Annotated in this window: 46 protein-coding genes; 29 read left to right on the forward strand and 17 right to left on the reverse strand. The window is 68.8% G+C overall.

Features of this window, described 5'->3' with window-relative positions; translation table 11 throughout:
- The coding region (locus TN53_RS32375; protein WP_046262322.1) for a hypothetical protein at window positions 1–310 on the forward strand (310 nt) is incomplete at its 5' end.
- Between the two features lie 51 nt (window positions 311–361).
- Here TN53_RS32375 and TN53_RS32380 read toward each other — a convergent pair.
- Window positions 362–2050 carry a chitinase gene (locus TN53_RS32380; protein ID WP_046262323.1) on the reverse strand — a complete coding sequence of 563 codons (1689 nt, stop codon included), beginning with the start codon at window positions 2048–2050 and terminating at the stop codon, window positions 362–364.
- Window positions 2051–2320: 270 nt separating this feature from the next.
- Between TN53_RS32380 and TN53_RS32385 the strand changes: the two genes are divergently transcribed.
- The 14 genes from TN53_RS32385 to TN53_RS32450 all read left to right on the forward strand — a co-directional run bounded on the left by TN53_RS32385 (window position 2321) and on the right by TN53_RS32450 (window position 13656).
- On the forward strand, window positions 2321–3172 hold the full coding sequence (locus tag TN53_RS32385; RefSeq protein ID WP_199924686.1) for a hypothetical protein: 852 nt from the start codon (window positions 2321–2323) through the stop codon (window positions 3170–3172).
- Window positions 3173–3212: 40 nt separating this feature from the next.
- Window positions 3213–3932 (forward strand): Flp pilus assembly protein CpaB, encoded by a 720-nt coding sequence (cpaB, locus tag TN53_RS32390; RefSeq protein ID WP_046262325.1) that lies wholly within the window; start codon window positions 3213–3215, stop codon window positions 3930–3932.
- Between the two features lie 7 nt (window positions 3933–3939).
- Window positions 3940–5193 (forward strand): AAA family ATPase, encoded by a 1254-nt coding sequence (locus TN53_RS32395; protein WP_046262326.1) that lies wholly within the window; start codon window positions 3940–3942, stop codon window positions 5191–5193.
- A complete protein-coding gene (locus TN53_RS32400; RefSeq protein ID WP_234441752.1) occupies window positions 5190–5594 on the forward strand; it encodes a TadE/TadG family type IV pilus assembly protein in 405 nt (134 codons plus the stop codon). Before TN53_RS32395 ends, TN53_RS32400 begins: the two co-directional genes overlap by 4 nt.
- A gap of 1 nt (window position 5595) precedes the next feature.
- Window positions 5596–5961 (forward strand): TadE/TadG family type IV pilus assembly protein, encoded by a 366-nt coding sequence (locus tag TN53_RS32405; protein ID WP_046262328.1) that lies wholly within the window; start codon window positions 5596–5598, stop codon window positions 5959–5961.
- A 12-nt stretch (window positions 5962–5973) separates the two neighbouring features.
- Entirely contained in the window at window positions 5974–7311 is a 1338-nt protein-coding gene (locus TN53_RS32410; protein WP_046262329.1) for a CpaF family protein, read from the forward strand.
- A 10-nt stretch (window positions 7312–7321) separates the two neighbouring features.
- Window positions 7322–8266, forward strand: a complete 945-nt coding sequence (locus TN53_RS32415; protein WP_046262330.1) for a type II secretion system F family protein — start codon at window positions 7322–7324, stop codon at window positions 8264–8266.
- Between the two features lie 14 nt (window positions 8267–8280).
- Complete coding sequence (locus tag TN53_RS32420) at window positions 8281–9168, forward strand: DUF5936 domain-containing protein (RefSeq protein ID WP_046262331.1); 888 nt, start codon at window positions 8281–8283, stop codon at window positions 9166–9168.
- A gap of 16 nt (window positions 9169–9184) precedes the next feature.
- Window positions 9185–10654: a histidine kinase gene (locus tag TN53_RS32425; RefSeq protein WP_234441753.1), complete on the forward strand. Its 1470-nt coding sequence runs from the start codon at window positions 9185–9187 to the stop codon at window positions 10652–10654.
- 71 nt (window positions 10655–10725) lie between these two features.
- Entirely contained in the window at window positions 10726–11532 is an 807-nt protein-coding gene (locus tag TN53_RS32430; protein WP_046262332.1) for a response regulator, read from the forward strand.
- Window positions 11533–11651: 119 nt separating this feature from the next.
- Complete coding sequence (locus tag TN53_RS47970; RefSeq protein ID WP_046262333.1) at window positions 11652–11804, forward strand: membrane protein; 153 nt, start codon at window positions 11652–11654, stop codon at window positions 11802–11804.
- Window positions 11801–12403, forward strand: a complete 603-nt coding sequence (locus TN53_RS32440; RefSeq protein WP_046262334.1) for a pilus assembly protein TadG-related protein — start codon at window positions 11801–11803, stop codon at window positions 12401–12403. Before TN53_RS47970 ends, TN53_RS32440 begins: the two co-directional genes overlap by 4 nt.
- Window positions 12404–12437: 34 nt before the next feature.
- Window positions 12438–13016: a hypothetical protein gene (locus tag TN53_RS32445; protein ID WP_046262335.1), complete on the forward strand. Its 579-nt coding sequence runs from the start codon at window positions 12438–12440 to the stop codon at window positions 13014–13016.
- A 7-nt stretch (window positions 13017–13023) separates the two neighbouring features.
- Window positions 13024–13656: an OmpA family protein gene (locus TN53_RS32450; protein WP_046262336.1), complete on the forward strand. Its 633-nt coding sequence runs from the start codon at window positions 13024–13026 to the stop codon at window positions 13654–13656.
- A gap of 61 nt (window positions 13657–13717) precedes the next feature.
- On the opposite strand, the gene TN53_RS32455 is transcribed toward TN53_RS32450, so the two are convergent.
- Window positions 13718–14191, reverse strand: coding sequence for a carboxymuconolactone decarboxylase family protein (locus TN53_RS32455; RefSeq protein ID WP_046262337.1), 474 nt, complete (start codon window positions 14189–14191; stop codon window positions 13718–13720).
- 174 nt (window positions 14192–14365) lie between these two features.
- Here TN53_RS32455 and TN53_RS32460 point away from each other — a divergent pair, with 174 nt between their 5' ends.
- Window positions 14366–15058 (forward strand): class I SAM-dependent methyltransferase, encoded by a 693-nt coding sequence (locus TN53_RS32460; RefSeq protein WP_046262338.1) that lies wholly within the window; start codon window positions 14366–14368, stop codon window positions 15056–15058.
- Window positions 15059–15152: 94 nt separating this feature from the next.
- Here TN53_RS32460 and TN53_RS32465 read toward each other — a convergent pair whose 3' ends face one another.
- Window positions 15153–15518, reverse strand: coding sequence for a DUF192 domain-containing protein (locus TN53_RS32465; protein ID WP_046262363.1), 366 nt, complete (start codon window positions 15516–15518; stop codon window positions 15153–15155).
- A 298-nt stretch (window positions 15519–15816) separates the two neighbouring features.
- On the opposite strand from TN53_RS32465, the gene TN53_RS32470 reads away from it, so the two are divergent.
- Entirely contained in the window at window positions 15817–16476 is a 660-nt protein-coding gene (locus TN53_RS32470) for a hypothetical protein (protein ID WP_095046856.1), read from the forward strand.
- On the forward strand, window positions 16464–17492 hold the full coding sequence (locus tag TN53_RS32475) for a hypothetical protein (RefSeq protein WP_420719147.1): 1029 nt from the start codon (window positions 16464–16466) through the stop codon (window positions 17490–17492). Before TN53_RS32470 ends, TN53_RS32475 begins: the two co-directional genes overlap by 13 nt.
- A 131-nt stretch (window positions 17493–17623) precedes the next feature.
- On the opposite strand, the gene TN53_RS32480 is transcribed toward TN53_RS32475, so the two are convergent.
- From TN53_RS32480 to TN53_RS32500, 5 genes are all read right to left on the reverse strand, one after another.
- Window positions 17624–18277 (reverse strand): hypothetical protein, encoded by a 654-nt coding sequence (locus TN53_RS32480; RefSeq protein ID WP_052745347.1) that lies wholly within the window; start codon window positions 18275–18277, stop codon window positions 17624–17626.
- Window positions 18274–18927, reverse strand: coding sequence for a hypothetical protein (locus tag TN53_RS32485; protein ID WP_046262339.1), 654 nt, complete (start codon window positions 18925–18927; stop codon window positions 18274–18276). Before TN53_RS32485 ends, TN53_RS32480 begins: the two co-directional genes overlap by 4 nt.
- Before the next feature lie 2 nt (window positions 18928–18929).
- Window positions 18930–19307, reverse strand: coding sequence for a hypothetical protein (locus TN53_RS32490; RefSeq protein ID WP_046262340.1), 378 nt, complete (start codon window positions 19305–19307; stop codon window positions 18930–18932).
- A 79-nt stretch (window positions 19308–19386) separates the two neighbouring features.
- A complete protein-coding gene (locus tag TN53_RS32495) occupies window positions 19387–20679 on the reverse strand; it encodes a putative T7SS-secreted protein (RefSeq protein ID WP_052745348.1) in 1293 nt (430 codons plus the stop codon).
- Between the two features lie 3 nt (window positions 20680–20682).
- Window positions 20683–20997, reverse strand: a complete 315-nt coding sequence (locus TN53_RS32500; protein WP_046262341.1) for a hypothetical protein — start codon at window positions 20995–20997, stop codon at window positions 20683–20685.
- 255 nt (window positions 20998–21252) lie between these two features.
- On the opposite strand from TN53_RS32500, the gene TN53_RS47975 reads away from it, so the two are divergent.
- The 3 genes from TN53_RS47975 to TN53_RS32515 all read left to right on the forward strand — a co-directional run bounded on the left by TN53_RS47975 (window position 21253) and on the right by TN53_RS32515 (window position 23299).
- Window positions 21253–21486 (forward strand): hypothetical protein, encoded by a 234-nt coding sequence (locus TN53_RS47975; protein WP_046262342.1) that lies wholly within the window; start codon window positions 21253–21255, stop codon window positions 21484–21486.
- Between the two features lie 41 nt (window positions 21487–21527).
- Entirely contained in the window at window positions 21528–22400 is an 873-nt protein-coding gene (locus TN53_RS32510; RefSeq protein WP_046262343.1) for an LLM class flavin-dependent oxidoreductase, read from the forward strand.
- An 86-nt stretch (window positions 22401–22486) separates the two neighbouring features.
- On the forward strand, window positions 22487–23299 hold the full coding sequence (locus tag TN53_RS32515) for a class I SAM-dependent methyltransferase (RefSeq protein WP_046262344.1): 813 nt from the start codon (window positions 22487–22489) through the stop codon (window positions 23297–23299).
- Here the strand turns inward: TN53_RS32515 and TN53_RS32520 are convergent.
- Window positions 23290–24486, reverse strand: a complete 1197-nt coding sequence (locus tag TN53_RS32520; protein ID WP_046262345.1) for a winged helix DNA-binding domain-containing protein — start codon at window positions 24484–24486, stop codon at window positions 23290–23292. The genes TN53_RS32515 and TN53_RS32520 overlap by 10 nt on opposite strands.
- Window positions 24487–25228: 742 nt before the next feature.
- Between TN53_RS32520 and TN53_RS32525 the strand changes: the two genes are divergently transcribed.
- The 7 genes from TN53_RS32525 to TN53_RS32555 all read left to right on the forward strand — a co-directional run bounded on the left by TN53_RS32525 (window position 25229) and on the right by TN53_RS32555 (window position 32180).
- Window positions 25229–26002 carry an isoprenyl transferase gene (locus TN53_RS32525; RefSeq protein WP_046262346.1) on the forward strand — a complete coding sequence of 258 codons (774 nt, stop codon included), beginning with the start codon at window positions 25229–25231 and terminating at the stop codon, window positions 26000–26002.
- 321 nt (window positions 26003–26323) lie between these two features.
- The gene (locus tag TN53_RS32530) at window positions 26324–27649 is read left to right on the forward strand and encodes a PhoH family protein (RefSeq protein WP_046262347.1); all 1326 of its coding nucleotides are present in this window, start codon (window positions 26324–26326) and stop codon (window positions 27647–27649) included.
- Between the two features lie 419 nt (window positions 27650–28068).
- The gene (locus TN53_RS32535) at window positions 28069–28752 is read left to right on the forward strand and encodes a transglycosylase SLT domain-containing protein (protein WP_234441755.1); all 684 of its coding nucleotides are present in this window, start codon (window positions 28069–28071) and stop codon (window positions 28750–28752) included.
- Between the two features lie 153 nt (window positions 28753–28905).
- Window positions 28906–30231, forward strand: a complete 1326-nt coding sequence (locus TN53_RS32540) for an AI-2E family transporter (protein WP_046262349.1) — start codon at window positions 28906–28908, stop codon at window positions 30229–30231.
- 184 nt (window positions 30232–30415) lie between these two features.
- Window positions 30416–31270 carry a hypothetical protein gene (locus TN53_RS32545; RefSeq protein WP_046262350.1) on the forward strand — a complete coding sequence of 285 codons (855 nt, stop codon included), beginning with the start codon at window positions 30416–30418 and terminating at the stop codon, window positions 31268–31270.
- A gap of 90 nt (window positions 31271–31360) precedes the next feature.
- The gene (locus TN53_RS32550) at window positions 31361–31747 is read left to right on the forward strand and encodes a roadblock/LC7 domain-containing protein (protein WP_046262351.1); all 387 of its coding nucleotides are present in this window, start codon (window positions 31361–31363) and stop codon (window positions 31745–31747) included.
- A 4-nt stretch (window positions 31748–31751) separates the two neighbouring features.
- Window positions 31752–32180 (forward strand): hypothetical protein, encoded by a 429-nt coding sequence (locus tag TN53_RS32555; protein ID WP_046262352.1) that lies wholly within the window; start codon window positions 31752–31754, stop codon window positions 32178–32180.
- A 51-nt stretch (window positions 32181–32231) separates the two neighbouring features.
- Here TN53_RS32555 and TN53_RS32560 read toward each other — a convergent pair whose 3' ends face one another.
- The 5 genes from TN53_RS32560 to TN53_RS32580 form a co-directional block, all read right to left on the reverse strand.
- Window positions 32232–34559 carry an ABC transporter permease gene (locus TN53_RS32560; RefSeq protein ID WP_046262353.1) on the reverse strand — a complete coding sequence of 776 codons (2328 nt, stop codon included), beginning with the start codon at window positions 34557–34559 and terminating at the stop codon, window positions 32232–32234.
- The gene (locus TN53_RS32565) at window positions 34556–35242 is read right to left on the reverse strand and encodes an ABC transporter ATP-binding protein (RefSeq protein WP_046262354.1); all 687 of its coding nucleotides are present in this window, start codon (window positions 35240–35242) and stop codon (window positions 34556–34558) included. The genes TN53_RS32560 and TN53_RS32565 overlap by 4 nt, the downstream gene beginning before the upstream one ends.
- A complete protein-coding gene (locus TN53_RS32570) occupies window positions 35239–35763 on the reverse strand; it encodes a PadR family transcriptional regulator (RefSeq protein ID WP_046262355.1) in 525 nt (174 codons plus the stop codon). Before TN53_RS32570 ends, TN53_RS32565 begins: the two co-directional genes overlap by 4 nt.
- Before the next feature lie 116 nt (window positions 35764–35879).
- Window positions 35880–36113, reverse strand: coding sequence for a hypothetical protein (locus TN53_RS32575; protein ID WP_095046857.1), 234 nt, complete (start codon window positions 36111–36113; stop codon window positions 35880–35882).
- The gene (locus TN53_RS32580; protein ID WP_046262357.1) at window positions 36110–37042 is read right to left on the reverse strand and encodes an SPFH domain-containing protein; all 933 of its coding nucleotides are present in this window, start codon (window positions 37040–37042) and stop codon (window positions 36110–36112) included. Before TN53_RS32580 ends, TN53_RS32575 begins: the two co-directional genes overlap by 4 nt.
- A gap of 249 nt (window positions 37043–37291) precedes the next feature.
- On the opposite strand from TN53_RS32580, the gene TN53_RS32585 reads away from it, so the two are divergent.
- Window positions 37292–39610 (forward strand): transglycosylase domain-containing protein, encoded by a 2319-nt coding sequence (locus tag TN53_RS32585; RefSeq protein ID WP_046262358.1) that lies wholly within the window; start codon window positions 37292–37294, stop codon window positions 39608–39610.
- Window positions 39611–39656: 46 nt separating this feature from the next.
- Here TN53_RS32585 and TN53_RS32590 read toward each other — a convergent pair whose 3' ends face one another.
- The 3 genes from TN53_RS32590 to TN53_RS32600 all read right to left on the reverse strand — a co-directional run bounded on the left by TN53_RS32590 (window position 39657) and on the right by TN53_RS32600 (window position 44154).
- Entirely contained in the window at window positions 39657–41708 is a 2052-nt protein-coding gene (locus tag TN53_RS32590) for a SpoIIE family protein phosphatase (protein ID WP_046262359.1), read from the reverse strand.
- A gap of 295 nt (window positions 41709–42003) precedes the next feature.
- Window positions 42004–42696: a DUF402 domain-containing protein gene (locus tag TN53_RS32595; RefSeq protein WP_199924688.1), complete on the reverse strand. Its 693-nt coding sequence runs from the start codon at window positions 42694–42696 to the stop codon at window positions 42004–42006.
- A 72-nt stretch (window positions 42697–42768) separates the two neighbouring features.
- Window positions 42769–44154, reverse strand: a complete 1386-nt coding sequence (locus tag TN53_RS32600; protein ID WP_046262361.1) for a class II fumarate hydratase — start codon at window positions 44152–44154, stop codon at window positions 42769–42771.
- Window positions 44155–44399 lie beyond the last annotated feature (245 nt).

Here is a 44399-nt window from a genome sequence, read left to right on the forward strand (position 1 = left end):
ACCCCCGCCGATGCCCCCACCGACCCCCGAGGGCCCCGAGTTCCTCGCCGTCGACCGCCGCAGCTCGGTGTCCGTCGACGCCTCCGGGGTCACCCTGGAACTCAACGGCGTCGAGGCCGACTTCGACTGGCCGGAGATCCGCAGCGTCCACTACAAGGCGAGCCCGAACGGAAAGTCCCTGATGGTGGCGGTGGTCCACCTCGACGGCCAGTTCTACGAGTGCGTGGTGGACGCGAAGTCGCGGGAGCGGCTGGGGGAGTGGTTCGCGGGGCTGGCGGCGGTGTTGGGGTACTACAGGCCGATGGGGTGAGTGGTGGGCGGGGGCCGCCTGCTCGCCCCCGCCCATGCACAACCCCTTCCGCTACGGCAGCCCGTGCACGTGCGGACCCACCGTGTTCGACCATGCGTTGCCCGCCGACGCGTCCCAGTTGGTCGACCAGGTCATCGCGCCGCGCAGGTCGGGATAGGTCTTGGACGGCTTGAAGGAGCCGCAGGACGTGCCCTTTGTCAGGCAGTCGAGGGCGTTGTTGACCACGGTGGGGGAGACGTAGCCGCTGCCCGCGCCACTGGTGGAGGCCGGGAGGCCGAGGCCCACCTGGGACGGGGAGAGGCCGCCCTCCAGCTGGATGCAGGCCAGGGCCGTCAGGAAGTCCACCGAGCCCTGCGAGTACACCTTGCCGTCGCAGCCGAGCATGGAACCGCTGTTGTAGTACTGCATGTTGACGACGGTGAGGATGTCCTTGATGTTGAGGGCCGTCTGGAAGTAGGCACCCGACGTCGACTGCATGTCGATCGTCTGCGGGGCCATCGTGATGATCAGCGACGAGCCCGCCTTCGAGGACAGCGATCGCAGCGCCTGTGTCATGTACGTCGCGTTGAGGCCGTTCTCCAGGTCGATGTCCACGCCGTCGAAGCCGTACGTCTGCATCAGCGAGTACACCGAGTTCGCGAAGTTCGCCGCCGAGGAGGAGTCGTTGACCGCGACGGTCCCCCGCTCACCGCCGACCGAGACGATGACCTTCTTCCCGGCCGCCTTCTTCGCCGCGATGTCCGCCTTGAACTGGTCGACGGTGTAACCGCCGAGCCCCGCCGAGTCGAGGTTGAACGTCACCGCGCCCGGAGTCGTCGTGGCGTCCGCGAAGGCCACCGCGATGATGTCGTACGGGGACTGGACGTCGGCGATCTTCTGGACCTTGGCCCCGTTGTTGAAGTTCTGCCAGTACCCGGTGACGGCGTGCTTGGGCAGCGCAGGCCCGGTCGGGGTGGCCGTCGTCGTCCCCGTCACCGTCGTCGACTTCGCGGACTCACCCGCCGAGTTGGTCGCGGTGACCTGGAAGGAGTACGACGTCGACGCAGCCAGCCCGGTCACCGTCGCCGACGTGCCGGTCACCGCCGTCACCTTCGTACCACCGCGGTAGACGTTGTACCCGGTGGCCCCCCAGGCCCCGCTCCAGGCCAGGGACACCGACGACGAGGACGTACCGGAGACCGCGAGGCCGCCCGGCGCGCCCGGAACCGTCGGGGCCGGGTCGGTGCCACCGCCGCCGTCGGGGCCGTACACCGAGACGTCGTCCGCGAAGTACGCCGACTGCCCGTACCAGCCGTGCGTGTAGACCGTCACCGAGGTCGTCGAGGCTCCGGTGGTGAAGATCGTCGACAGCTGCTTCCAGGACGTGGAGTCAGGGGTCCATGTCGACACGTCCGTCGTACCGGTGCCGGTCACACCGAGGTAGGAGTACCCGCCCTGCACCCACGCGCTCAGCGTGTACGTCGACCCGGGCTTCACCGCCACCGTCTGCGTGCACTTCGCGTTGTCCTGCCCGGCCGGCGTCGCCTTCAGCGCGGCCGCGCCGCCGTGCACCGGCGAGGAGACGGTCGCCCCGCTGCCCGCCGTACAGGTCCAGTTCGTCAGGCCGGACTCGAAGCCGGCGTTCTTGGCGTTGTTGACATCCGCGGCGGAGGCCTGGCCTGTGCCGGACACACCGAGGGCGAGGGCTGCGAGAACCGCTGCCGACCAGAAGCGAACAGAGCGTCGTCTGAGTATGGCCATGACAAGCAGACTGGTCCAGACCAATCACGTCCGTCAATAGGTCCAGACCATCTTTACGGGGCCCGCGGGTTCTCGATGGGCTATCGGCATATGCAATCCGCCCTGATTTGGGGAGCCTTGCGCAAAAACAGTTGCCATCAGCTGAAGAAACGCTGTTCTCCGGTCACATGGGCGTGGCTAGAGTGCTGACGTAGTCACGCAGTGAAGTCGACTGGGTGTGCCGGAGTAACGCCGGTCGGGCCGGCGGGGCATGGGAACGGGGAGCTGCGCGTGCCAACTGCCATTGCCGTGACCGGTGCCGACATGGCGCTGCCGCCGCAGGACGAGCGAACCGTGCCCGCCGTCGTGCTCAAGGGCCTGGACAAGGAACCGCTGGAGCGCACCCTGCTGGGCCTCCAGTCGCTCATCGACCAGCACGGCCATGTGATCGTCGTCTGCTCCCAGGCGGTGCCGAAGGCGGTCGAGCGACGCCTGCACACCGTACGGTCCCTCCTGGAGAGCGACCGTATCGCCCTGTTCCGCCCCGATCTGCCGCCCCTCGGACTGGCCGTCCTGGCCCGCCAGTTGAGGCAGCTCGCCTCCTGCGACCTCAGCCCCGGCGTGCTCGCCTCCGCGGGCCGGCTGCTCACCCACTACATCCACGCCGGGGCACTCCTCGGCTCCGTCACCAAGCTCGACCGCGTTCCCGTGGACCTCAAGGCGCATGCCAAGTCATGGGTGCCGGGAAGTCAGTTCGGTTTGATCGCCCACCCCGAACCGCAACTGGTCCGCATCGGCCCCGAAGCCGCCCTGAAGGGCCCCGAGTTCGCCACCGCCCTGCTGGTCACCAAGGGGCAGTTCCAGTCCGACTGGGTGACCACCACCCTCGCCCCGTCCTGGAACGTCCAGGGCCTGCGCGAGGTGCCGCTCCCCGCCGAGTCGGCGGCGTGGTGGGGCACCCCGAAAGTGATCGAGTTCTGTTCGTTCCTGCCCGACCTCTCGGTCCTCTACCAACTGGTCACCTCGGTCCGCCAGAGCGCCTGCCACTGGTGCGGCATCGATGTGATCGGCGACCGCTGTGTGTTCTGTTCCGCCACGTCACCGCTCACCGAGAACCAGCAGAACCAACTCACCGCCGGGTGAGCCCTGTCGACCGATATCCCCCAATGAGGTTGTCCGGTTCATGAACTCCCGTCAGCGCCGCGGCGTCATACTCCTGATCCTGTCGGCCGTCTGCGCCCTCGCGGCCTTCGCCGGCGTCCTGTCCGTCATCAACGACGCCGAGTCCAAGGTCGGCCCCGAGGTCACCGCCTACCGGCTCAAGACGAACGTGGAGCCCTACAAACCGCTGAGCGAGGCCCAGTTCGAGAAGATCGAGATGCCCGAGCGGTGGCTGTCCGACAACGCGGTCCGCAATCTCCGCGAGATCGACGGCAAGATCGCGGTCACCGCCCTGAAGAAGGGCTCCCTGCTGCAGAGCGACATGATCGTGGCACAGCCGGCTCTGCAGCCCGGGCAGCAAGAGGTCGCCATCATGATCGACGCGGCGACCGGTGTGGCCGGCAAGATCACGCCGAACTCCACGGTCAACGTGTACGCCACCTTCGAGGGTGAGCGGGAGGGGGGTGCTCCCGCCCAGGCCGATCAGTCGAAGATCATCGTGACGAACGCCAAGGTCCTCGACGTGGGCGACCTCACCCCGCTCCAGCCCGACGCCGACGACCGCACCCGCGAGGCCACCGAGGCCGTCCCCATCACCTTCGCGCTCTCCGCCATCGACGCCCAGCGCATCACGTACGCCGAGTCCTTCGCCAAGCGCGTCCGGCTCGCACTGGTCGCGCCGGGCGAGACCGGCACCGTCCCCGAGCAGGACCGCACGTACGAACTCGCGAAGGACAAGTGAGAGCCGTATGCCCACGAGGATCCTGCCGGCGGTAGGCGACGCGGACGCGGTCCGCTCCATCACCACCCTGCTCAGCCAGCTCCCGGACGCCGAACCGGTGGCCCCGGTCGTCGACTCCACCCAGCTCGTCGACACCCTCGCGCGCCTGGCCGCCGAATCCTTCGACGAACTGCCCGAGGTCGTGGTCGTCCACGAACGCATCGGCCCGGTCCCGGCGTTGGAACTGATCCGCGAGGTCGCCCTGCGCTTCCCCGCGGTCGGCGTCATCCTCGTCACCTCCGACGCGAGCCCCGGCCTCTTCCAGGCCGCCATGGACTACGGGGCACGGGGACTGGTGGCGCTGCCGCTGAGCTACGAGGAACTGGCCATCCGCGTCCAGGCGGTCGCCCAGTGGTCGGTGGGCGTACGGCGTCATCTGGGCGGCGCCGTCGACGTGTTCACCGGAGTCGGCGGCACGGTCGTCACGGTCAGCGGCGCGAAAGGGGGAGTGGGGACCACCCTCACCGCCATCCAACTCGCCCTCGCCGCCCAGGCCTCCGGCCGCAGCACGGCCCTGGTCGACCTCGACCTCCAGACCGGGGACATCGCCTCCTTCCTGGACGTCCAGTTCCGCCGCTCGGTGGCCGACCTGGCCACCATCACCGACATCTCCCCACGGGTGCTGGCCGACGCCGTCTTCCGCCACGACACGGGTGTCGCCCTGCTGCTGGCCCCCGGCGAGGGCGAACGCGGCGAGGAGGTCACCGACCGGGCAGTCCGCCAGATCGTCAGCGCCCTGCGCTCGCGCTACGAGGTCGTCGTCATCGACTGCGGCGCCCAGATCGGCGGAGCCGGCGCGGCGGCCGTCGAGATGGCGGACACGGCCCTGCTCGTCACCACGCCCGACGTGATCGCGGTACGCGGCGCCAAACGGACCGTCCGCATGTGGGACCGGCTCCAGATCCGCAAGGCCGAGGAGACCACGGTGGTCGTCAACCGGCACACACGCGGGACCGAGATCCAGCCCTCGCTGGTCCGGAAGATCACCGGCACCCCCGTCGCGGGGGTGGCGATCCCCGCCAACTTCAAGGAACTGCAAGGCGTCGTGGACGCCGGACGCGTCCACGAGCTCGACAACAAGAGTGTCGTGAAGCAGGCGCTGTGGCGGCTCGCGGGGGAAGTGGGCCTGGTCAAACCGGCCGAGGGAGCGCACAAGGGCGGGCGGGCGAGGGGCGACCGCGCGGCGGTGGGCTTCCGGCGGCGCAAGGAGCTGGGGCCATGAGGCGGCTCCGGGCCATGGGGCGGCTCGGGGTCTTGGCGCGCCGGGACTCCGGCCAGGTCACCATCGAGTTCCTCGGCATGACCCCGCTGATCATCATCACGCTGGTGCTGCTGTGGCAGTTCGTGCTGGTGGGATACACGTTCACGCTGGCGGGGAATGCTGCGGACGAGGCGGTACGGGCGGGAACGGCGGCGAGTCCGGGGGAGCGGCAGGGGGCGTGCGAGGCGGCGGGCCTGGAGAAGCTGCCGGACGCGTGGAACGGCACGGTGGAGTGCGGTACCGGCGGCGGCTATGTCACGGCCGACGTCGAACTCCAGGTCCCCGTCCTCTTCCCGGGCGCGATCGGCTTCCCGTTCACGGTCGAGGGTCATGCGGGAGCCGTGGAGGAGGAGACGGACTGAGATGTCGTACGACGGGAAAGTCCGCGACCGCCGACGTGCTGACCTCGGCCAGGTCGCCATCGAGTACCTCGGGTTCATCCCGATCCTGATCCTCGTCGCGATGGCGGGCGTACAGATCGGGCTCATCGCCTACACCGCCCAGCAGGCCGGCACGGCGGCCCGGGCGGGGGCGCGGGCGGCCTCGCTGGAGAACAGCGCCCAGGACGGCTGTACGACCGCGGTCAGCGACTGGCTGTCCGTCGCCTGTTCCGCCGAGCAGGGCGGCGACGAGGTCACCGTCACCGCCACCGTCGACATCCCCTCCATCGTCCCCGGCTGGGACTTCGGCGACGCGAACAAGACGGCCACCATGCCGCTCGACCACTGAACGAGGTACCCCATGAGTCTGCGGGCACGCATCAGCACCCCCGAGGAGAACGGCAGCCGGGGCGAGGACGGCCACCTGGTCGCCTCCTACCGCGCCAAGCTCCTGGAGGAGATCGACCTCGCGGAGATGAGCTCGCTGGCGGCCGCCGAGCGCAGGGCCCGCCTGGAGCGGGTGCTGGGGCACATCATCAGCCGCGAGGGCCCGGTGCTGTCGACGGTCGAGCGCTCGCAGCTGATCCGCAGGGTCGTGGACGAGGCACTGGGCCTCGGCATCCTGGAGCCGCTCCTCGAGGACGCGTCCATCACCGAGATCATGGTGAACGGCCCGGACGCGATCTTCGTCGAACGCGGCGGCCGGGTGGAGCAGTTGCCGCTCCGCTTCCCTTCCCACGACCAGCTGATGCAGACGATCGAACGGATCGTCTCGACGGTCAACCGCCGTGTGGACGAGTCGAATCCCATGGTGGACGCCCGCCTCCCGTCCGGCGAACGCGTGAACGTCATCATCCCGCCCCTGTCGCTCACGGGCGCGACCCTGACGATCCGCCGCTTCCCGCGCTCCTTCACCCTGCAGGAGATGATCGGCCTGGGCTCGCTGGACGAGCACATGCTGTATCTGCTCGCGGGCCTGGTGCAGGCCAAGTTCAACATCATCGTGTCGGGCGCGACCGGCACCGGGAAGACGACCCTGCTCAACGCCCTGTCGGGGCTCATCCCGGAGCGCGAACGCATCATCACCATCGAGGACTCCGCGGAACTCCAGCTCCAGCAGTCCCACGTGATCCGCCTGGAGTCCCGCCCGCCCAACGTCGAGGGCAAGGGCCAGATCACCATCCGCGACCTGGTCCGCAACTCCCTCCGTATGCGCCCGGACCGGATCGTCGTCGGCGAGGTCCGCGGCGGCGAGTCCCTGGACATGCTCCAGGCGATGTCGACCGGCCACGACGGCTCACTGGCCACGGTCCACGCCAACAGCACGGAGGACGCCCTGATGCGTCTGAAGACCCTGGCGTCCATGTCCGAGGTCGGCGTCCCCTTCGAGGCGCTGCACGACCAGATCAACAGCGCGCTCGACGTGATCATCCAGCTGACCAGGTTCCCCGACGGAGCCCGCCGCATCACGGAGATCGCCCTCCTCGACAGCCACGGCGCCGAGCCCTACCGCCTGGCCACGGCGGCCCGCTTCCACGCTCAACCCATGTCGGCGGACGGCCGTGTCCACGGCGTCTTCGAGTACTTCCCGCTCCCACGCCGTACGGCGGACCGCCTCTACATGGCGAGCCAGCCGATCCCCCAGGCTTTCGGCGTGGCCCAGTCCGCGCTCGAACTGACGACCCGAGAAGCCAGGTAGGTACCGCCCGATGGAACTCGACTCGCTGATCAAGCTCACCACGGGCATCGCCCTTCTGACCTGCGTCCTCGCCGTGGCGGGCCTGCACGCGTACGCCATGGGCAAGGCCCAGCGCCAGGCCCTGGTCGACCGCCTCTCGGCGACGGGCCAGATACAGGCGGGCGGCCGCCGGCGCCGCTTCCCGACCCTGGACCGCCGGCTGCGCCGCACCAAGCTGGGCAGGAAACTGGAGCTGAGGCTGGCGGCGACGGGCCTGGACGTCACCCCGGGCGAGTTCTTCGTCTACATGATGGCCACGGTGGCCGGCCTGTTCCTGATCGGCCAGGCGGCCCTGGCCCCCTTCTTCGGCCCCCTCGCCGGTCTGCTGGGCATCTGGGTGGCGGTGCAGTTCCTGAACTGGCAGCGCCAGAAACGCATCGAGAAGTTCATCAACCAACTCCCTGAACTGTCCCGGATCCTGGCCAACGCCACCCAGGCGGGCCTCGCCCTGCGCACGGCGATCGGCATGGCGGCGGAGGAACTGGAGGCACCGGCCGGGGAGGAGCTGGGCAAGGTGGCCAACCAGCTGGCGCTGGGCGCCTCCCTGGACGACGCGCTGGGGGAGATGGCGGAGCGGCTGCCGTCGCGCGAACTGGTGGTCCTGGTGACCACGTTGGTCCTCTCCAACCGGGCGGGCGGTCAAGTGGTGGGTGCGCTGCGGAACTTGACGGAGACGCTGGAGGAGCGCAAGGAGACCCGTCGGGAGGTACGCACCCAACTGGCGCAGGTCAACATGACGTCGTATGCCGTCCCGGTCCTCGGAGTGGGTTCCCTCTTCCTGATGAACGGCGTGAAGGACGGCGCCCTGGACCGTATGACCGGCTCCCCGGCCGGCCAGGCGGCGGTGATCATCGCCTTCGCGCTCTACGCGGTGGGGTTCGTCCTGATCCGCCGACTGTCCCGTATCGACGTCTGAGGGGGCGTACACAGATGGCACTGCTTCTCGCCCTGCTGATGGGCCTCGGAGTCTGGGGCGTCTTCGCCGGGATCCGCATGTACCGGGCGGACGCGAAACTCCCCGGCGACCTGATCCTCGCCCTGGAGGTCGGCGCGACGCGCACCGGTGCGGTGGACTCGCTGATCGACCGTCTCGGGATGCGCTACGCGCCCGCCGTCCTGCGCCTGATGGGCCCCAAGCAGGTCGCGAAGTACCGCCGCAGGATCGACCTGGCCGGCAACCCCGGCGGCCTGACCATCGACCGCTACGCGGCCCGCCGCGCGGTCTACGGCTTCCTGGGCGGTTTCGGCGGCCTGGTCTTCGTGATGCGGGGCCAGTTCCTCGTGGCACTTCTCCTGTTGGCCTTCGGGGCGTTCTGGACGGAGGTCGGCATCTGGTCGGCGATCCGGATCCGCAAGGACGTGATCGAGCGGACCCTGCCGGACTTCCTCGACGTCCTGGCGGTCGTGGTGAGCGCGGGCCTGGGCTTCAGGCAGGCGCTGGACCGGGTGGCGACGAAGTACGAGGGGCCCTGGGCGGACGAACTCCGCATCACACTCCGCCAGATGGACCTCGGCATGGGCCGCCGCGAGGCCTTCCAGGAACTGCGCCGCCGCAACGACTCCGAACAGGTGGCCATGTTCGTCACGGCGCTCCAGCAGGGCGAGGAACTGGGCGCCCCGATCGTCGACACCCTGGTCGCCCTCGCCAAGGACATGCGCCGCACAGACGCCCAGAACGCCCGCCGCAAGGCCGCCCGCGCGGTCCCCAAGGCCACGATGATGATCACCACGTTCATGGTCCCGGCCACGATGATCCTCCTGGGCGCGGGCCTGCTGCTGGGCTCGGGGACCGACTTCGGCTCGATCACGGGCGACTAGGGGGCGGGTGACGAGAATGTCGATGACCGGGGAACGCCGGGGGGTGTGGCGACGGCGGGGAGCGGAGGCGCAGCAGGAGCCGCTGCCGGGTGTGCCGAGGCAGCCACGGACAGCCGTCGAGGGTGGAGGCGCCACGCAGGGGGCGCCCGTACGGGCTGAGCCATCCGTACGGGCTGAGCCATCCGTACGGGCTGAGCCATCCGTACGGGCTGAGCCATCCGTACGGGCCGAGGCATCCGTACGGGCCGAGCCACCCGCACAGACCGACACACCCGCCATCCCCATCCAGGTCAACGCCCTACAGGCCCTGGCCCGCCAAGTCTTCGGCTTCCGTCTGGCCATGATCGCCCTGGCCGCCCCCGCCGCCCTCCTCAACGCCAACCCAGGCCTGGGCGCCCGCCTGGTAGGCGCCGCGGTGGTCGCCACCTTCATGGGCTCGTACGTCCTCTTCAGGGACTGGGAACGCTTCGGCCCCCTCCTCCTCCGCCACCCCACCCTCCTGGCCGCGGACACCCTCTTCGGCTCCCTGCTCCTCATCTCCGCGGGCCCCGACACCACGCTTGCCTACGTCAGCGTCTGCACCCCCCTCCTGGCCGGCATCGTCTACGGCTGGCGAGGCGCCGCGGTCTTCGCGAGCCTTCAGTCCCTGATCTTCCTCCTGGTCTACGCGACGACACAGAACCCGGCCACCACCGTTGCCGAACGCCTCCTCCTCCCCGGCCTCTGCGTCATCGCCGGAGCGGTCGGCTCGGCCCTGCGCAACCTCATGTTCCGCTTCGGCGCCGCCACCAAGGCCCTGACCGAGGTCCAGGCCCGCCTGGCAGTCACGGAGGCGATCGCCGAGGAACGGGCCCGCCTGGCAAGGGAGATGCACGACTCGGTCGCCAAGACCCTGTACGGCGTGGCCCTGGCGGCGGACGGTCTGGCAGGCTCGGCCGACCGCATGAACCCCACGCTGGTCAAGGAACAGGCGGAGTTGGTGGCCCGCTCGGCACGCCGGGCAGCCGCCGAATCCCGCGAACTCCTGGCAGACCTGCGCCGGGAGGCGGACAGCACCGACGTACTCGGGGAACTGGCGGCCCGTACAAGGGACTTCGGCACCCGCACGAACCTCGCGGCCACCTACCACCCCACCGGCGAGGAGGAGACGCCCCTCATCCCGCCGGCCGTCGCCCGCCAACTCCTCACCATTGCCACGGAAGCGATGGAGAACGCCCACCGCCACGCGGCCCCGACCCGGGTGGACGTGAGCGCGGGAGTCCACGGCGACCTGCTCTGCATGACCGTCTACGACGACGGCCGAGGCCTGCCCCAGGGCACCACCCTCGAACAACTACGCAGCACAGGCCACTTCGGCCTGGTGGGCATGGTCGAACGCGCCGCTTCGCTCGGCGCCCGTATCCGCATCGGCCGCGGCACCCACTCCAAGGGCACGGAGGTCCGCCTGGAACTCCCGCTGACGACACTGGCCCCAGGCAGCGCTTGACCACCCGCACGATGACGCCGCCGCCGCAAAAGTCCCCCACGCCACGCGAAACGACGAGAGGAGGCCGCAGAATGCCGGATCAGACGACTCCCCACCCCGGCGAGAAGCAGCCACCGCCCCACGACCCGTTCGAGGACTTCCCGCCCCCCGCGCCATCGACCGCCCTACGGGTCGTGGTGGCGGACGACAACCCGGTGGTCCGCGCGGGCCTCACCGCCCTCCTCTCCGGCCGAGCGGACATCACGGTCGTCGCGGAAGCCGCGGACGGCCGCCAGGCCTACGAGGCGGCGCTGGCCCTCCACCCCGACGTGATCCTCCTGGACGTCCGCATGCCGGGTGTCGACGGCCTCTCGGCCCTCCCGCACCTGGTCCAGATCTCCCCGGTGGTGATGCTCACCTACAGCAGAGAGTCGGAGATCGTCCACGAAGCCCTGCGCCTGGGCGCCGGCGGCTACCTGGTCCACGGCGAGTTCACGGCGGACCAACTGGTCGACGCCGTAAGGAACATCAAGAACGGCCGCGCCCACTTCACGCCGACGGCGGCGGATGCGCTGGTGGCCAGGCTGCGGCAGACAAACGAAGTCAGTGCGACTGCACACAATTACGCACCCCATCAACCCAAGTCCCCACTGATTTCTGCGAAACGCCTTTCGCAACTGCAACCAGTTGTGGCACAGTCTGACAAGTCACGGTTCCAACTGAGCGCAAGGGAGGCGGAGATCATGGACCTCATCGCATCCGGCATGAACAACCAACAGATCGCCGCCACCTGCTTCATCAGCGAGAAGACGGTCAAGAACCACATCAACCGCATCTTCGCCAAACTGCACAGCACCAGCCGCGCCGAAGCCGCCGCGAAGTGGCTAGGGGTGACCTGAGATGAGGGCTGGGGGGAAGGGGAAGCGGAATTGGGCCCGCAGTTGGGCCCTGGGACCCTCCGCGAAGACGGGCGCCACCTCATACGTTGCCCACACCACGGACAACGGAGGGCAACGCCATGCGGAACTGGAACGACGAGGGACAGACCGCGGTCGAGTACCTGGGGATCATCGCGGTGGTTGTGGCTATCGTGCTGGCGATCACGGGGACGGATATCGGTCAGCAGATCTACGACGCCATCGTGGAGCAAATCGACGAGGTCATTGGTTGACCAGGCGGTCCCCGTACGGCGACGCAGGGCAGGCCTTCCCCATCTACATCATGGTGGTGGCGGGCCTGCTCTTTCTTGCGTTCGCCTACCTTGCGGTCGGCCAGGCCGCGGCAAGCCGGAACGGCGCCCAGACGGCAGCGGACGCGGCGGCGCTCGCGGCTGCCCAGGACACCCGGGACCAACTCGCGGACAAGTGGGTGCAGGTCGTACTCGACCCGACGAAGTGGCAGGACATCTTCGACGGCAACGTGCCGGGCCTGACTCCCTCGTGCGAGCGGGCCTATGAGCTGGCGGCGCAGAACGACGCGCACGTGGAGATCTGTCAGCCGACGGGACTCCTGGCCTACGACGTCGATGTTCAGTCGGACGAACCGGTGGGAGACTCCATTGTTCCCGGCACGGAGGGCATGTACGCGAGGGCGTCCGCCCGGGCAGTGATCGAATCTCTCTGCACGTTCGAGCTCCCTGGCGCGGGAGCTGGGGACGACGTACTGCCGCGACTCACCTGCAAGGACAACGTGGACTGGGACTTGGACCCGGACGACCTCACTATCCTTCCGGAACCCGAGGACCTCTTCGACGTTCATCTGGCCGACTGACAAGCGAACGACAAGGGATGAAGGAAGCGGAGTCATGAGCATTCGGATCACTACGAAGGCCCGCAGGGGGATGGTCGCACTGACTGTTGCGGCTGGACTGGCCGTCGGCGTGGCCGGCTGCGGCGGTGGAGGCGACGATGACAAGAAGCCGGAGGCGTCGGCTTCGGCTTCCAAGGACACTGGGTCCAATCCGAGTGCTCAGGAGGGGACGGACGAGCCCCTCGCCGAGCTCAAGGGCGAGGACGGGCTGATCCTCGAAATCACCTCGGCTCAGAGGGACTCGGGCGGGTTCGTCACCGTGAGCGGTGAGATGAAGAACGACGGTGCCGAGGCAGCACGTGTCTCCGTGCGGACGTCGGGCGACGAGACCGAGATCATCAGGCATGGGACGTCGTTGGGTGGAGCAACTCTCGTGGACTCCGCGAGCAAAAAGCGCTACTACGTGCTGCGTGATACAGACGGGCGCCCGCTGACCACGACGGGCATGCCGCGGATCAAGGCAGGCGATTCCATCCCCGTCTTCATGCAGTTCCCCGCACCGCCCACAGACGCGGGCGAAGTCACCTTCCAACTCCCCACCTTCGCAGCCGCCACGATCACCATCTCCGGGTGAGGCCCCGATGACCCTCACCCCACCCCGCCTCGCCCTGACCCTCACCGCCGCGTCGGTCATGCTCGCCACGAACCTCTTCGTCGCGACGACAGCCGAGGCCGACGAAACGCCCAGCGTCCCCCCAGGCACCGAGGCCACCGCCGCGGCCCCCGTGAAGGTGGACGCCAACGACCCGGACCTCAAGCTCCCCGAGGGCGCCACCCTCGCCGAACCCAAGGTCCTGGACATCAAGCAGGTCGTGGAGGACCAGTCCGGCGAGGAACGCCGTGAAGACACCAACGCCGACGTCAAGTTCGCCCTCCAGGCGGAGGTCCTCTTCGGCAAGGACAGTGCGAAACTCAGCGGTCAGTCGAAGGCCCGTATCGCGGCGATCGCGGACGAGATCAAGAAGCAGAACGCGACGAAGATCCGCGTCTTCGGCTTCACGGACAACCTGGGCACCTCCGCCCACGGCGACGTCCTGTCGAAGCAGCGGGCCAACGCCGTACAGGACGTCCTGGAAGCCGAACTGAACGACGCGAACGTCACGTACGAGGTACGTGGATACGGCGAGCAGTACCCGATCTCCGACAACTCGACGGAGGCCGGCCGCAAGAAGAACCGACGGGTCGAGGTCTCTTTCCCGCGTACGGAGAGCTGAACGACGAGGCGCCGGGGAGGAGAACTCCCCGGCGCCGGTGAAACGGTCGATCGTCGTTCGGTCAGCCGAACATGCCGGGCTGGTAGTCGCCGGCGGGCTGCTGGATCATGACGTTGAAGCGGTTGTAGAGGTTGATGAGGGCGATGGTGGCGACCAGCGCGGCCAGCTGCTCCTCGTCGTAGTGCTTCTGGGCGTTGGCCCAGACCTCGTCGCTGACCCCGCCGGCCCCGTCGGCGATACGGGTGCCTTCCTCGGCCAGTTCCAGCGCGGCCCGCTCGGCCTCGGTGAACACCTTGGCCTCACGCCAGGCGGCGACGAGGTGGAGACGTTCGTGGGTCTCGCCGGCGGCGACCGCGTCCTTGGTGTGCATGTCGGTGCAGAACCCGCAGCCGTTGATCTGGCTGGCGCGGAGCTTGACGAGCTCTGCCGTCGAGTGCGGCAGGGCCGAGTCCGCGACCGCCTTGCCCGCCGAGTTGACGTACCGGATGATCTTGCCGGCGAGCGGGTTTCCGAAGAGGTCGAGGCGGGCTTCCATGGTGAGCTCCTGTGGCGTTGGTGTCGATGCCTACACCCCCTAGACGGAATGACCCCACCGAGATGTGACACCCCCTGAATGTGACGCGCGTCTCCTGGGTGTCGACGTACTCCCTCCGGGTTGATCTGACGCAGGTGAGGGGTCCCGGCGGCCCGCCGTGGAGAGGTGTGCCACGTGGACGATCAAGTGTCGGAAGAAGCGGCGACGGTGTTCGACGCGCTGGGATCCCGCTATGAGCAGGCCTTCGAGGGACTGGCAGGGCAGCAGGCGGCGCTGCGATGGCTGACGGTGCGGCTGCCCCAGAGGGCCAGGGTCCTCGACGTCGGCAGCGGTACCGGCCGGCCGGTGGCCGAGGAGCTGGTGCGGGCGGGCTGCGAGGTGACGGGGATCGACGTGTCACCGGCGATGGTCGAACTGGCCCGGGCGCAGGTTCCCGAGGCCAGGTTCGAGCTGGCCGACGTACGCACGTACGAGGCACCGCCGTACGCCTTCGACGCGGTGTGCGCGTTCTTCCCGCTCCTCATCATGTCCCGCGCGGAGGTGGAGTCGGCACTGGACCGCATGTGCGGCTGGCTGGCCCCGGGCGGCCACCTGGTCATGGCCACGGTCCCGGGTGACTACAGCGACGTAGGGCTGACCTGGATGGGCCACCGGGTAACGGTCAGCAGCCTGACGGCAGAGGAGTACAAGCGCCGCCTACGGGCCCAGGGCCTGGAGATCCTCTTCACGGAAACCTCCACATTCCGCCCATCAGGCTCCCACCCAACCCCGGAGCACCACTTCTTCTGCTACGCCCACCGCCCGCAGACACCCGAACCCGTTGATTGGCAGATCCGTCCAGGGGCGCATCCAGAAAACCCCAGGTGAGCGCAGCCGCTGGTGAAACAGATCTGCCAATCACCGGAGCACCTCGGGCCGGCGGCCCCGGCGGCCCCGGCGGCCCCGGCGGCCCCGGCGTCTGTCACCCGTCGGGGGTCACCGTTATCCGTACCCCGGGCCGCAGGCCCCATCCGGCCATGGCCCCTGCCTCCGCCTCCAGGACATGGTGCGAACGGAGCCGGGGCATCCCCAGTCGGCCGGGCCTCATGGTGCGTACGGCGGTGACGACGAGGTGGCGATCGAGGTAGGCGACGTCGATGGGGATGCGCATACGGAACGTGTGCACACCGCTGGCAGGCGACAGCAGGATCGCCCCGTCCACGGAATCCCGCCCCAGCAACCCCTTGGTACGGGCGCGATAGGACGCGGCGATCTCCAACGGAACGGAAACACCGGCAGGCTCCCCGTGGACGACCAACGTCCCCCGCCCGTCCCGCAACCGCCCCATACCCGAACCGCCCCCTTCGCCCACCACAACCTGCCCGTCCGCCACTCCCGCGAACCGAACGTATCGCCGCCGGACAACAGGACGACACCGTGCCGACCACCCGTCAGCTTTGCGAGTTCATAACTGGAACCACCCGCTCACCACGCGTTATCCAACCGTTACGCCTCAAGTGGGGTCACGCAAGGCCGATTTGGCCGCATTTACCCCGCCCCTCGACAACCGCAACCCTGGTGTCACCGCTGCCCCCTGGATAGCGTTGCTTCGCTCAAGAGAAGCCTCGCCTCACCAGGAGCCGACCGTGAACCGCCGCCCCACGCTGCTCGCAGCGCTAGCCCTGACCGCCACCGCGGCCCTGACGCTGTCCGCGTGCGGAAGCGACGACAGCTCCAAGGACAAGGACAACGACAAGATCGCGGGAGCCGATACGGGGAGCAAGACGTCGGCATCGCCGAGCGCGTCCGCCTCGACGGCGGCCGACCGGCCGAAGATCGATCTGCCGTCGGATCTGACCTACACCTTCGACTGGCCCGAGACGGGCGACAAGGACAAGGACGCGGTCCTGACCGACAGCGAGCAGTCCATCAAGGCAGTGGATCTCGGGATCGTCAACCAGGACCCGCTCGACAAGGCGTACCTCTACTACTACGAGGGCGAGGCTGCCGCCAGCACCCAGGAGTTCATCCAGGCATACGTCAAGGCCGAGGCTCGGGTCACAGGCGCCTACCGCTACTACGACGCGGCCGCCAATGTGAGCGGGAAGGACAGCGCCTCGCTGGTGTACTGCGAGGACCAGAGCAAGGCGTATGACATGTACCTGGAGGGCAAGAAGGTCAACAAGACGCCCGCCACGAAGAACAGCTACGTGCTCTACATCACCGAACTGCACAAGAACGCCAAGGGTGTGTGGGCCGTCGAGAAGATCGAGTCCCAGAGGGGAAGCGACAAGTGCCAGCCCTGAGCGCCACATCGCGCGCCCTGATCGCGCCAGTCGTCATCGGCGCGATACTGCTCAACGGCGCCACCGCCTTTGCGGACAACACGATCGGCAGTGGCGCTCAGGCGCCGAGTGACCCCGCCAAGGTCGACAACGAGGGGAACCTCTCCGTCACCGTCGGCGGCGTCGTCTTCGACCGCTCGAAGAACGGCAGCGGCGGCTCGACGGGCGCGCTGGCGTCGACCACCTCCTGGACGCCCCCCGCCTGCTGGTACGCCCCGAAGTACACCCCGGAGCAGCTCCAGAAGTACATGGAGCCGATCTGGGAGGCCGGATCGACGGGCGCCGAATGGGATGCCGAGCAGCGGAAGAAGTACAACGCCAACGACGAAGAGAAGGCCTTCAACAAGGACAAGACGGGCAAGGGCTACTGGTGGGACTCGTACGTCGACAAGAGCTACCCCCCGGGCTGGGACGCCTGTGAGGACGGCCCCTTCTGGGTGGACACGGGCGACGCCCCGCCGGCCGACATGGAGAACGCCGTCACCCCGGAGATCCTCGCCGAACTCGCCTACAACGAGATCCGCGTCCCCGGCACCAAGGTGACCCTCGCCCCCGCGAACGCGACCAAGGTCAACCTCCCGACCTGGTCCTGGCTCGACGGCGCCAACTTCAAGCCGGTCTCCGTCACCGCCTCTGTGCCCGTCATCGGCATCGACGCGACCGCGACCGCGGAACCGGTCTCCCTCAAGATCGAGCCTGGCACCTCGGACGCCGTGACCTACCCGGCCTCCGGCGTCTGCGAGATCAACAACGGCCGTATCGGCGAGCCCTACGCCAAGGGCAAGGCCGACCAGACACCACCCTGTGGCGTGAAATACCTGCGATCCTCCGGCGACGGCACCTACCCCCTCAGGGCAACGGTGACCTGGAAGATCGAGTGGACCAGCACCAGTGGCGCGGGCGACGACCTGCCCGACGGCAGCTTCGGCGCCACGCAGGACGTCGTCGTACAGGAGATCCAGGCCATCAACCGCTGAGTGGTCGTGACCGCAGCGGAGGACCCGGGCGCCGCGCGGAGCCCGGATCGTCGTGCGGGTGCGGGTGCGGGTGCCTGGGCGGGTCGGCATCGCCGCCGTTCCCGCCCTTCACCACGGATCGATGACCGGGATCATGAGGATGTCCAGGTGTCCACTTCCTCATCCGGGCTGATCCGGACAGTACGGGCGAACTCGTCGACGTCGTCGAGAGCCCGGAGGATCCGGCCGGCGTCGGGATCGGCCAGGATGATCAGGACCTCCGCGGCTTCCGTGCCCTTCTCGTAGCGCCAGGCGTAACGGAGGCCGACGTGCACCTCGTTGCTGTCCTCGTCCTGGTAGTAGCGCAGCACCCGCAAGCCGGCTCCCAGATGCGGGGAGTCGAAGTCCTCGACGATGGGGGGCTCCACGGTGTAGCTCGCATCGGCGTGGGTCAGTTCACGCAGTGCCGTTTCCCGGTCCTCGCCCTCCTCGATCTCCACCAGGTCGACATACGCAGGAAGCGGGATCTCCCGTGGGTGCGGGAGATGAAGGAAGACCTCGAAGTCGGGAAAGGCTGCGGGGGCCCTGATGGCGTACATCAACAGGATGTTGGTCAGCAGATCGACTTCGCCCGGTTCTGGCTTCTCCGACGCGAAATCCTCCCAGAGACCCTCGGCGAAGTAGCGTGCCCACGCCTCAGGTGACTGAGCCTCCTCGACGGCCTCAAGAGCCGGCTCCGGCCACATGAGCGGGATGCGGATCCAAGGGGACAGATCCATGGCGTGCTTGACGTTGAGCCAGCTCACTCATAACTCCATCGGAACGTGCCGACCACTGCGTCGAACAACTCGACCAGCACGTCGGTGAATTCACTGTCGATGTCGCCGTCACCCGGTGTGGAGAAGTTGATGCTGATCCAGCGACCGGGATCGTCCGCCACGGGGACCACATAGTCGACGCGCCGCGTCGGCGGAGCGTCCTGCTGTTCCTGTTCGGCAGACGTGGAGGGATAGACGCGGCGGAGTGCGGGTGCCCCTGCCACGTCGACCGTTGTCGCCGTTCCGCCGGGTACCTCCTCGGCGGCCAGCTGTGCGAGTACCGCCTGCGGAGGAATCGTATGGTCTCGGCCGATCGGCAGCTCGGCAACGATGAACGAAGCCATGAGGAAGATGCCCCCGCGCGGGAGGACCGGAAGGTAGAGGTCGAGGCCGCCGTTCCTTCTGGCCGCACGGGCTTGCTTTTCCAACTGGCGACGCATCTCCAACCGGAAGCGCATCGCGTCGTCCCGGGGGATGCCCTCCGGGACTTGCTCCATGTGCGAGAAGAGGATCTTCTCGAGCGCTTCCTTCATGCCCTCGCGCAGGGGGATGCGGACCCAGCCGGGGGGCAGGACGAGCTCATAGCCGCCGGGAGCTGTCCGCTCAAGCGCAGATTGTTGCTCGTCGAGATCGGACACACTCACGAGGCTGCCTGCTTCTTTAGCTGCCGGTCGGTTACCAGGATCGCCAGGGTAGCGAGCACCGAAATAATGGCGAGCCAGCTGTACCCGATGATCACCGCTACGTTTGGGATCAGGAACAGGCAGGAAACCAACTTAATAACCTGGGAAAAGTTGGCGCCCTTCGGGTTGCTGATCAGTTCTCGATACCTGATCAGTACGACTAGCATCGCCACAGGTGCAATCATGATCGGCCAGGCTGCGTAGCCTTTGGTGAGCCAGTCCATGCCGCCGTACTTGCTGCCGAGATCCTGGAAAGCCATGCAGAGAACCGGCACGATGGTGCACACAAAAAGGACCCTTATGGCCTTACGCTCTTCCGGATTGTTCACCGTCATTGGAGCTACCATCCCCTAGTCCTTTCGCTTTCGAATTTCGCCATGTTCGGTACTGCCGCCGGATTTCTCGCAGGGTCGTTCACCAGCGGCTCCCTACCTCACGTGTCAGGACATCCTTGGCATCGTCATACGGATCCCCGACGAGTATCCCCATGGCCTTGTCTCCGAGATCCACTCCCGTGGCAGCAATGTAGTTCGCCCGGAACCTGTTTACGCTCTTGGTCAACGCGTCGGTCGCCTCCCGCACGGCGGGATTCCCGCCGAACTCGGCCCGCATAGCCTTGGCGAACTTACTCGCGCTGACGACCTCCCCATCGCCCCCCAGCAGCCGCTCCACCCGGGTCGCCACAGGACGTGTTTCTCGCGCCCCGATCTGGCGCAGGGATTGCAGCGCACGCGATGCTTTCGAGCCGCGGACCGAGCTGGCACCGTATCGCGCGATATTCCTGTTGAGCAGCTTGCGCAGATTCGCGTACCGCTGGAACCGCTCCGCCCTGCTGGCGGCCTTGAGCGCTGTCACCGCGGACTTCACGCCCTTCATTGCGACACTGCCGAATCCCAGCGTCGCCAGCGCGAAGACATCCATGGCGACGTCCGCCCAGCTCCCGTCACCGGAGAGGGCCAGCAGCGTGTGCCCGACGCCGACGAGCGCTGTGAGGCTGATGGCAGTCACAGTGATGAGGGTCGCCAGCCATCCGACCGGAGTGAAGAGGAGGGCGATGATCCCGATGGCGGTCGCGGCCCAACTCAGGACTTCGATGACGGATTTGATGGTATCCGCGTGGTCGTGCCCCCAGTCCTTGAAGTTCTCCCAGGTGCTGTCCTTGATGATGTCCGAGATGTCATCGCCGATGTTGTCGGCGTAGTGCTGGGCGCGGGAGTCGCGCTCGGAGACGATCTGGTTGAGCTGCTTGTGGTGAGGCGCCAGATGGGTGTCGGGGTCGGATGACTCCGACGCGTTCTTTGCGCCGCCCTTCTCATCCTCGGCTTCCTTCTTCTTCACCTCGGCAGCGTGTTCCTCGTCGGCCTGCTTCGCGGCTCGGAGGACGCCGTCGGCCCGTTCCTGGAAGCCCTCCAGCTCGTTGGCCCATTTGCCGAGGTCGCCGACTACGCGTTCGTAGCGGCCCGCCGTCTCGCGGAAGTGCTTCTCGAGGTCGCCGGACTTGTCACGGATCTTGTCGGCGTACTTGCCCTTCAGCGCTTCGCCGTCGGCGGCCTTGCGCAGAATGCGAGCCTGGTCGCGGAGGGTTGAGGCGAGGTCCTTCATCCTGCCGACCTCGTCGCGGATGTCCTCCGGATCGCCGGGGATCGGGTCCTTCTCCGCCAGCGGATGCCAGTCGACCGGTCGGCGACTGCCCTTGCCCGTACCCATCGGTCAATTTCCCCCGTTTTTGCCGTGCTTCTTCTCGCTCGCGTTCTTGAGATCGAGATCCAGCTTCTCGAAGCTCTTGAGCGAGGTCTCTACTTGCTTGCCCAAGTCGTCGACGTTCTCGAGGAGTTCACGCCGGTAGTTGTCCCAGTTGCTGACGAAATCATCCATCTTTCCGGCGATGCTGCTATGGCCCCAGATGTCATGGATCTCGGAGCGGTGTTTGTCGATGCCGTTGAGGGCTTTCTTGATGTCCCTCAGATTCGTCCTCGAAGACGCCAGGAGTGTGTAGTCGACTACCAGGCGCTCGTGCTCCCCCATGGCCTCTCCGTTTGCACTTACGTGGTCAGCACACTCCCGTTGGGCTCAACCCACCGGCACAGTCACCGCACACGCCTCCCCGCTCCCGATCGATGATCGTGAGTCGGACATGTTTGCTGCTGCATCTTCTCCCATCTGTGCCGGGCCGGCGCAACCGCGTCTGCGGGGCCGGCCGGCTCGCCGACCTGCGCTGCGGGTGCTCGACCTGGCCCTCGGGCGGGGGCGAGAAGCGCCAAACTGGGGGAGATCGCCTGCGTGCTGCAGCTCGGCGGAACGCACTTCGCCCAACACGGCGGTTCCCGGGGCGTCTTCGAGCTCGTCAAGTGGATGCCCCCGACGTCACCGTCGAGGGCTACGGGGAGCCAACTGCGGTTCCCGCACGAGCGGGTCGAGTCGGATGGCCCCGACGCCGCCGCAGTGCCCGCCACCTCCTCGAAGTACGGCAGCAGCCACAGCCCCCTGATCCATGTGCCTCCGTTGCCTCCGTAAACAGGTTGTCCGCTTCTGCCCCCTTGGGTAGTAAGGCCCCCATGACCCAACTCGGCGCCGTCTTCCGTCCCCAACTACCCCCCGAGCGACTCCACGACATCGCCCGCCTCGCCGACGCCTCCGGTCTCGAACAGCTCTGGCTCTGGGAGGACTGCTTCCGAGAGGGAGGTATCTCGACGGCCGCTGCCGCGCTGGCGTGGAGCGAGCGGGTGCGGGTCGGGGTCGGGCTGTTGCCTGTGCCGTTGCGGAACGTCGCCATCACCGCGATGGAGGTCGCCTCGCTGCACCGGATGTTCCCGGGCCGGGCGATCGTCGGGGTCGGGCATGGGGTCCAGGACTGGATGGGGCAGGTCGGGGCGCGGGTCGAGTCGCCGGTGACGCTGCTGCGGGAGTACCTGGACGCGCTGCGGGCGCTGCTGCGGGGGAAGAGGGTAAGCGTCGAGGGGCGGTACATCCGTCTCGACGACGTCGCGCTCGACTGGCCGCCGGCCGAGGCGGTGCCCGTGTTCGCGGGGGCGACCGGGCCCCGTTCGCTGCGACTGGCGGGAGAGGCCGCCGACGGGACCATCCTCACCGCGGGCACCTCGACCGACGGCGTACGCCGGGCTCGGCGACTCGTCGACGAGGGGCGGGAGTCGGCCGGCCGTACCGATCCGCACCAGGTCGTCGTCTACCTCCTCACCGCCACCGGAGTCGACGCCACCGCCCGTCTCCGGGCCGAGCTGGCCGATGAGGGACTCGCCGACGTGCCGGACCTCGGGATCGCCGGAGACGCGGGTGCCGTAGCCAAGGCCGTACAGCGGCTCGCGGAGGCCGGGGCGGACACGGTGATCCTGCAACCGACGGGAGACGAGCCCGACCCGGAGGGCTTCGTACGGTTCGTTGCCGAGGAAGTCCGGCCGTTGGTGTCCTGACAGTCCGGGCACGAGCGGGGGCCTTCCGGCGGTCCGCCCGGGAAAATCGGCGGCGTCCCCCGGTCCTGCCCTGCGACGATCGCCCCATGCCGACCGACCACCCCCACCGCAGCTACGAAGCCCTCGTCGCCGAAGGCGCCTCCGTGCCCACCGAAGGCTGGGACTTCTCCTGGTTCGAGGGGCGGGCCTGCGAGGCGCGGCCCTCGTGGGGGTACGCCGTGGCCAAGGCCGAGCGGCTCTCCCGGGCCACCGCCGCGCTGGACATCCAGACCGGGGGAGGGGAGGTCCTGGACTTCGCTCTCGGCAAGGCGGCGGAGGGCGCGAAGGCGCCCCGCCTCGTCGTCGCCACCGAGGGCTGGCCGCCCAACCTGGCCAAGGCCACCGCGCTGCTCCGCCCCCACGGCGTCGCCGTCGTCGCCTCGCCCGAGGATGCTCCGCTGCCCTTCGCGGACGCGGCCTTCGACCTCGTTACCAGCCGCCATCCCGTCGCCCCCAACTGGCCGGAGATCGCGCGCGTGCTCCAGCCGGGCGGCACCTATTTCGCCCAGCACGTGGGCCCGCGCAGCGTCTTCGAGCTCGTCGAGCACTTCCTCGGCCCGCTCCCCGCCGAACAGAGCGCGGCACGCCACCCCGAGCGCGAACGCGCCGATGCCGAGGCCGCCGGGCTCGAGGTCGTCGATCTGCGTGCGGAGCGGCTGCGGATCGAGTTCCACGACATCGGGGCCGTCGTCCACTTTCTGCGCAAGGTGGTGTGGATGGTGCCGGGCTTCACCGTCGAGACGTACCAGCCCCAACTCCGCGCCCTGCACGACCGGATCGAGACCGAAGGTCCCTTCGTCGCCCACAGCACCCGCCATCTCTTCGACGTCCGGAAACCGAGACCCACGCCTCACGCGTGAGGCCCGACCGTCACCTCCCCGACCACCAACTCGGCCTCCGCCTCCAGCACTTCACCCACCTGCTCCACCCGCTCCCCCAACTCCCGCTCCTGCCGCGCCGTGAGCCGCCGCAGCGGCTCCACCGTGACGGTCGTACGACGGCCCCGGCGCCGCTGATGCCAGACCCCGGCCACCACACCGTCGACCAGCAGCAGCGGAAAGTTGCCGGCCTGGCCGCCCGCCAGCGCCCGCTGGTACGCGGCACCGGGGAACAGCAGCTCACGGGGCTGGGCGGCGATGCCGTAGGCGTCGAAGTACGGCAGCAGTCGCACACCGCGCATCCGATCCCGATCCCTATCCCGGCCCCGATCCGGATCCCGGCCTCCGTCCCCGTCCCCGGGGACCTCCGTATCGCCCGCCACCACCCAGGCCGCCGTCCCCTCGAAGTCGACCTCCTCGATCTCCCCGGCCTCCGTCATCCGCCCGAACAGGGCGCTCGACCAACCTCCGGGCGCCGCCAGCCACTTGGCGAACCACGCCGGGGTCGCGGGCCCGTAGGCGTGCAGATAGCTTCGTACGAGAGTCCGCACGGCGTCGTCCGCCGGCAGCGGGTCGAAGTGCGGCGGGCGGGTGTACGTCACCTTGCGGCCCCGGTTGGGGCCGAAGCACAGCGCGCCGGCCCAGCCCGCCCGGTGCAGCACCTGACGCCAGCGCGGCCACAGGGTCTGGAAGGCGGGCATCACCAGGTCACCGGCCCAGGCGCCGGTGCGCGCCACGACCTCCTCACTCAGCTCGTCCACGGTCAGGCACACCCCGTCCAGGGCGTCCCCGATCGCCGCCACGATCTGCCCGGCCTGCTCCTCGGTGACCCGTACGTCCGATGCGAAGACCGACCCGGCCGGGACGGCCGGCAACGCGGCGCACCACAGCGGGAGTTCGGCCGTGGGAAGCAGATGGACGGTCCCGCGCGGGCCGTGCGTCTTCACCAGCGACCGGTCCTCCCAGAGCGCCGCGCGCACGTCCGCCCGTGTCCTCCCCTCGGTCCGCACCCCGACCGACAACTCGGCAGCGGACAGCACCTGCGCATGCGCCCCGAGCATCGTGGCGACCACCTCGGCGACCGGGACGCCCGGCTCCGCGGAAGTGGCCAAGAACTGCCGTTCGATTCGGCGTGCGCTTGCCTCGGTCCATGTGATCCTCACCGTCATGATGCGACGCTAGGCCGGATCGAGGTCAGCCGCTGTCCTCTATGGGGACGCCCGAAGAGCGGAAGTCATCGCCGTTGGGCAAATCGGGCAATCAGCGCATCTATCCCCCATTCCCCCTTCGCATCCATGGGATTCACGAGGTTTCCACATCGTTATCACCGTCAACTCGCTTCTTACCTTGATCCCACGTAAGTTCAGACCAAGGTAATTCGCGTGAGCAAAGCTGCGCGGGCGGCACCGCGCAGTGGAGGGGGCTGCGCGGTGCCCTGCCTTCGCAGCTCACCGGCCTCGCCGCCCGGCCGCTGTCCGGCGTCAAGCGGAGGTTCGCGGCCGGGTCACCCACGTGGGGGACACGGGAACAAGTCGCCGAGCATCCCGGCAAGCCGCCCCAAAGCCTCCGGATCTCCGCAGAACCCACCCGATTGCCTTGGGAATCCGCCGTGATTCGGCCATGAATCCTCCATGAACGGGGCCTTTCCAGGCCATCGGCCCGTCGTCGCCCGACTCCGGAGAGTAGTTGTGGCACGCCGATGCGCGCAGCATCACTTACGAAGGGTTATGGTGGAAACCCCCCCTCGGGCCGGTCCGTCTCCCCCCCACGGACCGGCCCGTTTTTTGTGCGCAGACGTGCGGCTCCGCCGTGTTGGCGTGAGCGGCAACTCGACCCGCGCTCAAGTCTTCCTCCACCGCACCGGTAGGCTTCCGCCCGCGGGGACCGCCGTACGGAGGGGCTGACAAGAACGTGAACCTGCGCGACAAGCTGCGCGGCCTGCTGGTCAGGCTGTACGCGCGCCGGGTGGAAGGCCACCTGGACCACGCTCAGGTGCCGGGGCACATCGGCGTCATCATGGATGGCAACCGCCGCTGGGCGAAGGCCGCCGGCTCCACCACCGTGCACGGTCACCGCGCTGGAGCCGAAAAGATCGAGGAGTTCCTCGGCTGGTGCTCCGAGACCGAAGTCGAGGTCGTCACCCTCTGGCTGCTGTCGACGGACAACTTCGACCGGCCCCAGGACGAGCTCGGCCCGCTGCTCGGCATCATCGAGGACGTCGTGCGCACCCTGGCCGCGGATGGCCGCTGGCGGGTGCACCACGTCGGCACCCCCGACCTGCTGCCCTCCCAGATGCAGATGGCGCTGAAGGAGGCGGCGGAGGCGACGGCACACGTCGACGGGATACTCGTCAACCTCGCCATCGGCTACGGCGGTCGCCAGGAGATCGTGGACGCCATGCGGTCGATGATGCTCGACGCCGCCGACAAGGGAACCTCGATCGAGGATCTCGCCGAGTCCGTCACCATCGACGCGATCGGCCGTCATCTCTACACCGGCGACCAGCCCCACCCCGACCTGGTGATCCGCACCAGCGGCGAGCAGCGGCTGTCCGGATTCATGCTGTGGCAGACGGCCCACTCCGAGTACTACTTCTGTGACGTCTTCTGGCCGGCCTTCCGCAAGGTCGACTTCCTGCGCGCCCTGCGCGACTACGCGGCACGGCATCGCCGCTACGGCGGTTAAGGCGCGCCGCGAGCGCCCGGCCTACCCCGTTTGGGGCGGAAGTAACAAGGAGTTCACCAGCGCGCCGTCCCAGGCATCGGCATGGCGGCGCATGTTCGAGGGCATAAGCCAAGCAGGTCGACGCCCGAACCACGGGTGTCGGATCTCAGCGGACGGCACCGGAGCCGTTCGCCCGGGAGGCCCTTTGCACCAGCTCGACCGTGCGGTCTCAGCACGGAAGAAGCAGTGGAGGGCCGGTCTCCGGCCCGTGCATCGCGGCCGTCGATCGGTCCAGCTCCACTCCGTCGCTCCCCGACCTCATCCGAGGGGGTACGTCCTTCCGTGGTGACCAGCACAAAGCGCCGTATGCCAGACCGGCGCACCTATGTTCTCGACACCAGCGTTCTGCTGGCCGACCCGAACGCCCTGAACCGCTTCGACGAGCACGAGGTCGTGCTCCCCATCGTCGTGGTGACGGAACTGGAGGCCAAGCGGCACCATCCCGAGCTCGGTTACTTCGCCCGGCAGGCCCTGCGGCTGCTCGACGAGTTCCGGGTGCGGCACGGCCGCCTCGACGCCCCCATCCCGATCGGGGAACTCGGCGGAACCGTCCGTGTCGAGCTCAATCACTCGGACCCCAGCGTGCTGCCCAGCGGCTACCGCCTGGGGGACAACGACTCCCGCATCCTCGCGGTCGCCCGCAATCTGCAGGCCGAGGGATTCGACGTCACCGTCGTCTCGAAGGACCTCCCGCTCAGGATCAAGGCGTCCTCGGTCGGTCTCCTCGCCGAGGAGTACCGGGCCGAACTCGCCATCACGGGCTCCTCCGGCTGGACCGGAATGTCCGAACTGACCCTGCCGGGCGAACAGGTGGACATCCTCTTCGAGGAAGGCCATGTGTACGTCCCCGAGGCCGCCGATCTGCCCGTGCACACGGGTCTGACGATCCAGTCCGAGCGCGGCAAGGCGCTGGGGCGGGTCAGTCCCGAGGGCAACATCCGCCTGGTGCGCGGTGATCGGGAGGCGTTCGGCATCAAGGGGCGGAGCGCGGAGCAGCGCATCGCGCTGGACATCCTGCTCGACCCGGACATCGGGATCGTGTCGATGGGCGGCCGCGCCGGCACCGGCAAGTCGGCGCTCGCGCTGTGCGCGGGTCTGGAGGCGGTCCTGGAGCGCCGCCAGCACCAGAAGGTCATGGTCTTCCGTCCGCTGTACGCGGTGGGCGGGCAGGAGCTGGGCTATCTGCCGGGCTCCGAGTCCGAGAAGATGAGCCCCTGGGCGCAGGCGGTCTTCGACACGCTGTCCGCGGTCGCCAGCCGCGAGGTCATCGAGGAGGTCACCGCGCGCGGGATGCTCGAGGTCCTGCCCCTCACCCACATCCGCGGACGCTCACTGCACGACGCGTTCGTGATCGTGGACGAGGCGCAGTCGCTGGAACGGAATGTACTTCTCACCGTTCTGTCCCGAATCGGTGCCAATTCGCGGGTGGTGCTCACCCATGACGTGGCCCAGCGGGACAACCTGAGGGTGGGTCGCTACGACGGTGTCGTCGCCGTCGTGGAGAAGCTGAAGGGGCATCCGCTCTTCGCCCACGTCACGCTGACGCGGTCCGAGAGGTCCCAGATCGCCGCCCTTGTGACCGAAATGCTGGAGGACGGGCACATCTGACCCTGTCGTCCAAGTTCATAAGGGTTACGCAGTAGTTGGCGCCGTCCGGAAAGGCAGTGAGCCTAGCCGGGCGGCGCCTCGGCGTGTGCGGGTTTCCTGAAATCCCCTGGGGCAAACGAGGTGTGAGCTTTCACACGCAACTCAGAATTGCCACTCGCCGTCTGGTTACGGCAGAGTCTCACTCCTGTCAGGCCCCGCATACGACACATCTGTACCCCCAGCGGTACGGCACCACAGCAACACCAGCTTCAACTCCATAATCGACGTCGTATGCCGCCCGAGCACCATGCGGCGCCTCCCTCACGGGAGTTGCCCACCGGGCCCGAACCTCCCGTGACCCAGCAGTTGGGAGGTCAGCGTCAGGGGCAAGATTGCGTCCGCCAGGGTCACCGAAGCGGGCGATGCTGGAAGGAAACCGTGTGAGTCCGATTTCGGTCCGGGGATTCGCAGTGGCCTCTGCCACCGCGGTCACCGCTGTCGGAAGCGTCGTCGGCGTTGCCTCGGGCAGCACCGCGCAGACGAACGACGCCGAGGCGGCAGTAGCCGATTCGACGCTCCTCGCGGACATACCCGCGGGCCAGCAGGCCCAGGTGCAGACCGCGTCCCTGACGCAGCAGGCCAATGTCCAGGCCATCGCCGCCGACGCGAGCGCCAAGAAGGACGCCGAGGAATCGGCTCGCAAGGCTGCTGCCCAGTCGGCTGTCGAGAAGAAGGAAGCCGCCGAGAAGGCGGCGCAGGACGCCAAGGAGCGCGCCGAGGCCAAGGCCGCCGCCTCCCGTGACTCCTCCAGCTTCCCCGTCCAGAGCTCGTACACCATTGCGCAGATCCAGGCGATGGCGCGCCAAATGGTGCCGAGCGGTCAGTGGACGTGCTTCAGCAACATCGTGGACCACGAGTCCAGCTGGAAGTACACGGCGGTCAACGCCTCCTCCGGCGCCTACGGTCTCTTCCAGGCTCTGCCCGGCTCCAAGATGTCCTCCGTGGGATCGGACTGGCAGACCAACCCGGCCACCCAGATCAAGTGGGGCCTCAACTACATGGACAGCCGCTACGGCAGCCCGTGCGAGGCCTGGTCCTTCTGGCAGGCCAACCACTGGTACTAGAGCCGCTCGGCCACCGGCCGACGCTCAACCCCGCGCAGCCCCTCACCGTCCTACGGTGGGGGGCTTTCGCCCTGTTGTACGGTCTGACGGACGACTCACAGGCTCCAGGGGGGAGTGGTGGGGAAAGACGGGGGAAAGGGACGGACACGGATCATGTCGCGAGTGCCTGAGTGGCTCGGTCGGCTCGGCCACGGACTGACCGAGATGGGCGACCGCCTGGACGAGCGCCGCGCGGAGGCGGAGCGCGAGGAGGCCGAGCCTCCCGAGGAGCCCCCGCCGCCCGCCGATGACGTGCCCCCCGATCCCGTTCCCCGCCCCGATCCCGCGCAGGTCGTCCCGTGGGGCATGCGCGTCGCCGCCGAGGCCGGCTGGCGGCTGCTCGTCCTGGCGGGCACGGTCTGGGTCCTCATGCGGGTCATCAGCGCCGTACAACTCGTCGTCCTCGCCTTCGTGGCCGCGCTTCTGATCACCGCGCTGCTCCAGCCGACGGTGGCGTGGCTGCGGCGCTACGGCGTCCCGCGCGGCCTCGCGACCGCGCTCACCGCGATCCTCGGCTTCGTCGTCATGGGCCTGATCGGGTGGTTCGTGACCTGGCAGGTCATGGAGAACATCGACAATGTCTCCGACCAGGTCCAGGACGGCATCGACGAGTTGCGCAACTGGCTGCTCAACAGCCCGTTCCATGTCACGGACAAGCAGATCAACGACATCGCCGAGAACCTGCGGGAAGCGGTCGGCGCGAACACGGACCAGATCACGTCGGCCGGCCTGGAAGGCGTGACGGTCGTCGTCGAGGCGCTGACGGGCATCCTGCTCGCCGCCTTCTCGACGCTCTTCCTGCTCTACGACGGCAAGCGCATCTGGGAGTGGACGCTGAAGCTGGTGCCGGCGGCGGCGCGGCCCGGCGTCGCGGGTGCGGGTCCGCGCGCGTGGCGCACGCTGACCGCCTATGTGCGCGGCACGGTGATAGTGGCTCTGATCGACGCCGTCTTCATCGGCCTCGGCATCTACTTCCTGGGCGTCCCGATGGCCGTTCCGCTGGCGGTCTTCATCTTCCTGTTCGCGTTCATCCCGCTGGTGGGCGCGGTCGTCTCGGGCGCGCTGGCGGTGGTGGTCGCGCTGGTGACACAGGGCGTGTTCACGGCGGTCATGTCCCTGGCGGTCGTGCTGGCGGTGCAGCAGATCGAGGGGCACATCCTCCAGCCGTTCATCCTGGGCCGCGCGGTCCGGGTCCACCCGCTGGCCGTGGTCCTGTCCGTCGCCGCGGGCGGCATGATCGCCGGGATCGGCGGCGCGGTGGTCGCGGTGCCCTTGGTCGCGGTGACCAACACGGTGGTCGGCTATCTGCGCTCGTACTCCCGGGAACAGGCCCTGAAGCAGTCGCCTCGGCCACGGGGCGCCACGGCGATGGACGTCGCCCCCGCGCCCCCTCCGACGGACGACACCGGCCCCAAGGAGGGCCCCGCCCACCAGGGGTGAGCGAGGCCCGCCTGGGAATCGTTCAAATGAGCGCCGAACAAAGCGAATTGAACGGCTCTACGCTTCAATTTCCGTCAGCTGGGAGCAGCTCGGAATAACCCGGCCGAAATATGCCTCACGGCTGATACACATACCCCCCTCAGTGCTACGCGCCAGGCGTATGTGCGAAATGCCAGGGGGAGTGATGTCGGGCCTTCGCGACCCCTTCGACCTCGACCAGGTCGGTCACGACCTGCTGGCGCACGCCCTGACGCTGTGCGGGCGGGAGGAGTTCACCGGGGAGCTGAGGGTGGCCGGAGCGCCCGGCGGCACCCTCCATCTGCGCAACGGGCTCGTCGTGGGTGCGCAGAGTCCCGGCGCCCCCGGACCCGAGGCGCTGCTGCTGCGCTCGGGCCGGGTCAGCGGGGAGGAATGGGCCGCGCTGGTACGGGAGTCGGGCGGGGCGCGCTGGCCGGCGGCCGGGCTGATCGCGCGTGGCTATGCCGGGGCCGCCCAGCTCAGGGTCGTGTGTGTGATGGCGCTGCACGACGCGGTCTTCGCGGTCCTCGCCGGCCGGGTGCACGGCTGTGAACGCGTCGCCGAGACCGAGCCGTTCGCCACGGTCGCCGTCGGCGAGGCGTCGAACCGGCTGCTCCAGGAGGGCGTCCGGAGGCTCACCGCCCTGGCCGCGCTGCCGCACCCCGTACACCCCGACCGGGAGCGCCCGCATCCGGTCCCGGGCATGGACGCCGGCCCTCTCACCGCGCTCCACCGCGAGCTGCTCTCCCACGCCGATGGCCGCAGCACCGCCCGTGACCTGGCCTTCCGCACCGGGCGCGGCGTCTACACCGTCACCGTCGAGATGGCCCGGATGCTCGGCGAGGGACTTCTGGAGTGCGCCGCGTCACCCACCCCGATCCCGGTCCGCCCCCTCCCCGGCGGCCAGGGGGTGCGGCAGCGCGATCCGTCGCCTCCCGCCACCCCGCCTCTCGGCCCCGGCACCCTGCCCCGCCGTAAACCCGGCGGATTCTTCCGGCTGCGAAACGGAGCCCCCAAATGAGCCCCCAAATGGGCCCCAAAAAAAGCCCCACAAAGATCCCTCGAATGAAGAAGCCGAACAGATCCGAACAGAAATAGGGGAGTTGAATACATGGATCACGAAGCACTGGCACTGGAAATGCGTGGACTGCGCGAACAGGTGACCGGCATCACCGACACGGCGGTCGCCGCCGCCGACGGACTGCTCATCGCGGCGGACACCGCCGACTCCATCGATCCGGAGGGCCTCGCCGCCCTCGCCGCGGCCGGCCTCGGTCTCGCCCGCCGTACCGCACAGGCGACCGCCCGGGGCACCCTGCGCCAGACCGTGACCTACGGCAGTCACGGCTGTGCGGCGTTCTACGCGGTCGGCGACACCGCCCTGATGGTCGTCCTCGGCGACGAGGGCATGGACGTGGACCGACTGCACCGGGCGACCCAGCCCGCTCTCGACCGTATCGGCTCGATCCTCACGCACAAGGCAGCGGAAGGAGTCTGAAGGGATGGCGACGAAGCGTATGACCCCCGGTTTCTCCGATCAGGTGATGGGCCTGGTCAAGTCACTGCGTACCGATGCCCCCGACTGTGTCGCCTCGGGCGTGGTCGACATGTCCACCGGCATGCTCCTTTCGTACGAGACCGTCGAGAACCATCCGCCGGAGGTCCTGGACCTGCTGGCGGGTGCGACTCTCGACCTGTTCCAGGGCCGCACGGTCGTGATGATCGAGGACGTCTTCAAGGAACGCCGCGGGATGGGCGGTGACAACCACTTCTTCCAGGAGATCCTGGTCAACAGCGAGAACCTCACCCACCTGTTCATCCGGCTGAACGAGCAGCAGGACGTGGTGGCCGTGGTGGTCTGCCGGAAGTCGGTGAACGTGGGCATGCTCTTCGCCCAAGTACGGCGGGTGGTAAGGGAGTACAGCCTCTGAGCACACGGAAAGGGCCCCTCCCGAATGGGAGGGGCCCCACCGTCGCGGCGACTACTCCGTGCGCAGCCCGTCCGGCCGCATCAGCCGCAGCAGCGGCGGCAGGCTGAGCAGCGTCACCACCAGGACGACCGCGGCGCCCGCGCCCGTCATCGACAGCACGCTCGCCCAGTCCACGGACACCGGGGTGTTCGTCATCTTCAGCAGGACCACGCCGAGCGTCAGCCCCACCGTCGAGGCCAGCACCAGCCCGAGGCCGACCGGGATCGCCGTCTGCCACAGCACCGACAGACTCAGCGTGGAGCGCTTGGTGCCGAAGGCGATCAGGGCGGACAGCAGCTTCTTGCGTTCACGCAGCTGCTCCAGCTGGGAGACCAGCAGACTCGCGCCGATCAGTGCCAGGACCGCGGCGGCGCCGACGAACAGGCCGGTACGGATGGACTCGTACGTGTCGTCGCGTGCCTCGGAGACCCAGACCATGGGCTCGTCGTACGGGTCGATACGCGCCGCCGTGTTGCGGACGTACTCCCGTGCGCCGGGCAGGGACTCGTCGAGCCGCAGATAGAGGTCCCCGGAGATGGTCTTCTCGGCCCCCTTGGGCAGGGCGCTCGGCGTCATCAGGAGGCCGCCGTTCTTCATGCCGGTCGGGTCCTCGATCGACTGGGCCTCCTTCAGGTTCTTCGGCACGGTCCAGGCGATCGAGGGCACCGGCTCGGCGCGGCTGGCGCCGTCGAACCAGAGCGTGCGCCCCTGCTTCACCAGTTCGGGAGCCTCGTAGTCGTACTCGCCGCCCTTGATGAGGAAGACGTCGCCGTCCCGGCACGAGGGCAGCTTCGCCATCTCGCGCAGGGACGCGCAGTCGCCGACGGTCACCTGGGCCCATTTCTCGGGGTCCTTGGGCTTCTCACCGAGGTACCCCGACGACAGCGCGAGGGTGCTCTTGACTCCCCGGGTCGCCTCGAACTTCGCCTGCGTCGCCGAGAGGGAGACGCCGGTCGGCACCTCCACCTCCATCTGGGCGCGGGACACGTCCTTGCCGGTGGGTTCCGTGTAGTCGCCGTCGACGCCGGCGAACAGCATCTGGAGCGCGATCGCCCCGGCCACCGCCACCGCGATGCCGTTGACCATGCGGGCCGCCGTACCGCTGCTCAACTGGAGCCTGCGTACGGCCAGTTGCCAGGCCACCGGACCCGCGCCGAGCCGGGCGACGACCGCCTCGACGACCCAGGGCAGCAGCGCGGTGATGCCGACGAGCAGCAGCACGACACCGCCGGTGACGAGGTACTGGTTGAAGTCGCCGCCGTCGTTGCCCTGGCCGATCATCGGGTAGAGCAGGGCGATTCCGCCCACCGGCAGCAGCAGCCGCCACCACAGCCGGCGTCGCGCGGGCTTCGCCGTCCGCACCACACCGAGAGGCTCGATCACCACACCGCGCAGGGCGAGTTGGGTGACGACCACGGCCGCCGCGGGAACCGCGATGGCCACCAGCAGGGCCAGCAGCGGCGACGGGTTCAGATAGCTCGGGAAGAGGCTGATGTCGAACACCTCGACCGAGCCCACGAACTCCCGGGCGCCCAGGAAGAACGCGGCGCCGAAGAGCACGCCCACCGCGGCCCCCGCGAGCGCCTCGCCCGCCGCGATCCGCCGGGTCATCCGGGCATCGGAGCCCACCAGCCGCAGCGCCGCGAGCCGCCGGTCCCGTCGCTCACCGCCGAACCGTACGGCCGCGGCGATGAAGACCGCCACGGGCATCAGCAGCACGATGAAGACGACGAGGATCAACAGCAGCAGGACCGGGTCCATGCGGTCCGTCGGGGTCGGCTCCGGGTTCCCGAACTGGTGGATGCGCTCCGCGTGGCTCGCGTTCATGTGCGCCGCGAGCCCCTCGGCGCCCCGGTAGAAGGCGAGTTCGGCCGAGCCGACCAGCCCGCTCTCCCCGATGGTGCCGACGATCCGGTCCGGCAGCCGCTCGCGCAGCAGCTTGCCGTCGTCCGACTCCAGGAGCTTCTTGAGGGCCGGGGAGACCATCATCTCGCCCACCGCCGGGAACCTCCGCACCCCCGGCGGCAGCGGCGCCTTCGCCCCTTCGGGCTCCAGCTCCCGCCCTCGTACGCTCTTGTCGTGGTACGTCGTGCCGACGGAGGCGACGATCAGGGTGTCGTCGGCCTTCTTCAACGGGGTCGCGCTGAACGACGAGTCGGCCCGTGCGTCCTCCCGGTCGCTGCGTGCCGCCAGCGCGTTCGGTATCGCGGTCGTCAGCAGCAGCAGCGCCACCCCGAGCCCCACACCGACGGCCGTCAGTACGACCCGGACCCAGCCCTCACGTCCCCCGGCGAACGCGAACCTGACCCCCATCGCGAGGTCCCGCGTCCACTGCTTCATACGACTCGCTCCATGTCCCGGGACTTCCCGTCCCGTACGACGATCTCGCGGTCGGAGTAGGCCGCCACCCGCGCCTCGTGCGTGACCAGTACGACGGCCGCGTTGGTGGATCGCGCGGCCTCGGTCAGCAGCTCCATCACCCGCTCGCCGTTGAGCGAGTCGAGCGCGCCGGTGGGCTCGTCGGCGAACAGCACCCGCGGGCTGGTCACCAACGACCGTGCCACGGCGACCCGTTGCCCCTGACCGCCGGAGACCTCACCCGGCCGCTTCTTCTTCAGGTCGTCGACCTCCAGCCGCTCCATCCACGTCAGGGCGGTCCGCTCGGCCTCCTTGCGGGAGGTGCCGTTGAGCCGCAGCGGCAGGGCGACGTTCTCCACACAGGTCAACTCGGGGACGAGCTGGCCGAACTGGAAGACGAACCCGAACTGGGAGCGCCGCAGCTCGCTGCGCTGGGCGTCGTTCATCGTCGCCATCTCGCGCCCGCCGTACATGATCGAGCCCGAGTCGGGTGTCACGATCCCGGCGAGACAGTGCAGCAGCGTGGACTTGCCGGACCCGGAAGGGCCCATCACGGCGACGACCTCGCCCGGGTGGATGGAGAACTCGGCGCCGTCGAGCGCCAGGGTCGGGCCGTACGCCTTGCGCAGGTCGTCGGCCACGAGCAGGGAACCAGCGGGAGTCATTCGGCCACCACCTGTGCGAGCTTGTCGAGACGCGCGGCGGTCAGTTCCAGCCAGCGCAGATCTGCTTCGAGATGGAACAGGGCGTGGTCGCAGATGAGTTGATCGGCGAGGTCCCCCTTCCGCTTCCGGTCGGTGAGGATCCGCATCATGCGCAGATGCTCCGAACGCTGCGTGTCGAGGATGTCGGCGGCGTCGCGGTGCGTGAGCAGCGCCAGGACGATCTTCGTGTACAGCGTCGACTGCAGATACGGCTCGGGCTTCTCCGGCGTGGCCAGCCATCGCTGTACGTCGGTGATGCCGGCCTCGGTGATCGCGTACCGCTTGCGCTCGGGCCCGCCGCCGGCCTCGATGCCGTCGACCTCGACGAGCCCGTTCTTCAGCAGGCGGGACATGGTCGAGTAGACCTGGCCGTAGTGCAGGGGCCGGTCGTGACCGAACTTCTCGTCGAAGGCCCGCTTCAGGTCGTAGCCGTGGCGGGGTCCGGACTCCAGGAGTCCCAAAAGGGTGTGACCGATGGACATGCGGAGGACTGTACACGCGGCGTATACACGGCATGTATACGTCGAGTGTGCAGATCGCGTGGGCAGGTGTCGAACCGCAGGTGAGGGCCGATTGTCACGGTTCTGCTACACGGATCTCAGGCCTCCGGATCCACCGGGGGCCGCCCCCGGCGCGGGATGGGCCCGGCCTCGCCCGGCAGTCGCCCCGCGTCCGCCAGGGCCTTCCGCAACAGGAACTCGATCTGCGCGTTCGCCGACCGCAGCTCGTCCCCGGCCCACCGGGCCAGCGCCTCGTAGACCGACGGGTCCAGCCGCAGCAGCACCTGCTTGCGCTGCTGCGGCCGCCGCTTCGGCGCGGACTCCTCCGTCACTGGTAGAGGGTCCCCGTGTTCAGGACGGGCTGTGCCGCGCGGTCGCCGCACAACACCACCATCAGGTTCGACACCATCGCCGCCTTGCGTTCGTCGTCCAGCTCCACGATGCCCTGCTCGCTGATCCGGGCGAGCGCCGCCTCCACCATCCCGACCGCTCCGTCCACGATCTGCCGCCGCGCCGCGACGATCGCCCCGGCCTGCTGCCGCTGGAGCATCGCCGAGGCGATCTCGGGAGCGTATGCGAGGTGGGTGAAGCGGGACTCGATGATCTCGACGCCGGCCGCCTCCACGCGCGCGTGCAGTTCGAGGGCGAGCTTCTCGGTGATCTCCTCGGCGTTGCCGCGCAGGGAGAGGCCGCTCTCCTCGTGGGCGTCGTAGGGGTACTCGATGGCGATGTGCCGGACGGCCGCCTCGGTCTGGGTGGAGACGAACTCGATGTAGTCGTCCACCTCGAAAGTGGCCTGCGCGGTGTCCTCGATCCGCCACACCACGACCGCGGCGAGCTCGATCGGGTTGCCATAGGCGTCGTTGACCTTCAGGACGGCCGTCTCGTGGTTGCGCACCCGCGTCGAGATCTTGGTGCGCGAGGTGAAGGGGTTCACCCAGCGCAGCCCGTCCTGCCGGATCGTCCCCCGGTAGCGCCCGAAGAGCTGCACGACCCGCGCCTCGCCCGGCGCCACCGTGTTCAGCCCGCACATGGCGAGAAACGCGGCGAGTCCGACCAGGATCCCGCCGACGATCAGCGCGGCCTTCCCGCCGGTCGCCGAGACCGCCGTAGCGCCCGCAATCATCCCGGCGCCCGCGAACAGCCCCAGCAGCCCGAGGAGCAGGGCGAGTCCGCCGCCGATGCTGTGGGCGGTGAACTCCCGCACGCGTGGGGCGGGCATGTCGGGTACGTCGACGGTGGTGTCGTCGTGGGTGGTCATGGGTGGTCCCCCGGTTCTCGAATGTTCTCGTACGGCTAGCTAAGTGATATCACTTTTACCCTCGAAGGCAACCCTTCACACCACTCGCTCGTCAGTTCCGTAAGGAACGGGTGCTGATTGTCACGTCCGCAAAAGACCGGATCGGGCGCCCTTTGTCGCATCTCCCGGTGTTAGCTTTCTGAGCTGACCTGAGCGGCGAACCTGTGTGACGCATGCGCACACACGAGCGAAGCGGAGCGGAACGGACCCATGGGACGAGCGGAAGAAAGACGAGCGCGGCAGCGCGGCGGTCGCCGCGCCGCGCCCAAGGGCCGTTCGTCGAGGGCGGCCAGCGCTTCGACCGGGGCTTCGACCAGGGCTTCGGCCCGGGCATCCGGCGGCGGCGACAAAAGCCTCATACGCCGGATCTTCACCTGGAAGAAGATCCTCGGCACGTTCCTCGGCTTCTGCCTGCTCGGCATCGGCGCCTTCATCGTCCTGTACATGATGGTTCAGGTCCCCGAGGGGAACGCGCAGGCCGAGCTCCAGAGCAACACCATCAAGTACAGCAACGGCGACGTCCTGGTCCGCGACGGCAAGGTGAACCGCGAGACCGTGGACCTCGCCAAGATCCCCAAGAAGGTCCAGCTCACCTTCGTCGCCGCCGAGAACAAGTCCTTCTACCAGGACTCCGGCGTCGACCTGAAGGGCACCGCCCGCGGTCTGCTCAACACGCTGTCCGGCAAGGGCAAGCAGGGCGGTTCGACGATCACCCAGCAGTACGTCAAGAACTACTACCTCACCCAGGACCAGACGGTCACCCGCAAGCTCAGGGAGCTGGTGATCTCGCTCAAGGTGGACCGCCAGAAGTCCAAGGACGAGATCCTCGCGGGCTACATCAACACCAGCTACTACGGCCGTACCGCCTACGGCATCCAGGCCGCCGCGCAGGCCTACTACCGCGTCGACGCCGAGGATCTGAGCGTCCAGCAGGGCGCCTACCTCGCCGCGCTGCTGCAGGCGCCGAGCCAGTACGACTGGGCCACCGCCTCGGACTACAGCAAGAAGCTGGTCAAGCAGCGCTGGAACTACGTCCTGGACAACATGGTCGAGGAAGGCTGGCTGGACGCCTCGAAGCGTGCGGAGATGAAGTTCCCGACCCCCAAGGAGCCCAAGGCCGAGTCCGGGCTCAAGGGGCAGAAGGGCTACTTCGTCAAGCTCGCCAAGCAGCAGCTCGTCAAGCAGCTGATGGCCCGGGACAGCCTCACCCAGGACGAGGCGGAGGCCCAGTACGACCGGGGCGGCTGGACCATCACCCTGAACATCGACAAGAAGAAGCAGGCGCAGCTGGAGAAGGCCGTCAAGGCCCAGCTGACCGACAAGCTGGACCCGGACAAGCGCAAGGTCGACAAGAACATCCAGGCCGGCGCCGCCTCCGTCGACCCGAAGACCGGGAAGATCGTCGCCCTGTACGGCGGCGAGGACTACACCACGCACTTCTTCAGCAACGCCAACCGCACCGACTACCAGCCCGCGTCGACGTTCAAGCCGGTCATCCTGGCCGCCGCCCTGGAGGACGGCGCGGTGACCCAGGACGACAAGAAGATCACCGCGAGCACGGTCTACGACGGCACCAGCAAGCGTCCGGTCGAGGGCAGCGACATCGCCTTCGCCCCGGAGAACGAGGACGACCAGGACTACGGCGACGTCACCGTCCAGACGGCGATGAACAAGTCCATCAACTCCGTCTTCGCGCAGCTGGGCGTCGACGTCGGCATGGACAAGGTCCTCAAGACCGCCGCCGACCTCGGCATGGACACCGGTGACCTGAAGGCGCTGCCCGCCTACACCCTGGGCACGATGGGCGCGAGCCCGATCCAGATGGCCGGGGTCTACGCCACCCTCGACAACCACGGCAAGAAGGTCACCCCGACCATCATCAAGTCGGCCGAGCGCAACGGCAGCGAGGTCGAGATGCCCGACCCGGTCGGCGAGCAGGTCATCAGCCGCGAGACCGCCGACACGGTGACCTCGATCCTGACCGGCGTGGTCGACGACGGTACGGCCAAGACGTCCGTCCGTGACAACCCGAAGCGCGACGGCCAGGAGGTCGCGGGCAAGACGGGTACGTCCGACGACAACAAGTCGGCCTGGTTCACCGGTTACACCCCGGACCTGGTCACGTCGGTGGGTCTGTTCGGCGAGGACTTCAAGACCAAGGCCCAGGCCAAGATGTACAACGCGGGCGGCTTCGAGCGCGTCAACGGCGGTGGCTTCCCGGCGCAGATCTGGTCGGCGTACATGTTCGGTGTGACGTCCACGTCCGCCGAGTTCGACCTGGACACCGACCAGGGCGCGGCGGTCGAGCCGACGTGGACGCCGACGCAGACGCCCACCCAGACCCCGACGCAGACCCCGACCCAGACTCCGACGCAGACACCCACGCAGACCCCGACCCAGACGCCCACGCAGACTCCGACGCAGACCCCGACCCAGACTCCGACGCAGACACCCACGCAGACGCCGACGACGAAGCCACCGACGGACGGCATTCCGGAGGATCCGGTGGACCCGGGGGACGATCAGTAGCGCACAACGAAGGGCGCCCGGCATCCGCCGGGCGCCCTTCGTCTTCTCAGCTTCGGTTCAACTCGAACCAGACCACCTTGCCGGTGCTCAGCCGGGTCGCCCCCCACCGGCGCGCCAGCTTGTTGACGAGGTACAGCCCCCGCCCACCCTCGTCGGTGGCCCGGGCCTGCCGCAGCCGCGGCAACTGAGGGACGTCGTCGCCGACTTCGCAGCGCAGCACATCGGTCCGCAGCAACCGCAACGTCACCGGCCGCGAGGCGTACCGCACGGCATTGGTCACGACCTCGCTGACCAGCAGCTCCACCGAGTCGGACATGTCCTCGAGTCCCCAGCGGGACAAGGCACGTCGGGCCAGCCGCCTGGCACGCCCCGGTGCCGCGTCCTCCGGCTCCAGGAACCAGTACGCCACATCACTCGGCGCGATCCCCTCGAAGCGGGCGGCGAGCAGCGCGATGTCGTCGTCCCGGTCGCCCGGCCCGAGCATGTCGAGCACCTCGTCGCACAGTGCCTCCAGCGGCGGCGGATGATCCGGCCCGGTCAACTGCGCGGTCGCGGCGAGCTTCTCGCGCAGTTGCTCTATGCCGCTCCACACGTCCCGAAGGCGCGATTCGACCAGCCCGTCGGTGTACAGGAGCAGGGTCGCTCCGGCCGGGGCGTCCAGCTCCACGGCTTCGAAGTCGACGCCGCCGACACCGATCGGGGCGCCCGGGGGCACCCGCAGCACCTCCGCCCGGCCGCCCAGGTGGAGCAGGACGGGCGGCGGATGGCCGGCGTTGGCGATGGTGATGCGATGCGAGACCGGGTCGTAGACGGCGTAGAGGCAGGTCGCCATGCGGTCCGTGCCGAGCCGCTGGGCCTGTTCGTCGAGGTGGTGCAGCACCTCCTGCGGTGGCAGGTCGAGACCCGCGAGCGTCTGGGCCGTCGTGCGCAGCTGGCCCATGATCGCGGCGGAGGTCATGGAGTGGCCCATGACATCACCGACGACCAGCGCGACCCGGCTCCCCGGCAGGGGGATCGCGTCGTACCAGTCGCCGCCGACCCGCGCGGTCTCGGCGGCCGGCAGATAGCGCGAGGCCAGCCGGACCCCGGTCGGCCGCGGGAGCGTCTCCGGCAGCATGGTGCGCTGGAGTTCGTCGGCGATGTACGCCTCACGGCCGTAGAGCACGGCCTTGTCGATGCCGAGCGCGCTGTGCGTGGCGAGCTGGGCGGCGACCAGGAGGTCGTCCGGCTCGAAGGCGATGCGTTCCGGGCGGCGCAGGAACAGCGCGGCGCCGATGACCCGGCGTCGGCCGCGCAGCGGGGCGAGGATGGCGCGCCGGCCGCCGGGGACGATCAACTCGCCGCCCTCGCCGAGGAGTTCCGGCAGCGCGGCGCGGGCCGCCGCAGAGTCCGTGAAGACGGGGCGTACCCCCCGCAGGACCTCGGCCAGCGCGCCGCCGGTGCGCACCTCGCACAGCTCGGCGGTGACGGCCGACAGCTCGGTCAGCTCGGTCGGCTCCGGCTGGGGCGCGGGCACGGCGAAACCGCCCTCGGTGTCCCGCTCCTCCGGTATCCGGTCGGTGCGGCGCAGCCGCAGCACCAGCGGGCCGGTGGGCCGCTCGTCGCCTACCGGCAGCGGGTCGCGCAGATAGACCAGGATCGCGTCCGAGAAGGTCGGCACGGTCGCCCGGCACAGCCCCATCACGATCTCGTCGAGGTCGATGCCACGGGCGATCCGCCGGGTCGCGGCGCCCACGAACCGCAGCCGGTCGCCGTCCCGCCGCATCGGTGTGGGCCGGCCGAGCGCCTGACTCTGTCCGGTCCGCCGCTCAGGGCCGTCGGACGCGGTCTCCGACGGGGCGGGGACGGCCTCGGGCACCGGTCGCGGACGGTGGGTGTCCGGCTCGGCGGCCACGGTGGGCTGGGAGTGCTCGGGGTCGCCGCCGGGCACCGGTGCCGGGATGTCGGCCCCTGGGGGCGGTGTCGGCGTCTCGCCGGCCCGGGCCTGTGCCGGTAAGGCGCTGTGCGGGGGCGTGGAGGCACGCAGGAGCGCCCCGCGAGGGTCCGCGGGGTCGGCGCCCGGCTGGGGGCGCTCGAAGGAGGTGGGCTGCTCCGTCACGCGTGTCGAATCCGTCCGTCGGTGGCTGCGCGCCGCGCGCTCAGTTCGTCCCGCCGAAATGCCGATACCCGGTATACGTGCCCCAGGAACGGAATTCCCGCGTGGTCAGAGGATGTTCCTGTGCCACCGGCGGAGCGTCTGGCCTCCGTACCGGTGTTGCCCTCGTACCCCTCGCTCACGTCCTGCCGCCCCTCGGTGACGAATGGTCAAGCTTGATGCACGCTCCGGTAGTTGCCGCCGCGCGCTCTTGCGGAGGACGATCCTACGTTTGTTGCCCGGGGGCGCATCAAGGGTCTCATGAGGACATGTGCGCGGGCGTGCGGTCCCAGTCTTCCGGCAGCAACGGTACCGACCAGGACGGATCCGGGCGCCAGTGCTGCCAGCCGTCCGCGTACGGGGTGCCCCAGGAGCGGATCACCTCCACCGCCGAACTCCCGGCCCGACGCACCCGTTCGGCCTGCGCCGCGTCCATCAGCCCGTCCCGCTGGGCCTGCGCGAACTCGTCCTCGTCACGCCAGTCCCAACTGCGGTCCGGGTACACGCAGATGTCCAGGAAGTGGTCCTCGGAGTCGACCCCGCCGTCCCAACGGGTCAGCGGTTCCTCCAGGTTCACGTACCAGTTCTTGAACAGCCAGCCCGACTCCCAGAACAGCCACACCGACCACGGCTCGCCCGGCCGCGCCAGCTTCAGCACACCGGTGCCGAACCAGCGGTCGCGCTGCACGGCACGCGGCTTGGTGTACCGGGTCTCCAGCGGCTCCGCGTGCACCGAGGTGCCGTCGGCGAGCACGGGCTTCACACACTCGGTGCCGGGGGCCATCCACACGGCCAGCAGATCGTGGTCGTCCCGGACGACGGTCACAGGGCGTGCGATATGAAAGCGCGCGGAGCCGTTCTCCCGGTACCGCCACAGGATCTGACTCCCGGGCTCCCAGAAGGACGTCGACCTGCCCGCTTCCACCGCTCTCACCGCTCCACCGTCTGCCATGAACAGATATTAGGTGCCATGGGCATACGACGCTGCGGTGCGCGTCACGGTTCGCGTCCGGGGCGACAATGGTTACGGACGCGTCATACGCAGGACATCCAGCGCTTCGTCGAGCTGTTCGACGGTGAGGTCGCCGCGCTCGATGTACCCGCCCTCCACGACGACTTGACGAATGGTCTTCCGCTCCGCGAGCGCCTTCTTGGCGATCTTGGCGGCCTCCTCGTACCCGATGTACTTGTTCAGCGGCGTGACCACGGAGGGTGACGACTCGGCGTACTCGCGGGCGCGTTCGCGGTGCGCGACGATCCCGTCGACGGTCCGGTCGGCGAGGAGCCGGGAGACGTTGGCGAGCAGCCGCACGGACTCCAGTACGTTCCTGGCGATGACCGGCAGCATGACGTTGAGCTCGAAGTTGCCGGCGGCCCCGGCGGTGGCGACGGTGGCGTCGTTGCCGACGACCTGGGCCGCGACCATGAGCACGGCCTCGGGGATGACCGGGTTGACCTTGCCGGGCATGATCGAGGATCCAGGCTGAAGATCCGGGAGGGAGATCTCGGCGAGCCCGGTGCGCGGCCCTGAGGCCATCCACCGCAGATCGTTCGCGATCTTCGTCAGCCCGACGGCGATGGTCCTGAGCTGTCCGCTCGTCTCCACGATCCCGTCCCGGGCGCCCTGCGCCTCGAAATGGTCGCGCGCCTCCGTCAGCGGCAGCCCGGTGGCGCGGGCCACCTCCTCGATGACGGCGGCGGAGAAGCCGGGCGGGGTGTTGATACCGGTGCCGACGGCGGTACCGCCCAGCGGGAGTTCGGCGAGGCGGGGGAGGGAGGCGTGCAGCCGCTCGACGCCGTAGCGGATCTGGGCGGCGTACCCGCCGAATTCCTGCCCCAGGGTGACCGGGGTGGCGTCCATGAGATGGGTGCGCCCGGACTTCACGACGTCGGCGAACTCCTCGGACTTGGCCTCCAGGGCCGCCGCGAGGTGCTCCAGCGCCGGAATGAGATCCCGGGTGACGGCTGCGGTGGCGGCGATGTGGATGGAGGACGGGAAGACGTCGTTGGAGGACTGGGAGGCGTTGACATGATCGTTGGGATGCACGTCCCGGCCCAGCCGCTCGGTCGCCAGCGTGGCGATGACCTCGTTGGTGTTCATGTTGGACGAGGTCCCGGACCCGGTCTGGAACACGTCGATCGGGAAGTGCTCGTCCCAGTCCCCCCGAGCGACCTCCGCGGCCGCGTCCTGCACGGCCTCGGCGATGTCCTTGTCGAGCACCCCCAACTCGGCGTTGACCTTCGCCGCCGCACCCTTGATCCGTGCGAGCGCCTCGATGTGGGCACGCTCGATGCGCTGGCCGGAGATGGGAAAGTTCTCGACGGCACGCTGGGTCTGGGCGCGCCATTTGGCGTCGGCCGGGACGCGTACTTCGCCCATGGAGTCGTGCTCGATGCGGTAGTCGCTCATACCGGGTACAGCGATCGGGGATGCCGCGATGTTCCGGGACTTGGGCCGAACGGAGACATGTTCGCCGTCCCGATCCCCCGCCCGCCCGTGTCTTTCAGCCGGTCCGGCGTCCGAGGACGAGGGCTTGCCGTCCCGATCCCTCGCCCGCCCGTGTCTTTCAGCCGGTCCGGCGTTTGAGGACGAGGCCTTCGGGCCGACGGGGGTCCAGGGGGCGGAGCCCCCTGGGGGCGGGGTCGAAGGGGCGG

The organism is Streptomyces sp. WM6386, from assembly GCF_000972385.1.
Lineage (GTDB): Bacteria > Actinomycetota > Actinomycetes > Streptomycetales > Streptomycetaceae > Streptomyces.

Excerpts from the sequence above, each read along its gene's own strand:
- TN53_RS32380 (WP_046262323.1), bottom strand. The coding sequence starts at position 2,050 with ATGGCCATACTCAGACGACGCTCTGTTCGCTTCTGGTCGGCAGCGGTT.
- cpaB (WP_046262325.1), top strand. The coding sequence starts at position 3,213 with ATGAACTCCCGTCAGCGCCGCGGCGTCATACTCCTGATCCTGTCGGCC.
- TN53_RS32395 (WP_046262326.1), top strand. The coding sequence starts at position 3,940 with ATGCCCACGAGGATCCTGCCGGCGGTAGGCGACGCGGACGCGGTCCGC.
- TN53_RS32400 (WP_234441752.1), top strand. The coding sequence starts at position 5,190 with ATGAGGCGGCTCCGGGCCATGGGGCGGCTCGGGGTCTTGGCGCGCCGG.
- TN53_RS32405 (WP_046262328.1), top strand. The coding sequence starts at position 5,596 with ATGTCGTACGACGGGAAAGTCCGCGACCGCCGACGTGCTGACCTCGGC.
- TN53_RS32410 (WP_046262329.1), top strand. The coding sequence starts at position 5,974 with ATGAGTCTGCGGGCACGCATCAGCACCCCCGAGGAGAACGGCAGCCGG.
- TN53_RS32415 (WP_046262330.1), top strand. The coding sequence starts at position 7,322 with ATGGAACTCGACTCGCTGATCAAGCTCACCACGGGCATCGCCCTTCTG.
- TN53_RS32420 (WP_046262331.1), top strand. The coding sequence starts at position 8,281 with ATGGCACTGCTTCTCGCCCTGCTGATGGGCCTCGGAGTCTGGGGCGTC.
- TN53_RS32425 (WP_234441753.1), top strand. The coding sequence starts at position 9,185 with ATGTCGATGACCGGGGAACGCCGGGGGGTGTGGCGACGGCGGGGAGCG.
- TN53_RS32430 (WP_046262332.1), top strand. The coding sequence starts at position 10,726 with ATGCCGGATCAGACGACTCCCCACCCCGGCGAGAAGCAGCCACCGCCC.
- TN53_RS47970 (WP_046262333.1), top strand. The coding sequence starts at position 11,652 with ATGCGGAACTGGAACGACGAGGGACAGACCGCGGTCGAGTACCTGGGG.
- TN53_RS32445 (WP_046262335.1), top strand. The coding sequence starts at position 12,438 with ATGAGCATTCGGATCACTACGAAGGCCCGCAGGGGGATGGTCGCACTG.
- TN53_RS32450 (WP_046262336.1), top strand. The coding sequence starts at position 13,024 with ATGACCCTCACCCCACCCCGCCTCGCCCTGACCCTCACCGCCGCGTCG.
- TN53_RS32455 (WP_046262337.1), bottom strand. The coding sequence starts at position 14,191 with ATGGAAGCCCGCCTCGACCTCTTCGGAAACCCGCTCGCCGGCAAGATC.
- TN53_RS32465 (WP_046262363.1), bottom strand. The coding sequence starts at position 15,518 with ATGGGGCGGTTGCGGGACGGGCGGGGGACGTTGGTCGTCCACGGGGAG.
- TN53_RS32490 (WP_046262340.1), bottom strand. The coding sequence starts at position 19,307 with ATGACGGTGAACAATCCGGAAGAGCGTAAGGCCATAAGGGTCCTTTTT.
- TN53_RS32495 (WP_052745348.1), bottom strand. The coding sequence starts at position 20,679 with ATGGGTACGGGCAAGGGCAGTCGCCGACCGGTCGACTGGCATCCGCTG.
- TN53_RS32500 (WP_046262341.1), bottom strand. The coding sequence starts at position 20,997 with ATGGGGGAGCACGAGCGCCTGGTAGTCGACTACACACTCCTGGCGTCT.
- TN53_RS32510 (WP_046262343.1), top strand. The coding sequence starts at position 21,528 with ATGACCCAACTCGGCGCCGTCTTCCGTCCCCAACTACCCCCCGAGCGA.
- TN53_RS32515 (WP_046262344.1), top strand. The coding sequence starts at position 22,487 with ATGCCGACCGACCACCCCCACCGCAGCTACGAAGCCCTCGTCGCCGAA.
- TN53_RS32520 (WP_046262345.1), bottom strand. The coding sequence starts at position 24,486 with ATGACGGTGAGGATCACATGGACCGAGGCAAGCGCACGCCGAATCGAA.
- TN53_RS32540 (WP_046262349.1), top strand. The coding sequence starts at position 28,906 with ATGTCGCGAGTGCCTGAGTGGCTCGGTCGGCTCGGCCACGGACTGACC.
- TN53_RS32545 (WP_046262350.1), top strand. The coding sequence starts at position 30,416 with ATGTCGGGCCTTCGCGACCCCTTCGACCTCGACCAGGTCGGTCACGAC.
- TN53_RS32550 (WP_046262351.1), top strand. The coding sequence starts at position 31,361 with ATGGATCACGAAGCACTGGCACTGGAAATGCGTGGACTGCGCGAACAG.
- TN53_RS32555 (WP_046262352.1), top strand. The coding sequence starts at position 31,752 with ATGGCGACGAAGCGTATGACCCCCGGTTTCTCCGATCAGGTGATGGGC.
- TN53_RS32560 (WP_046262353.1), bottom strand. The coding sequence starts at position 34,559 with ATGAAGCAGTGGACGCGGGACCTCGCGATGGGGGTCAGGTTCGCGTTC.
- TN53_RS32565 (WP_046262354.1), bottom strand. The coding sequence starts at position 35,242 with ATGACTCCCGCTGGTTCCCTGCTCGTGGCCGACGACCTGCGCAAGGCG.
- TN53_RS32570 (WP_046262355.1), bottom strand. The coding sequence starts at position 35,763 with ATGTCCATCGGTCACACCCTTTTGGGACTCCTGGAGTCCGGACCCCGC.
- TN53_RS32580 (WP_046262357.1), bottom strand. The coding sequence starts at position 37,042 with ATGACCACCCACGACGACACCACCGTCGACGTACCCGACATGCCCGCC.
- TN53_RS32585 (WP_046262358.1), top strand. The coding sequence starts at position 37,292 with ATGGGACGAGCGGAAGAAAGACGAGCGCGGCAGCGCGGCGGTCGCCGC.
- TN53_RS32595 (WP_199924688.1), bottom strand. The coding sequence starts at position 42,696 with ATGGCAGACGGTGGAGCGGTGAGAGCGGTGGAAGCGGGCAGGTCGACG.
- TN53_RS32600 (WP_046262361.1), bottom strand. The coding sequence starts at position 44,154 with ATGAGCGACTACCGCATCGAGCACGACTCCATGGGCGAAGTACGCGTC.